Genomic DNA, 57,146 nt, shown 5'->3' on the forward strand with positions numbered 1-57,146 from the left:
TGGCGGACTTCGCCCACCTGTGTGCGCAGCTCGACGCCACGACCGGCCTCGGGGCCCTGCGCGCGTACCGGGCCAGCCTCGACGACCTCAACGACGACGTCATCGAAGGCGATCTCCTTGCGCAGACCGTCCTTATCCACGCCGAAAACCTCACCCCCGGCACCGAACAGCGGATGACCTCCACCGAGTGGCTTGCGTGCCTCAGCCGCCTCTACGCGGGCGAGGAACTGCGCTCCCTCCCGAAGGGCTGGCCGACGACCGGCAAAGTCCTCTCCGACCGCCTCAAGCGTCTACAGCCCACCCTCGCCGCCCGCGGCGTCCTCATCGACACCGGCCGCACCTTTGAGGGCCGCTACCTCGAAATGACTCGCCCCGCCGGCCCTGCCCCACCCGAGCAACAGCAGGCGTTCTGACCAGGCGCCCGGACAAGCAAGAGGAGCACCACGGGCGCGACGGCGCGGGTGCTCCTCTTGCTGTTCGGCCCACGGGCCGCCCAAAGGTCGCGCCGCGAAGCGGCCCCTTCTTCACGCCGTAAGGACCACCCCACAGACCACAGACACACCCTCCATTCGTTTCCTAAGAGGGAAGACGCTGCGTCATGTGCGTCATGCGGGCCGAAAACCCGGCTTCCACCTGCGGCAACGACCATGACGCAGACGGCGGGCCCTGCGTCATCCTGCGTCATCTGCGTCATGGGCCACGAGCCAGCAGAATCCGTCGCCGATGTTCGGGTGGTCCGGCGTGGCCGCTCGGGCGCGGTGCGGGCGTAGGCGTAGGAGCGCCAGTGCCAGCTGACGCACACCGTCTGCACGGACATCACCCCGCCGCGCGCGACACCCGATGACGCATCCCATGACGCAGGCATGACGCAGCCTCATGCCGCTGCGTCATGCAAACCCGCAGGTCAAAAGCCCGCATGACGCACATGACGCAATGACGCAGAAATCCGAACCTCGGACAGACGCGCACCGGACCGTTTCTCCCCCACGCCCCGCCCTGCCAGACACCGCCGCCAAGGAGTGCAATGCCTCGCCCCGAGATGCTCAAGCTCCCCGAACTGCTGGCTGAACTCGGCATAAGCCGCCCCGCCTTCTACCGCATGAGGGCACGCGGCCAAGCCCCCAAGCTCCTCAAGCTCCCGAACGGACAGATCCGCATCCGCCGAACCGACCTCGACGCCTGGCTCGCCCAGTGCGAGCAGCAGCTCACCGCCTGACCCACCCCGCCACATCCGAGGGGCCCGCCGTGCCGGCGGGCCCCTTTCCCATGGGAGACACGTGCTCACCTTCGACGTACGCATCTACTCGATCGAGACGCGCCGCGACCGGCCGAAGCCCTACCGGCTGCGGTGGCTGGTCGGCACCCGCAAGCACTCCAAGAGCTACACGCTCAAGGCTCAGGCCGACGGCCGCCGGTCGGAGCTGATGACGGCGCTGCGCAACCAGGACCAGTTCGACGAAGAAACGGGCTTGCCCGCCTCGGAGTTGAGGGCACGACACAGCGCGGTGACCTGGTACGAGCACGCGCGGACCTACATCGACCGCAAGTGGGACGCCGCCCCGGCCAAGTCCCGCAAGAGCTACGCCGACGCACTGGCCACCATCACCCCCGCCCTGGTGACGACCGCTCCGGGAGCTCCCGCCCCCGAACTGCTGCGACGCGCTCTGTACGGCTGGGCGTTCAACCGCAATCGCTGGTCGGAACAGCCCCCCGCGGAACTGGCGGCCGCCCTGCGCTGGGTGGAGAAGAACTCGGTGCCGATTTCCGCGCTGGAAGACGCGGCAACGCTGCGGCTGGCCCTGGACGCCCTCAGCCGGAAGACAGACGGCAGTCCTGCCGCCGCGAGCACGGCCCGCCGGAAGAAAGCGTGCCTGAGTGACGTGCTCAACATGGCGGCCGAAGCCGAGTATTTCCGCACCCCGGTAAGCCCGCTCAGCACCGTGAAATGGCGCGCTCCGAAGTCCGCGGAAGCAGTCGACCCCGAGGCCGTTCCGCACCCCGGGCAAGTGGACCTCCTGTTGCGGGCGGTAAGTCAGCAGGGTCCCCGCGGGGAGAAGTTGGAAGCGTTCTTCGGGTGCTTGTACTTCGCCGCCATGCGTCCCGCTGAGGCCGCCGCGCTGCGAGCCGAGCAATGCCACCTGCCGGCCAGCGGTTGGGGCTCTCTCGTGCTGCGTGGCGGCATCGTGCGGGTGGGCCGGAGTTGGACCGATGACGGCAGCGCGCACGAGCGGCGGCACCTCAAGGCGCGGGCCGTGCAGGACTCCCGCCCGGTGCCGATCCCCCCGCCGTTCGTGCGGCTGCTGCGGCACCACATCGAGTCGTACGGCACGGCGCCCGACGGCCGGCTGTTCCGCACCGAGCGGGGCGGGTTGTTGCAGGAGTCGGGCTACGGCGAGGTGTGGGCCCGGGCACGCCGCAGCGCGCTCGGAGAGGACGCGGCGGGTACCTCACGGCTGGCACGACGGCCTTACGACCTGCGGCATGCGGGCGTCTCCCTGTGGCTCAGCTCGGGAGTCGAGCCGATCGAGTGCGCACGCAGGGCAGGGCACTCCGTCGCTGTCCTCTTCCGTGTGTACGCCAAGGTGTTGGCGCAGTCGCAGGACCGGGCCAACCAGAAGATCGATGCGGCCTTGCAGGATTGGCGCGGTGGGGCGCCGTCCCCCGGGGGACGCCTGGGGGACACGCCCTGATCAGGGCGTGAGTCATCCCGAGACAGGGTGAGACAAAGCACCGAATTTCGATCACCGTTCGACCGCGCGTCCGGGGCATGAAAAAACCCTCTCCGATCCAGCATTGCTGCTGGTCAGAGAGGGTTTTCCCTGGGTGTGGCGGCACGTGGATTCGAACCACGGTAGGCTAAGCCGACGGATTTACAGTCCGCTCCCATTGGCCACTCGGGCATACCGCCATGGGACGCGCCGCGGACCGGCCTGGGGCCGGAGGTCGTGGCGACGGGGTAAACGATACCTGATGCAGAGGGGTGGTTCGCCACCGGATTGATCAGGGCATCGGGGGCGCGGGTGGCTAGGCTGGGCCGGTGGCGGTGCCGGGTCGGGCCGTCGCGGATGTGATCCAACCGGCGTACCGATGAACACAGTCAAGGAGCCCACTGAAGATGGCCGACTCCAGTTTCGACATCGTCTCGAAGGTCGAGCGGCAGGAGGTCGACAACGCCCTCAACCAGGCCGCCAAGGAGATCTCGCAGCGCTACGACTTCAAGAACGTCGGGGCGTCGATCTCGTGGTCGGGCGAGAAGATCCTCATGGAGGCGAACTCCGAGGAGCGCGTGAAGGCGATCATGGACGTCTTCGAGAGCAAGCTGGTCAAGCGCGGGATCTCGCTGAAGGCGCTGGACGCGGGCGAGCCGCAGCTGTCCGGCAAGGAGTACAAGATCTTCTCGACGATCGAGGAGGGCATCTCCCAGGAGAACGCCAAGAAGGTCGCGAAGATCATCCGGGACGAGGGTCCCAAGGGCGTCAAGGCGCAGGTGCAGGGCGACGAGCTGCGGGTCAGCTCCAAGAGCCGTGACGACCTGCAGGCGGTGCAGGCCCTGCTCAAGGGCAAGGACCTGGACTTCGCGCTCCAGTTCGTGAACTACCGCTGACCGCCGCCGGGGAAGCTCCCGGGGGGAAGAGGCCGGCTGGGCGCCCCCGCGCCCGGGCCGGCCTTCGGCCTGTCCGGGCGCAGCCGCCCCGCCGCTGGGCCCCCGGGGATCGCTACTCGCTCTCGTCCCGCAGCCGCTTCACGACTGCCAGCGCGTCGTCCACATGGCCGCCGATGTTGGTCATCGACGAGAAGGCGTGCCGGACGGTGCCGGTGCGGTCGATCACGAAGGTGATCCGGCCGGGGACCACGCCCAGCGTGGTGGCGCCGTACTGCTTGCGCACGGCGCGGTCGCGGTCGGACAGCAGGGTGAAGGGCAGTTCGTGGCGCCCGGCGAACTTCTCGTGCGAGTCGACCGTGTCGGAGCTGATGCCGATCACCTCGGCGCCGGCGTCGGTGAAGCTCTCGTAGCCGTCCCGGAAGCTGCACGCCTCGGCAGTGCAGCCGCGGGTGTTGTCCTTGGGGTAGAAGTACAGGACGACGACCTTCTCGCCCCACCGCTCGCTGAGCTTCACCGGCGCGCCCGACTGGTCGGGGAGGGTGAAGTCCGGTGCCTTGTCGCCGACTTGCAGGCTCATCGCGATCTCCTCGCTAGGGGCTGGACTTGGAGAGTACGGGCCGGAGGGCCCCTCTGTTCAGCACACGGAGCACGCGGAACACCCAGAACACCCAGAACGCCCTGCACACCCGCACGACTTGGAGCACACGGGGAGCCAGCACCCGGCATGGCATGGCACCGGGCGCGGCCCGAACGCGATGCGGTCAGCGCGTGGCGAAGGGCTGATCGGTCGGCACGATCTCCTTGCCCAGCGGCATCAGCGACAGCGGGATCAGCTTGAAGTTCGCGAAGCCGAACGGGATGCCGATGATGGTGATGCACAGGGCGATGCCGGTGACGATGTGGCCGAGCGCCAGCCACCAGCCGGCGAGGATCAGCCACAGCACGTTCCCGACGAAGGAGCCCGCTCCGGCGTCGCGCCGATCGACCGCGGTGTAACCGAAGGGCCACAGCGCGTAGATGCCGATGCGGAAAGCGGCGATACCGAACGGGATGCCGATGATGGTGATGCACAGGAGCGCCCCGGCCAGGAAGTAGCCCAGGCACATCCACAGCCCGCACAGCACGAGCCAGATCACGTTGAGGATCGTCTTCATCGATTGCGACCTGCCATCTCTTCCAGGCGCGTGATGCGCTCGGCCATCGGTGGGTGGGTCGAAAAGAGCTTGGAGGCGTCACCCGGACGGAACGGGTTGGCGATCATCAGGTGGCTGGTGGTCTCCAGCCGGGGCTCGGCTGCCAGGGGGCGCTGCTTGGTGCCCTCGTCGAGCTTGCGCAGGGCGGAGGCGAGGGCGAGCGGGTCGCCCGTGAGCCGGGCGCCGGAGGCGTCCGCCTCGTACTCCCGGGAGCGGGAGACGGCGAGCTGGATCAGGGCGGCGGCCAGCGGGCCGAGAATCATCAGCATGAGCACGCCGAGGATGCCGGGGCCCTCGTCGTCGTCGGAGCGGCCGATCGGGATCAGCCAGGCGAAGTTCGCCAGGAAGACGATGACGGAGGCGAGCGCGCCGGCCACCGAGGAGATGAGGATGTCCCGGTTGTACACGTGGCTCAGCTCGTGCCCGAGTACTCCGCGCAGCTCCCGCTCGTCGAGGATGCGCAGGATGCCTTCGGTGCAGCAGACCGCGGCGTTGCGCGGGTTGCGGCCGGTGGCGAACGCGTTCGGCGCGTCGGTGGGCGATATGTACAGCCGCGGCATCGGCTGCCGGGCGGTCGTCGAGAGCTCGCGGACGATCCGGTAGAGCCCCGGTGCCTCGAACTCGCTGACCTGGCGGGCGCGCATGGCCCGCAGGGCCAGCTTGTCGCTGTTCCAGTAGGCGTACGCGTTCGTGCCCAGGGCGATGACGAGCGCCACGATGAGCCCGGTCCGGCCGAAGAAGCTGCCGATGACCAGGATGAGTGCCGACAGGCCGCCGAGGAGTACGGCGGTCTTCAACCCGTTGTGCCGGCGGTGCACGTGCGCCCTCCAAAGTGTGGGACGGGGGACCTCCCCCTTCAGGAAAACCTCCCGTACGGGTCAACGCGACTCGGGCGCCGTTAGTTCCCTTGTGCGCACGTAGCGCTACCACCCTCAACGGCGCCGGAAGCCCGTCTCACCTGCGCCTCAGTCCGGCGCGCCGCCTCCCGTGGCGGCTCCACGCTCCCTCCGGACGGTCACAACAGCACCCCTTCGGCGTACCGCAGGACGATCTGCGGTGCCCCGGACAGCACCACCCCGGCGACCGCGGCGAGGGCGATGGCGGCGGCGAGCGCGAACGGGGTGCGGGCGGCCAGTGCGCCGCTCGCCCCGTCTGCCGTCCCCACCGTTCCCGCCATGCCCTGCTCCTGCCCGTTCTCCGTGCGTCCGAACAGCAAAGCCGTCCACCGCAGGTAGTACACGAGGGCGATCGCCACGTTGACGGCCATGATCACCGCGAGCCAGCCGTGCTGGGCGTCGACCGCCGTGGAGAACACGGCCACCTTCGCGAACAGGCCGATCACCCCGGGCGGCAGTCCGGCCAGGCACAGCAGGAAGAACGCGAGCGCGAGCGCGGCGGCGGGGCGGCGGCCGTACAGCCCTCGGTAGTCGGTCAGGCGCCCGGCGGGCGCGCTGCGGGTGACCAGGGCGGCGACCGCGAAGGCCCCGAGGTTCACCACCGCGTACATCAGGGCGTAGGCGACGGTGGTGCCGACGTGGTAGCCCGCCGGACGGCCGGCGGCCTCAGCGGCGAGCGGCACCAGCAGGTAGCCGGCCTGCCCGATCGAGGACCAGGCCAGCAGCCGTACGGCGCTGCGCTCGCTGTCGGGCCGCTGCCGGAGCGCGCCGACGTTGCCGACGGTCATGGTCAGCGCGGCGAGGACGCCCATCGCCGGGCCCCAGGTGTCGGCGTACGGGTGGAAGGCCAGCGTGGTGAGCAGGATGAGGCCGGAGAAGCCGGCCGCCTTGCCGACCACCGAGAGGTAGGCGGCCACCGGCAACGGGGCGCCGGCGTAGGTGTCGGGCACCCAGAAGTGGAAGGGCGCCACGGCCAGCTTGAAGGCGAAGCCGAGCAGGGTCAGGGCGGCGCCGGCCTTGCCGAGGGTGTGCAGCTGGCCGGGTTCGTGGCCGAGCGTGCGCCCGATCTGATCCAGGTACAGGGTGCCGGTGGTGGCGTACAGGAAGCTCACGCCGAGCAGGGACACGGCGGTGGCCGTCACCGAGGTCAGGAAGAACTTCAGCGCCGCCTCGCCGCCCAGCCGGTCGCCGCGGCGCAGCCCGACCAGGGCGAACGACGGCAGCGTGGTGACCTCCAGCGCGACGATCAGCGTGGCCAGGTCGCGCGAGGCGGGCAGCAGGGTGGCGCCGGCCGCCGAGGCCAGCAGCAGGAACCAGAACTCGCCGGCCGGCAGCTCCTCCTCGACCTCGGGTGCGGACAGCAGCGCGGTCAGCAGGGCGCCGCCGAGGACGAGCACCTGCACGACGAGCGTGAAGCGGTCGGCGGTGTAGGAGCAGCCGCCGCCGGTGAGGTCCGTGCGGCAGAAGGTGGCGTGGTGGCCGGCCCGCAGCGGGATCAGGGACACCAGCGCGAGGGCCAGCCCGGCGACGGTGAACCAGGCCAGCAGCTGCTTGCGGCGCGGCGGCAGGAAGAGGTCGGCGACCAGGAGCACCAGGGCCAGCGCGGCCGGGATCGCGGCGGGGGCGATCGCGGCCCAGTCGACGGACTCGGTCAGCGGTGCGGCCAGGGCCGGCACGGCGGCGTGCGCGGTGTGGGAGGCGGGGGCCGGGCCGTGCGCGGGGCTCAGGACGGCGATCGCGCCGAGGGAGGTCATCAGTTTCCTCCCAGCAGGGAGCGTACGGCCGGATCGGTGAGGCCGAGCAGGAGCGCGGGCCACAGCCCGGCGAGGACGGTCAGGGCGGCCAGCGGGGTCCACGCGGCGAACTCGTAGCCGTGCACGTCGGCCAGCACCGGCTTGGCCCGGGCGGTGTCGCGGTCGCCCATGCAGATCCGGCGGATGACGGTGAGCAGGTAGCCGGCCGTCAGGAGGGTCCCGAAGGCGGCGATCGCGGTGAAGGTGACGTACGTCGGGCGGCTGAGCCCGGCGCCGGGCCGGAAGGCGCCGAACATCGCCAGCATCTCGCCCCAGAAGCCGGCCAGGCCGGGCAGCCCGAGCGAGGCGACCGCGCCGAACGCCAGCAGCCCGCCCAGGCGCGGCGCGCGGCCGTAGAGGGCGGCGCCGGTGCGGCCGGCGAGCTGGTCGAGGTCGCTGGTGCCGTAGCGGTCCTTCAGGGCGCCGACGAGGAAGAAGAGCAGGCCGGTGATCAGGCCGTGGGCGACGTTCGCGAACAGGGCGCCGTTGACGCCGGTGCGGGTCATGGAGGCGATGCCGAGCAGCACGAATCCCATGTGGCCGACCGAGGAGTAGGCGATGAGCCGTTTGAGGTCGCCGCCGTTGCCCTGGCGGACCAGCGCGAGGCAGGCGAGCGAGCCGTAGATGATGCCGACGACCGCGAAGGCCGCCAGGTACGGCGCGAAGGTGCGCATCCCGCCGGGCGCGATCGGCAGCACCACCCGGACCAGTCCGTAGGTGCCCATCTTCAGCAGCACCCCGGCGAGCAGCACCGACCCCGCGGTGGGGGCGGCGGTGTGGGCGTCGGGCAGCCAGCTGTGCAGCGGCCACATCGGGGCCTTCACGGCCAGCCCGATGCCTATCGCGAGGACGGCCACCAGTTGCGTGGTGTGACTGAGGTGTGACCCGTTGTCAGAGGCGAGTGCCACCATGTCGAACGTGCCCGCCTTCACGCCCACGAGGAGCAGGCCGAGCAGCATGATCACGGAGCCGAGGAGGGTGTAGACGATGAAGCGCAGTGCGGAGCGTTCCCGGTCCGCGCCGCCCCAGCGGGCGATGAGGAAGTACATCGGGACCAGCACGGCCTCGAAGGCGAGGAAGAACAGGATCAGGTCGAGCACCGCGAAGCTGGCCAGCGTGCCGCCCTCGAGCAGCAGGAGCAGGGCCACGAAGGCCTTGGGGCTGGGGCCGTCCGGCATCTTGAAGTACGAGTACAGCGCGCACAGGAAGGTCAGCAGCGCGGTCAGCACGAGCAGGGGGAGCGAGATGCCGTCGACGCCGAGGTGGAGGTGGATCCTCAGCGCGGGGATCCAGTCCAGGTCGGTGGTGGCCTGCATCCTCGCCGGGTGGTCGTGGTCGAAGCCGGCGGCGAGCACGATCGCGAGCACCAGGACCGCGCCGGTGACGGTCACGCCGTGCCGCAGCACCGCCTGGTCCGGGCCGCGGCCGCGCAGGCCGGGCGGGGCCGGCAGCAGGGCGCCGGCCGAGCCGAGCAGCGGCAGGACGAGGATCGCCGCGAGGATGTACTGAAGGGCGGTGTCGTTCACTTCGGGCTCAGCCTCCGACGGCGACGAGGACGGCGAGGACGACCGCACCGGCCAGCAGCGCGCTGAGGTAGGTCTGGACGTTTCCGGTCTGGGCCTTGCGGACGGCCGCGCCGAGCAGGTTCGGGGCGCCCGCGGCGCCGCGTACCCAGGTCTCCACCACGTCCCGGTCCAGGAAGCGGACCAGCGAGGCGGCGGCCAGCACCGGCCGGACGAACAGCGCCGTGTAGGCCGCGTCGAGGCGGAAGCCGTGGGCAGCGGCGGAGTGCAGCGGGCCGAGCAGCAGCCGGCCCGGGTCGCCGGGGTCGTGGGCGGTGGCCACGTCCCCGTAGACCTCCTTGTGGCGGTCCTCGGCCTCGGCCTCGATCAGCGCCGGCTCGGAGTCGGCGTCGAGGTGGTCGGCCAGGGCGCTGCCCTCGGTGGGCGGCTCGGCGACGACCGCGCCGATCGGCACCGCCCGGCGGGTGGCGGCGACCGCCTTCCAGGCCCCGTAGGTGACCAGCACGCCCACCAGGGCGAGTCCGGTGCCGAGGACGGAGGTGACCAGGGTCGGGCCGAGCGGTCCGCCGCCGCCGAACCAGTCGGGCAGCTTGCGGTAGGTCAGCCCGCCGAAGGCGAGGGTGGGGATCGCGAGCACCCACAGCACGGCGGTCATCGTCACGGGCTGCCTGCCGTGGTCGGGCGCGTCCGGGCCGTTGCCGAGGAAGGCGAGCAGGAAGAGCCGGGTGGCGTAGGCACCGGTGAGGACGGCGGTGACCAGTCCGGCCACCAGTACGGTCCAGCCGACGGCCGACGGCACGTGCGCGGTGTCCCCGGCGGAGGCGTGCTCGGCGGCGCGCAGCACCGACTCCTTGGAGAAGAAGCCGGACAGCGGCGGCAGGGCGGCCAGCGCGGCCAGCGCGAGGCCCATGGTCCACATCGCGTCCGGCACCCGCTTGCGCAGCGCGCCGGTGCGGGACATCGCGGTCAGCGAGTTGGTGCCGGCCGCGTGGATGACCACGCCCGCGCCCAGGAAGAGCAGCCCCTTGAAGGCGCCGTGCGAGAGGAGGTGGAAGACGGCCGCGTCGCGGTTGCCGACGGCGAGCGCGCCGGCCATGTAGCCGAGCTGGCCGATCGTGGAGTAGGCGAGCACGCGTTTGATGTCGTCCTGGGCGAGCGCGGCCAGGCCGGAGCCGACCATCGTGACCGCGGACATCGCGGCCAGCACGGCGAGGGCGGCGGCCGAGGCGGTGAACACCGGCAGCAGCCTGGCCACCAGGTAGATGCCGGCGGCCACCATGGTGGCGGCGTGGATCAGCGCGGACACCGGGGTCGGACCGGCCATCGCGTCGGGCAGCCAGGTGTGCAGCGGGAACTGCGCGGACTTGCCGGCCACCCCGGCGAGCAGCAGCAGCGCGATCACCGTCGGGTGGTGCAGCCGCCCCTCCGCGGTGGCCTTCAGGATGCCGCTGATCCGGAAGGTGCCCGCGTCCGCGCCGAGCGCGAACACGCCGATCAGGAACGGGACGTCGCCGAGCTTCGTGACCAGGAACGCCTTGATCGACGCCGAGCGGGCGGCCTCGGTCTCCCAGTAGTGCCCGACCAGGAAGTACGAGCAGATGCCCATGACCTCCCAGCCGACCAGCAGCACCATGAGGTCGCCGGAGTAGACGACCAGGAACATGGCGGCGGTGAACAGCGAGACCACGGCCGCGTACGACGGGTAGCGCGGGTCGTCGCGCAGGTAGGAGACGGAGTAGATCTGCACGCAGGTGGCGACCAGGCCGACGAGCACCGCGATCAGGACGGAGAAGCCGTCCAGGTGCAGCGAGAGGTCGATCGGCACCGAGCCGGTGACGGTCAGCCGGTGGACGGCGTCGGTGGGCCGGCCGGTGCCCTGCCGGGCGGCGACGATCGCGGCGAGCACGAAGGAGGTCGCGGTGGGCAGCACGGCCAGCGGGCGGACGAAGCCGGGTGCGCGCCGGCCGAGCAGGAGTCCGGCGGCCGCGCCCAGGAAGGGCAGTGCGGGGACGAGCGCGGCAAGGGCGGTCAGGGTCACGCGGTGGCCTCTGCCTTCTCGTCGTGGCCGGAGGCGGCACCCGGTTCCGGTGGTCCGGGCAGCGCGAGGGGCTGCCCGGGGTCGGCCAGGCCGGTGAGCCGGTCGATGTCGGCGGTGCCGCGGTTGCGGTGGACCAGCAGCACGATCGCCAGGCCGATCCCGATCTCCGCGGCGGCGATGGTGATGGTGAAGAGGGTGAGTGCCTGCCCGGAGTGCAGGCGGTCGTGCAGCCAGGTGTCGAACGCCACGAGGTTGAGGTTGACGGCGTTGAGCATCAGCTCGACCGACATCAGGACGAGGATCGCGTTGCGCCGGGCCAGTACCCCGTACAGGCCGACGCAGAACAGCAGGGAGGCGAGGACGGCGGGGTAGACGAGATGCATCAGCGGTCCTTGCCGTGGGGGGCGGTGGAGCCGTCGGGGGCCGGGGGAAGGACGTCGGCCCTCCGTCGGGACAGCACGATCGCCCCGACCAGGGCGGCGAGCAGCAGCACCGACAGCGCCTCGAACGGCAGCACCCAGAAGCGGAAGAGGCTGCTGCCGGTGACCTTGGTGGCGCTCTGGCCGGTGCCGTGGTGGACGTCGATCCAGGTGCTGCGGAAGGCGTCGGCGACCACCCACACCAGGGTGCCCGCGGCGGCGAGGGCCACCGCGAGGGCGACCCAGCGGTTCTCGGAGTCGGCGTCCGGCGAGTGGCCGATCGGCGCCTTGGTGAGCATCAGGCCGAACAGCAGCAGGACGACGACCGAGCCGACGTAGATCAGTACCTGCACCCAGGCGATGAACTCGGCGGTCAGCAGCAGGTACTCGACGGCGATGCCGCCGAGGGCGACCACCAGCCACAGCGCGGCGTGCACGAGTTGCCGGGTGGTGACGGTGACGACGGCCGCGCCCAGGGTGGCGAGGCCGACCAGCAGGAAGGTGATCTCGACGCCGGTGGGCGACAGGAATCCCGGGTGGTGGGTGGCGGAGTGGATCACGCCTCGCCCTCCCCGGTCCCGCCCTCGGCATCGCCGGGGCGGGCCTGCTTCTCGGCCTCGGCCTGGGCCTGGGCCTGGGCGGCCTGCTTCTCCGCCGCCTTGCGGGCCGCAGCGATCTCCTTCGGCTCCTCCGCCGCCGGGTCGAGCGGGGGCGGCGCCGGCACCGTCCACATCCAGTCGCGCAGCTTGTCGCGCTCGTGGGTCAGGTCGAGGATGTCGGTCTCCGCGTACTCGAACTCCGGTGACCAGAACAGCGCGTCGAACGGGCACACCTCGATGCAGATGCCGCAGTACATGCACAGCGCGAAGTCGATGGCGAAGCGGTCCAGCACGTTGCGGCTGCGCTCGCGCCCGCCGGGCGCGGCCGGCGGCGACGTCTCCTTGTGCGAGTCGATGTAGATGCACCAGTCGGGGCACTCACGGGCGCACAGCATGCACACCGTGCAGTTCTCCTCGAACAGCGCGATCACCCCGCGGCTGCGGGGCGGCAGTTCGGGTTGCGTGTCGGGATAGCGGGCGGTGACGGACTTCCTGGTCATCGTCCGCAGCGTGACGGCCAGGCCCTTGGCCAGACCGGAGCCGGGAAGAGGCATGGCTTACGAGGTCACCACCTTGACGACGCCGGTCAGGGCGATCTGGACGAGGGAGATCGGGATCAGCACGGTCCAGGCGAACTTCATCAACTGGTCCTCGCGCAGCCGCGGGTAGCTCACCCGCAGCCAGATCACGATGAAGGCGAGCACCGCGGTCTTCAGCAGCGTCCACAGCCAGCCGACGCTGCCCGCCCACGGCCCGTGCCAGCCGCCGAGGAAGAGCACCGTGGTCAGCCCGCACAGCACGACGATCCCGGCGTACTCGGCGAGCAGGAACAGCGCGAAGCGCAGCCCGGTGTACTCGGTGTACGCGCCGAAGATGATCTCCGAGTCGGCCACCGGCATGTCGAACGGCGGCCGCTGCAACTCGGCCAGCCCCGCGGTGAAGAACACCAGGCCGCCCATGAGCTGCCACAGCGTCCACCACCAGTGGTACGACTCGACGATGCCCGGCAGCGACAGGGTGCCCGCGGCCATCGCCACCGACGCCGCGGCGAGCAGCATCGGCAGTTCGTACGCCATCAGCTGGGCCGCCGTGCGCAGGCCGCCGAGCAGCGAGAACTTGTTCGCCGACGCCCACCCGGCCATCAGCGAGCCGAGCACGCCGACACCCATCACGGCCAGCACGAAGAACAGCCCGGCGTCGACCGCCTCCCCGACGAAGCCGTGCGGCCCGACCGGGATGACGATCAGCACCAGCAGGTAGGGCAGCAGGGCGACGGCGGGCGCGAGCTGGAAGATGCGGCGGTCCGCGTCGGCCGGGACCACGTCCTCCTTCTGCGCGAACTTCACTCCGTCGGCAACGAGTTGGGCCCAGCCGTGGAAGCCGCCGGCGTACATCGGACCGAGCCGGCCCTGCATGTGCGCCATCACCTTGTGCTCGGTCTGCCCGACCAGCAGCGGGAGGACCAGGAACGCGACGAGGACGGCGACCAGCCGCAGGACGACGTGGAGCGTGTCGTTCACGGGGTACGGCCTCCTTCGTCGTCGGTGGGCGGTTCGTCAGGGGCGGGCGGCTGCTCCGCGGGCGGCTGCTCCTCCGGTGCCGGAGCGGCCGGCGGCCGGGCCGGTTTCTGCCAGGGCGCGTCCGGCGCGGCGGCCCGGCGCGGCGGGGTCTGGCTCGCCGAGCCCTCGCTCGCGCCGCGGGTCCGGCGGGCCGGCCGCTCCCCCGCACCGGCCGCACCGGCGCCCCCACCCGCGCCCGCGCGGCGCGCCGGGCGGGCCGGGGCCGGCGGGAGCTGGCCCTTCATCGGGCCCCAGTCGTTCGGGTCCGGCACCCCGGGCGGCTGCATCTGGCGCCGCTTCGGGCCGCCGTCGTGCGACTCGCCCGGCTCTTTCGCGCCCGGCCACGCCTTGACCACCCGCGCGGCCAGCACGAAGTCCTTGCGCAGCGGGTGGCCCTCGAACTCGTCGGGCAGCAGCAGCGGGGCCATCCCCGGGTGCCCGGTGAAGGCGATGCCGAACATCTCGTGCGTCTCGCGCTCGTGCCAGTCGGCGCCGCCGTACACGCCGGTGGCGGTGGCGAGTTCGGCGGCCTCGTGCGGCACGGTGGTCCGCACCAGCAGCCGCCCGACGCCGCCGTCGAGCCGTACGACGTGGGCGCACACCTGGAAGCCGGTGCCGGGTTCGTCCACGGCGCTGAGCCAGTCGAAGAAGGTGCAGCCGAGCACGTCGCGGGCCGTGGTCAGGGCCGCCACCCACCCGTCGGGCGGTACGTCGACGGTCAGCAGGCCGTACGCCTCCTCGGCGGTGGCGCCCTCGCCGAAGACCTCGGCCGCCCCCTCGGGCAGCCGCTCGAACCCGCTCACCGCTCCCCCGCCTCCGGTCCGCCCGCGGGCGGCTCGCCCCCGGGCGGGGGCGGCGGGGTGACGAGGCCGCTGGTCAGCGCGGCGGCCGACGGCCGTGCGGAACCGTACCGCTCGCTGAGCGTCTCCCGGGCGATCTTCTCCTGGAGCTTGAGGATGCCCTGGAGCAGCGCCTCGGGGCGGGGCGGGCAGCCGGGCACGTAGACGTCGACCGGGATGACCTGGTCCACGCCCTTCGTCACGGAGTAGGAGTCCCAGTACGGGCCGCCGCAGTTGGAGCAGGCGCCGAAGGAGATGACGTACTTCGGCTCGGGCATCTGCTCGTAGAGCCGCTTCACCGCCGGCGCCATCTTGTCGGTGACGGTGCCGGACACCACCATCAGGTCGGCCTGGCGTGGGCCGGGCGCGAACGGGATCACGCCGAGCCGGATGAAGTCGTGCCGGGCCATGGACGCGGCGATGAACTCGATCGCGCAGCAGGCCAGCCCGAAGTTGAACACCCACAGGCTGTAGCGGCGGCCCCAGTTGAGCACGACCTTCATCGGCTCGGGGGCGAGCCGGGCCAGCGGGCCGAGCCGGCGGGGCTCGGGCAGGGTCACGTCCATTCGAGTACGCCCTTCTTCCACGCGTAGAGCAGTCCGATCGCGAGGAAGCCGAGGAACACGAACATCTCGACCAGCGTGGTGCCGCCGAAGCCGTGCGCGGCGAAGACCGTCGCCCAGGGGAAGAGGAAGATCGCGTCCACCGCGAAGATCACGTAGAGGAACGCGTACACGTAGTAGCGGATCTGGGTGTGCGCCCAGTCCTCGCCGACCGGGTCGACGCCGCACTCGTAGGTGAGCAGCTTCTCCTGCGTCGGCACGTCCGGCCGCAGCAGCCGCCCGGCCGTGAACGAGACCGTCACGAAGAGCACGCCGACGACAGCGACCAGCCCGACGACCGAGTAGCCGTGGAAGTAGTCCACGTCCGTCCGCCCCTCGTTCACTCGTTGACCAGCGGTGTCCAGCGATCCGAAGGATCTTTAGACGATTTATACGGAGGGAGTCTAGGCCCTGGCTTCACGACGGGACGCAGCCGTCCATGGATGGGCCGCACGGGACCCGGACGAGCCCGGGGGCCGACCCGGGGCGGACCCGGACGAGCCACGGCGAAAGCCCCGGCGGACACCGGACGACCTCTTTCGGGGGACAGCGGGCGCCGGCGGGGACAGGGGGGATAACCCCACCACGCGCCGGAGCGTGCACCCCATGGCGCGAGCCCCCGCCGGGACGGCAGGCTTGGCCCATGGACACCTCGCCCACCCCGCACGGTCCCGCCACGTCCTCGTCCGAGCCGCTGCCCCGTCCCCGGTTCGCCTTCGACGCCGTGACGTGGAAGGAGATCGCGAACCTCCTGCTGAACTTCCCCATGGCCCTGGTCGGCTTCATCTACGTGGTGACCACCCTCACGCTGGGCGCCGGCCTGTCGGTGACGGTGATCGGGTTGCCGCTGCTGGCGTTCGGCCTGGTGGGATGCCGTCTGCTGGGCAAGGTGGAGCGGAGGCGGGCCCGCGCGCTGCTCGGGCTGCACGTGGACGAGCCGCGGCCGTTGCGGCGCGAGACGCTGGGCGGGTTCCTGCCCTGGCTGTGGGCGACCCTGAAGGACCCGGTCGCCTGGCGGCACGCGCTCTACCTCGCGATCCGGCTGCCGTGGGGCATCGTCACCTTCACGGTGACGCTGACCTCGCTGTTCGTGCTGTGGCCGGTGCTGCCGTTCCTGGCCCGGGGGATGTCGGCGGTGGACCGGGCGCTGGTGCGCGGGCTGCTGCAGCCGTCCGACGAGCTGGAGCGGCGGATCGCGGAGCTGGAGTCCGACCGCGGGGTGGTCTTCGACACCGCGGCGGCCGACCTCCGGCGGATCGAGCGCGACCTGCACGACGGCGCGCAGGCCCGGCTGGTCGCCCTGGCGATGGGCCTGGGCCTGGCCAAGGAGAAGCTGCTGGAGGACCCCGAGGCCGCGGCGAAGATGGTCGGCGAGGCGCACGGCGAGGTGAAGGTCGCCCTCCAGGAGCTGCGCGACCTCGCCCGCGGCATCCACCCGGCGATCCTCACCGACCGCGGCCTGGACGCCGCGCTGTCCTCGGTCGCGACCCGCTGCACCGTCCCGGTCGCGGTCACGGTGGATCTGGTGGCGCGGCCCGCCGAGGCGATCGAGGGCATCGCCTACTTCACCGTCTCCGAGCTCCTCCAGAACGTCAGCAAGCACAGCCGGGCCCGTACGGCCTCGGTGGACGTGTGGCGCTCGGAGGACCGGCTGATGATCCAGGTGCGCGACGACGGGCAGGGCGGCGCGGACGTCTCCGGCGGGTCCGGGCTGGCCGGGCTCGCGGAGCGGCTGGACTCCGTCGACGGGCTGTTCGTGGTGGCCTCGCCGGTGGGCGGGCCGACCGTGGTGACGGCCGAACTGCCTTGGCGGGACCGGGAGTTCCGCCGGCAGGGCGCGACCCGCTGAGCCGGGTCGCCGGGCGGGACCCGGGATAGTGCCGCCGGCGGGGGTAGGGAAATCCCCACCCCCAAGACGCCGATCCGCACCATGGGCCCCCGCCCCCCGTTCGTCCAGTCTGTTGGTACGACCAGCAGTACCGAAAGGACGGTCCCGACCATGGCGTACGGCATCCAGGCAGCCCGGCGCGAGCACCGGCTGCCCACCGCGCTGCGCGCGCCCCTCGAGGCGCGCACCTGGCGGGAGCTGGCCTACCTCCTGCTGAACCTCCCGATGGGCATCGTCGGGTTCGTGTGGACGGTGACGATGCTGTCGCTGGGCGCCGGGCTGCTGATCACCTTCATCGGGCTGCCGGTCCTGGTGCTGGCCCTCGGCGGCTGCCGGGCGATCGGCTACGCCGAGCGCGCCCGGGCCCGCTCCCTGCTGTGGCTGGACGTCGAGGAGCCCGGCCCGGTGCGCACCAAGTCGCGCGGGTTCTTCCCGTGGCTGGGCGGCCAGCTCGGCAGCGGGGTCAACTGGCGGCACGCGATCTACTGCCTGCTGCACCTGCCCTGGGGCGTCTTCACCTTCTGCGTGTCCCTCACCTTCTTCAGCTACGGCTGGGGGCTGCTGACCTACCCGCTGTGGCGGTGGATCTTCCCGGTCTACTTCAACCAGCAGGGCATCCAGATCTACGGGAACGGCAACGGCCTCAACGGCCAGCACGGCTGGTGGCTGCACACGCCCCTGGACATGCTGCTGTGCGTGACGGTCGGGGTGACGATGGTCCTGCTGCTGCCGTGGGTGGTGCGGGGCATGGCGCACATCGACCGGATGCTCGTCAGCGGGCTGCTGGGCCCGTCCACGCTGGCCGACCGCGTCACCGAGCTGGAGTCGGACCGCGGCGCGGTGGTGGACACCGCGGCGGCGGACCTGCGCCGGATCGAGCGGGACCTGCACGACGGCGCGCAGGCGCGGCTGGTGGCGCTCGCCATGGACCTGGGGATGGCCAAGGAGAAGCTGCTGGAGGACCCGGCGGTGGGTGCCGCGATGGTGGAGGAGGCGCACGGCGAGGTGAAGGTCGCCCTCCAGGAGCTGCGCGACCTCGCCCGCGGCATCCACCCGGCGATCCTCACCGACCGCGGCCTGGGCCCGTCGCTCTCGGCGGTCGCGGCGCGCTGCACCGTCCCGGTCTCCGTCACCGTGGACCTGCCGGCCCGCCCGGTGCCGGCGATCGAGGGCATCGCCTACTTCACCGTCTCCGAACTCCTGCAGAACGTCAGCAAGCACAGCGGCGCCTCGCGTGCTGCCGTCGACGTCTGGCAGACCGGGGACCGTCTCATGCTGCACGTCTACGACAACGGGCGCGGGGGCGCGGCGGTCGACGCGGGCTCGGGCCTGGCCGGGCTGTCCGAGCGCCTCGACTCCGTGGACGGGGTCCTGGTGGTGGACTCGCCGATGGGCGGCCCGACCCGGATCGCCGCCGAGCTGCCGTGGCGGGTGTGAGCGGCGCTGCCGTGCCGGGTGCGGGCGGCGCTGCGGAGTTGCGTGGGGGCGGCGCTGCGGAGGCGCGCGTGGGCGGCCTGAGCGCCGTCGCCCCCGGAATCACACCGATCCCACGCGTCCCTCCATGTCGCCGCGCGGGACTTGCTGGGAAGCTGGACGGATGACCAACGACTTCCCCGCCGGGCTGGCCCTGCGTTCCCCGCGTGTCGACGACCACGCACGGGTGCTCGCCGTACTCGACCAGTGGTGGGGAGGGCTGGGCGGGGAGACCGGGTCCCGGGAACGGGCGCTGCTGCTGCCGCGGTTGTACTTCCAGCACTTCACCGGCACCAGCCGGCTCGCGGAGCGCCCCAGCGGTGACCTCGCGGCGTTCCTGATCGGATTCTTCTCCCAGGACCAGCCCGAGGTCGCCTACATCCACTTCGCCGGCGTCGACCCCGCCCTGCACGGCCGCGGTATCGCCACCGCCCTCTACCGGCGCTTCTTCGCCCTCGCCCGGGGCGAGGGACGGCACCGCGTGCTCGCCATCACCAGCCCGAGCAACTCCGCGTCCCGCGCGTTCCACACCCGGATCGGCTTCACCGAACTCCCCGGCGCCCCCGAGGCCCCGCCCTCGGTCCAGCCCGACTACGACGGCCCCGGCCTCGACCGCGTCGTCTTCAGCATCGATCTGCCGGCGGACGGGTAGCGGCTGCGGGCCGCCGCGAGGTGCCGCCGCCCCGCGTCGAGGCCGTCCGCCGCTGACCCGCGTCGCCGCGGGCCGCCGCGTACTCCTGCCGCGTGATCGCCGTGACGTCGACCGCCCCGCCGTGCGCGGGCACGGTGGTGCGGCGGTCGAAGGCCATGCCCAGCTTGGTCATCACGTGCCGGGACGCGTGGTTGTCCGGGTGGCAGATGCTCACGATCCGGTCCAGCCGTACCTCGTCGAAGCCGAAAGCCATCACCGCGCGCGCCGCCTCGGTGGCGTAGCCGTGTCCCCAGTGCGCGCGGCCCAGCCGCCAGCCGATCTCCACCGCGGGCAGGATCTCCGGCAGGAAGTTCGGCACCGTGATGCCGACCCAGCCGACCAGTTCGCCACTGCCGACGAGCTCGGTGGCGAACAGGCCGTAGCCGCGGTCGGCCCAGTTCTGCCGCAGCAGCGCGAAGCTCGCGGTCACCTGCGCCCGGTCGCGGGTCGACCCGTCGCGGATGAACCGCATCACCTCCGGGTCGGAATCGAGGGCGACCAGCGCCTCCAGGTCCTCGTCCCGCCACATCCTCAAGCGCAGCCGCTCCGTGACCAGTTCCATCGCGCCGACCCCCGGTTCGCTCGTCGTCCGGTGCGCCCGCCCCGCCACGACGCGGGGCCGCACGACCGCCGAGGCTACGCCACGGGGGCCGCACGACGCCGAGGCTACGCCACCCGCAGCAGGACCTTGCCGGTGCTGCGCCCCGCCGCCAAGGCGTCATGGGCCTGGGCGGCGTCGGCGAGCGGGAGGACCGCGGAGACGTCCTGGCGGATCGCGCCGGAGGCGAGCAGCGAGAGGGCGGACAGGGCGTGCGCGCGGACCGTGGCGGGGGCCCGGCGGGCGAGGTCACCGATGTTGTAGCCGGTCAGCGAGCGGTTGTTCTTCCACAGCGGCAGGAGCGGGAGGGTGAGGTCGGGGTGGCGGGCGGCCTCGCCGTAGAGGGCGAGGCGGCCGAAGGGGGCGAGCAGCGGGAGGGAGGCCAGTCGGGTCGGGCCGCCGATCGGGTCGAGCACGACGTCGACCTCCGGGACCGCATCGGCGAATTCGTCGCGCTGGTGGAGGGCGTCGTAGCCGAAGCGCTTGGCGTACTCGGCCTTGGCGGGCGAGCCGACCGTGCCGTAGACGGCGGCGGCGCCCAGCGCGCGGGCGATCTGGGCGGCGGCCGAGCCGACCCCGCCGGCGGCGGCGTGGATCAGCACGGTGTCGCCCGCGGTGAGCCGGGCCGCGCCGGCCAGCACCCCGTAGGCGGTGGTGAGGGTGAGGCCGGCGCCGCCGCCGTCGCGCAGCGATAGCCCGTCGAGCGGGAAGGCGAAGTCGGCCGGGGCCAGGGCGTACTCGGCGTAGCCGCCGCCGTCGGGGAGGTAGGCGGCGACCGGGTCGCCGGCCGCGAGGCCGGTGACGCCCGGTCCGACGCCGGCCACCTCGCCGGACACCTCGAGCCCGGGCACGGCGGTGCCGTCCGGCGCCCCGAAGTCGCCGAGCCGGTGCTGCACCTCGCCGTAGTTCACTCCCGCGTACGCGACCCGGATCAGTACGTGGCCGGGGCCTGGCACGGGAGCCGGCAGCTCCACTGGTTTCAGCACCTCAGGACCGCCGATGACGTCGAAGCCGACCGCGCGCACACGTTCTCCTCTCCTGGGGTCCGCCCGCAGGGCGGCCGCCACTGATCGCCGGGCGCAACCTTGCCCACCCCGCACCGTATTCCTCATCGGGGCACTGATGCTGGGATGCTGGGGGAGTCGGTTCGGACGGGGGAAGCTGGAGACCGTGGAGGACAGGGTGCGGGTCGTCATCGCCGAGGATTCGGTACTGCTCAGGGAGGGACTCACCCGGCTGCTCACCGACCGGGGCCACGACGTGGTCGCGGGGGTCGGCGACGCCGAGGAACTGATCAAGGCGGTACGTGCACTGGCCGACCAGGGGGCGCCCCCCGACGTGGTCGTGGCGGACGTGCGGATGCCCCCGACGCACACCGACGAGGGAGTGCGCGCGGCCGTGCAATTGCGCAGGGACCACCCCGGCGTCGGGGTGCTGGTGCTGTCGCAGTACGTCGAGGAGCAGTACGCGACGGAGCTGCTGGCCGGCAGCAGCCGCGGGGTGGGCTACCTGCTCAAGGACCGGGTCGCCGAGGTCCGCGAGTTCGTGGACGCCGTGGTCCGGGTCGCCGAGGGCGGTACCGCGCTGGACCCGGAGGTGGTGGCGCAGCTGCTGGGCCGCAGCCGGAAGCAGGACGTCCTGGCCGGGCTGACCCCGCGCGAGCGCGAGGTGCTGGGCCTGATGGCCGAGGGCCGGACGAACTCGGCGGTGGCCAAGCAGCTCGTGGTGAGCGACGGCGCCGTGGAGAAGCACGTGAGCAACATCTTCCTGAAGCTCGGCCTCGCGCCGAGCCAGGGCGATCACCGCAGGGTGCTGGCGGTGCTGACCTACCTGAACTCGTGAATTGCTGACACGCTGTCTCACAAGAGAGCCGGACGGGTGGTGGCCCGCGCGACCCCCCGCCCGGCTCCGAGATGCCGGGACGTACCGGGAAGGCGACCCTTACCGACGTACCATGACCGGTGAGCCGTGCCGCCTCGAAGGAGGTCCGTTCAGTGACCAGCCAGGTCAGCAGCCCCATCAACGAGGAACACGAGGGCCCCGCGCCCTCTCTCGGCGCCCCGGTCGGGGCGCTCGGGGAGCAACGCACCAGCGGTAAGCAGACGCGTCGACTCGATCGGGTCATCATCCGGTTCGCCGGTGACTCGGGCGACGGGATGCAGCTCACCGGCGATCGCTTCACCTCCGAGACCGCGTCATTCGGGAACGACCTGTCCACGCTGCCGAACTTCCCGGCCGAGATCCGGGCGCCCGCAGGGACCCTGCCGGGGGTCTCCTCTTTCCAGCTGCACTTCGCCGACCACGACATCCTCACCCCCGGTGACGCGCCCGACGTGCTGGTGGCCATGAACCCGGCCGCCCTGAAGGCCAACCTGGCCGACGTGCCGCGCGGCGGGGAGATCATCGTCAACACCGACGAGTTCACCAAGCGCGCGATGGCCAAGGTCGGCTACGGCGCCAACCCGCTGGAGGACGGCTCCCTGGAGGCGTACGCGGTGCACCCGGTGCCGCTGACCACGCTGACCCTGGAAGCGCTCAAGGACAGCGGTCTGGCCCGCAAGGACGCCGAGCGGGCGAAGAACATGTTCGCGCTCGGCCTGCTGTCCTGGATGTACCACCGCCCGACCGAGGGCACCGAGTCCTTCCTGCGGAAGAAGTTCGCGAAGAAGCCGGACATCGCCGAGGCCAACGTCGCGGCCTTCCGCGCGGGCTGGAACTTCGGCGAGACCACCGAGGACTTCGCGGTCTCCTACGAGGTCGCGCCCGCCACCAGCGCCTTCCCGGCCGGCACCTACCGCAACATCTCCGGGAACCTCGCGCTCGCCTACGGCCTGATCGCGTCCTCCAGCCGCAGCGGGCTGCCGCTGTTCCTCGGCTCCTACCCGATCACCCCGGCCTCGGACATCCTGCACGAGCTGAGCCGGCACAAGAACTTCGGCGTGCGGACCTTCCAGGCCGAGGACGAGATCGCCGCGATCGGGGCGGCGCTGGGCGCCGCGTTCGGCGGCTCGCTGGCGGTCACCACCACCTCCGGGCCGGGCGTGGCGCTGAAGTCCGAGACCATCGGGCTGGCGGTGTCGCTTGAGCTGCCCCTGCTGGTCGTCGACATCCAGCGCGGCGGCCCGTCGACCGGCATGCCGACCAAGACCGAGCAGGCCGACCTGCTCCAGGCGATGTACGGGCGCAACGGCGAGGCACCGGTGCCGATCGTGGCCCCGGCCACCCCGGCGGAGTGCTTCACCGCGGCACTGGAGGCGGCCAGGATCGCGGTCGCCTACCGCACCCCGGTGATGCTGCTGTCCGACGGCTACCTCGCCAACGGCTCCGAACCGTGGCGCGTCCCGGACGTCGACGAACTCCCGGACCTGCACGTCGAGTTCGCCTCCGGCCCGAACCACACCGCGGCCGACGGCACCGAGACGTTCTGGCCCTACCTGCGCGACCCCGAGACGCTGGCCCGCCCCTGGGCCGTCCCCGGCACGCCGGGCCTGGAGCACCGCATCGGCGGCATCGAGAAGCAGGACGGCACCGGGAACATCTCCTACGACCCGGCCAACCACGACTTCATGGTCCGCACCCGCCAGGCGAAGATCGACGGCATCACGGTGCCCGACATCGAGGTCGACGACCCCAGCGGCGCCGCCCGCACCCTGGTGCTCGGCTGGGGCTCGACGTACGGGCCGATCACGGCCGCGGTGCGCCGGATCCGCCGTGAAGGCGGCCTGGTGGCGCAGGCCCACCTGCGCCACCTCAACCCCTTCCCCGCCAACCTCGGCTCCGTCCTCGCCGGATACGACAAGGTGCTGGTGCCGGAGATGAACCTCGGCCAGCTCGCCCACCTGATCCGGGCGAAGTACCTCGTCGACGCCCGGTCGTACACCCAGGTGACCGGGCTGCCGTTCAAGGCCGAGCAGTTGGCGCAGGCGATCGCTAAGGAGAACGCGGATGTCTGAGGCGGTTGCCTCCCCCCTTGCCTCCTCGACGGCACTGTCCCTGGTGCCCAAGGCCGTCGGCGTGCAGAGCATGAAGGACTTCAAGTCGGATCAGGAGGTGCGCTGGTGCCCCGGCTGCGGTGACTACGCGATCCTCGCCGCCGTCCAGTCCTTCATGCCGGAGCTCGGCCTGGCCCGGGAGAACGTCGTCTTCGTCTCCGGGATCGGCTGCTCCTCCCGCTTCCCGTACTACATGAACACCTACGGGATGCACTCCATCCACGGCCGCGCCCCGGCCATCGCCACCGGCCTGGCCGCCTCCCGCCGGGACCTGAGCGTGTGGGTGGTCACCGGCGACGGCGACGCGCTGTCCATCGGCGGCAACCACCTCATCCACGCGCTGCGGCGCAACGTGAACCTCAAGATCCTGCTCTTCAACAACCGGATCTACGGCCTCACCAAGGGCCAGTACTCCCCGACCTCCGAGGTCGGGAAGATCACCAAGTCCACGCCGATGGGCTCCCTGGACGCGCCCTTCAACCCGCTGTCGCTGGCGATCGGCGCGGAGGCCTCCTTCGTCGCCCGCACCATCGACTCCGACCGCAAGCACCTCCAGTCGGTGCTGCGCGCCGCGGCGGCCCACGAGGGCACCGCGCTCGTCGAGATCTACCAGAACTGCAACATCTTCAACGACGGGGCGTTCGACGTCCTCAAGGACAAGAGCACCGCCGAGAGCGCCCTGATCCGGCTGGAGCACGGCGCGCCGATCCGCTTCGGCCCGGAGGGAGCCGCCCGCGGCGTCGTCCGCGACCCCCGCACCGGCGACCTCGCGGTCGTGGACGTCACCCCGGAGAACGAGGCGGACCTCCTCGTCCACGACGCGCACTCCCCCTCCCCCACCCACGCCTTCGCCCTCTCCCGCCTCACCGACGGGACCGCTTTCGGCGCGGGCGCGGCCACCCCGATGGGCGTCTTCCGCGACGTCGCCCGTCCTGTCTACGAGACAGACATGGCCGAGCAGCTGGAGAGCGCGGTCACCCGCCAGGGCCAGGGCGACCTCGCGAAGCTCCTCGCCGGCAACGACACGTGGACGGTCGTCGGCTGACCCACCCGGCTGCCCCGTCCTGTCCGGTCGAGGGACCACCTGCCGGTGGTGGGTTGCTCGCGCAGTTCCTCGCCCCTTGGTGGTTGCCCTCCTTTCACGGAGGGAGGCGCACACACCAGGGGCGCGGGGAACTGCGCGAGCAACCACCGCCGGACCGCAAGGTCCCGTAGCAACAGGACGGGGCACCCCGGCGGGTCCGGGGCAGCCCGGCGGGTCAGGGCGCCGTGTCGTACGCGACCTGCGCGGCCAGCACGGCCCCCACGTTCCGCTCCGTCCACTCGGCGAGAGCGCACACCTTCTCCGCCGCCTGCACCCCCAAGGGCGTGAGGTCGTAGTCGACGTGCGGCGGAATCACCGGGCGGGCCCGGCGCCGTATGAACCCGTCCCGCTCCAGCACCCGCAACGTCTGCGCGAGCATCTTCTCGCTGACCCCGCCCACCCTGCGGCGCAACTCGCTGAAGCGCAGCGTCCCCGCCGCGGACAGTTCGGTGAGGACGAGGACACCCCAGGTGCTGGTGACGTGTTCGAGGATGGTCCGCTCCGGGCAGCCCCTCCTGCGCTCTTCACTTACCTTCATGGATGTACCGTACTTCAAGGTGGGTACTTTCCCAGGGTTAGTGTTCGCGTTACGGTGACGAGGAAGCCGAACCGGCGGGCAGAACACCGCAGAACGGGAGCAATACCATGAGTATCGTCGTCACCGGAGCCACCGGGCACCTGGGCCGGCTCGTCATCGCGGATCTGCTGGAGCGCGGGGTGGGGGCGGGGGAGATCGCCGCGGTCGTACGCGACGAGGGCAAGGCCGCCGACCTGGCCGCCAAGGGCGTGGAGCTGCGGATCGCGGACTACGACCGGCCGGAGAGCCTGAAGGGGGCGTTCCGGGCCGGCGAGCGCGTGCTGTTCGTGTCGGGCAACGAGCCCGGCAAGCGGCTGCCGCAGCACGCCGCCGTGATCGACGCCGCACGCGAGGCGCGGGTCGGCCTGCTCGCCTACACCAGCATTCTGGGCGGCCAGGGGGCCGACATGGCACTGGCCGAGGAGCACAAGGTCACGGAGCGGCAGATCTTCGCCGCGGACCTGCCGTACACCCTGCTGCGCAACGGCTGGTACACCGAGGTGTACACCGGCAATCTCGCCCCGGTGCTGGAGCACGGCGCCGTGGTGGCCAGCGCGGGCGACGGCCGGGTGGCCTCGGCGGCGCGGGCGGACTACGCCGCCGCGGCGGCGGTGGTGCTCACCGGCGAGGGCCACGAGAACAAGGCGTACGAGCTGAGCGGCGACACCGCGTGGAGCTTCGCGGAGTACGCGGCGGCGGTCTCGGAGGCGACCGGCCGGGAGATCGCGTACCAGAACGTCCCGTCCGAGCGGCACCTGGAGATCCTGGTCGGCGCGGGCATCCCGGCGGCGTTCGCCGAGATCCTGGTCGACGTCGACCGCGGGATCGGGCGCGGCCTGCTCGCCGGCACCAGCGGGGAGCTGTCCCGGCTGATCGGCCGTCCGACGACCCCGATGCCGGACTCGGTGGCCGCCGCGCTCAAGGGCTGACCCCTCCCCCGACCCTGTCCCGCTCGCTCCCGGCCGGGCCTGTCATGACCACAGTGCGATATGGCCATGACAGGCCGAACCGCCGCCCGCTACCTTCTCACTGCGGTGGACAGCAGGAGGGGCGATCATGGGCGAGCAGCGGGCAGGGCTGGGCTACGGGTTCGCGGCCTACGGACTGTGGGGCCTGTTCCCGCTGTTCTGGCCGCTGCTGGAGCCGGCCGGGGCACTGGAGATCCTGGCCCACCGCATGGTGTGGTCGCTGGTGGTGGCCGCGCTGATCCTGCTGGTGCTGCGCCGCTGGGCATGGGTCACCGTGCTGGTCCGGCAGCCGAAGCGGCTGGCCCTGGTGGCGGCCGCCGCGACCGCGGTGACGATCAACTGGGGCGTCTACATCTGGGCGGTCAACTCCGATCACGTGGTGGAGGGTTCGCTCGGCTACTTCATCAACCCGCTGGTCACCATCGCGCTGGGCGTGCTGGTGCTGCACGAACGCCTGCGGCCGGTGCAGTGGGCGGCGGTCGGCATCGGCTGCGTCGCGGTGGTCGTCCTGACCGTCGGGTACGGGCGGCTGCCGTGGATCGCGCTGACCCTCGCGTTCTCCTTCGGCGGCTACGGGCTGATCAAGAAGAAGCTCGCGATGAACGGGCTCGAGTCGCTCGCCGCCGAGGCCGGCGTGCAGTTCGTGCCCGCGCTGGTCTTCCTGCTGGTGCTGGGCGCCCGGGGCCGGTCGACCTTCACCGGGCACGGCGCCGGGCACGCCGGCCTGCTCGCCACCTGCGGCCTGGTCACCGCGATACCGCTGATCCTCTTCGGGATGGCCGCCACCCGGCTGCCGCTGTCGACGATCGGCCTGATGCAGTACCTCACCCCCGTCTTCCAGTTCCTGATCGGGGTGCTGCACTTCCACGAGACGATGCCGGCGGACCGCTGGGCCGGGTTCTTCCTGGTCTGGGCCGCGCTCGGCGTCCTTACCGGGGACGCTCTGCGCACCGCGCGCCGCGGCCGGCTCGACCTGGCCGCGGCGCGGCGGGCGGCGGCGTCGGCGCCTCCACTGCCCCCCGCCGGCCAGTCCCCCGACCACGAGCCGGTCGAGGGCTGAGGGCAGGCGCTCGTCACGCCGTGACGTCGCGCGAGGTGAACCGGGCCCAGGCGGCCGAGCCGAAGACCGCCGCGTAGAGCGCCTGGAGACCCAGGTTCTTCCCGATGGCGTCCCAGGGGACGGGGTCGCGCAGGACGTCGGCGAAGCTCAGCCAGTAGTGCGGGAAGAGGTAGGGCTGCACCGCGTGGAGCTGGGGGATGCTGTCGACGATCTGCACGGTGATGAGCAGCCCGACGGTGGCCGCCATCGCACCGACCCCGCTGTCGGTCAGGGTGGACACGAACAGCCCGAGGGCCGCGATGCCCACCAGCGACCCGGCCACCAGGACGGCGATCAGCAGGGCCCGGAGCATGCCCGTGGAGAGCGGCAGGGTGGTGCCGGACAGCGTCGTGACGCTGCCGACGGGAAAGAGCGCGAAGCCGACGATCAGGCCGGACACGGCGACGACGAGGGTCGCCGCGAGGCAGAAGGCCAGCACCGAGGCGTACTTCGCCAGCAGCAGGCGGGACCGCCCGGCCGGGGCGACCAGGAGGTAGCGCAGGGTGCCGGCGCTCGCCTCGCCCGCGATCGCGTCGCCCGCGACGACGCCGATCGCCATCGGCAGGAAGAACGGCAGGGTGGCGGCCAGCGCGGTGAACACCAGGAACAGGCCGTTGTTGCTGACCTGCTGGATGAACGCCGGCCCGCCGTCGCCGTTCTGGCCGCCGCCGATCGAGCTGCCGTCGCGGGTCTCGATCCGGACCGCGATGCCGACCAGCACGGGGACGCCCGCCAGCACCGCGAACAGCGCCAGGGTGCGCCACCGCCGGAAGACGGTGACCAGTTCGGAGCGGAAGAGCCCGAGGGACCACAGCAGCCGCGGTGCGCGCGGTACGGCGGTGGCGCTCCGCTCCCGGTCCCCGCCGCTCGCCCTGCCCTGTTCCGGTACCTCCGCGTGTTCCTGTGCCTCCACCGGTTCCCGCGCCGGTGCCGCTCCCTGGTCGGCGCCTTCCCGCCGGGCGCCCGCACCGCCGGGTGCCGTCTCAGCCCGCGACATCGAAACCCTCCCCCGTCAGTGCCACGAACGCGTCCTCGAGCGTGCCGCGTTCGAGGCCGAACCCGCGCACCCGGACACCGGCGGCCACCAGAGCCGCGTTGAGCTCCGCGAGGTCGGGCGGATCGGCGGGCAACTCTCCGGTGACGCGCTGCCCGGACTCCGCCAGTGCGGTCACGCCGTGATCGGCCAGCACCCGGACCGCGTCGGCCGGATCGGGTGTGGTGACGGCGAGCCGGCTGCGGGTCCCCGCCGACAGTTCGGCGACCGGACCCTGCGTGATCAGCCGGCCGCGGGCCATCACCGCGGCATGCGTGCAGACCTGCTCGATCTCGTCCAGCAGGTGCGACGACAGGAAGACCGTGGTGCCGTCCGCGGCCAACTCCCGGACCAGCCCGCGGATCTCCCGCATGCCCTGCGGGTCGAGGCCGTTCGTCGGCTCGTCCAGCACCAGCAGGTCGCGCGGCTGGAGCAGCGCCGCGGCCAGGCCGAGGCGCTGCTTCATGCCGAGCGAGTACTGCTTGGCCTTCTTGCCGGCCGCGGCCCCGAGGCCCACCCGGTCCAGGGCTGCGCCGACCCGGGCCCGCCGAGTCCGCGGGTCGGCGGTGGGGTCGGCCGCGTCGTAGCGCACCAGGTTGTCGCGGCCGGACAGGAAACCGTACAGCGCCGGGCCCTCGATGAGCGCGCCGACCCGGGGCAGCACCGAGCGGGCCGAGCGCGGCATCGGCTGGTCCAGCACCCGGGCGGTGCCCGCGGTCGGCTCGATCAGCCCCATCAGCATCCGGATGGTGGTGGTCTTGCCGGAGCCGTTGGGCCCGAGGAAGCCGAAGACGCTGCCGCGCGGTACCCGCAGGTCCAGACCGTCGACCGCGAGGGTGCCGCGGTATCTCTTGGCGAGGCCGCGGGTCTCGATCACGACCTCGCCGCGCGCTTCCGCCCCGGCCGGCTGTGCCCGCACGCTACTTCGCGCCCCCGGCAGCCGCGGTCAGCGCGGACTGGGTGACCGCGCCGACGTAGAGCTTGCCGTCGTCGGTGAGCAGCGCGTTCACCAGGCGGGTGTGGAAGACGGTGCCGGTGCCGAAGGAGCCGCTGACCTTGGTGCCGAAGCTGTCGAGCAGCGACTGCGGGTCACCGCCGCCGTGACGGGAACCGGCCTTGCCGTCCAGGCCGAGGTCGGTGCCGCCGTCCTGCTTCGCCTTGCCCGCCGCGGAGGTCAGGGCGCCGGTGTCGATCACCGCGATGGAGTTCCAGCCGGTGCCGAGCACGGTCGGCTGGCCGGCGGTGTCGCCCGTGGAGCCCTTGGTGGCCCCGGAGCCCGCCTCGGGGGTCCTGCCCTCGGTGACCTTCACCCCCTTGGGCGGCGTGAACGCGAAGGTGCTCGCGGCCGGCCTGTCGAAACTCACCCGGGTGAAGCCGAGGTCGAAGACCGCCTTGCCACCGCCCTTCGGGACGACCGTGAACCTCAGCGGCACGCCGGTCGAGGAGTCGACCGCGATCCGGATCCGACCGACCGTGGTGCTGTCCGCGTGCTCGGGGGTGACCACGAGTTCGTACGCGCTGCGGCCGGCCACCCGGGCGGTGCCGTCGACCGTGATCGAGGAGGTGCCGTGCGCCGCGTCGAGCACCCGCTCGGCGGCTTCCTGCGGAGTGGTCGGCACGCCCTCGGGCAGTTGCTGCTCGGAGCGGGCGGCGGTGGGCGCGGGCAGCGTCGAGTGGTAGACCTGGTTCGACCCGCTGTCGTACGCCCACAGCTGGCTGCCGTTGTGGATGACGCTGTACTCGGCGGCCTTCTCGATGATCGAGACCTTCTGCCGGTCCTGCCCGTCCGTGGACACGTGCAACTGGTGGGTGCCGGCCAGCAGTTGGGTGAGCTGGCGCTGCGGCGCCGCGGGTGAGGACGCGTCGCCGCCGCCCGCCTGGCCGCCCGTACCCGACAGCAGGCCGCCCGCCGCGCCCCCCGAGAGCGCGTCGGGCAGGCCCAGGTCGGTGCTCACCTTCACGGTGCCGTCGACGGTCCGCGTGTCCGAGGCGGCGATCTTCGTCAGCAGCTGCTGCGCGGTGATCTTCGGGAGCGAGGGGTCGCCCGCGTCGGCGAGCGCCGGGACGAGCGTGATCGTTGCCGCCGCGATGCCCGCGACGGCGACCGGCACGGTGTAGCGCGCGAACTTCCGGCCACGGCTGCCGCGCGGCTCGTCCGGCTGCTCCGGCTCGGGTCGCCCGAGCGGTTGGATCTGTGCCATTGCGTCCTACCTCCGTCGTGAGCGGCGGCCTGCTCGCACTCGTCCCACTACCCGGGCCATTGTCGCCCAGTCCGCCGTGCAGCGGGGCACCCCCATCCGACCAAATCCCCCGCGGTCGCACATCCCCCCGCGGTCGCGCCCTCACGTACACCCCCGGTATGACGTCCCTGGGGTGCCCTGACCCTCCAGGCTGCCCCTGTACGCCCGTTGAGGGACCACCCAGCGGTGGGTGGGTTCCCCGCGCCCGTGGCTTGTGACGCTCTTTACGCGAAAGGAGCCGCGCACACCGGGGGCGCGGGGAACTGCGCGAGCACCCCACCACCGGCAGGTGGTCCCCCAACCAGCAGGACGGGGCACCCCGGAGGGACCGTCACCCCGCCCGGTGCACCACCGCGTCGCACAACGCCGCCAGCGAAGCCTTCGCGGGAAGATCCGGCAGCGGCGCCAGCGCGGCCCGCGCCTCATCCGCGTAGCGGACCGTGTCGCGCCGCGCCTGCTCCAGCGCGGGGTGGGCCCGCAGCAACTCCAGCGCCTCCGCGTGGAGCAGATCGTCGGTGAGGTCGCCGTCGAGGAGTTCGTTCAGCCGGCGGTCCTCCGGGGTCGCCGACCCGCGCCCCTGGGCGTGCCAGCGGCGGACGTGCAGGACCGGCAGCGTGGGGATGCCCTCGCGCAGGTCCGTGCCCGGCGTCTTGCCGGACTCGTGGCTGTCGCTCGCGATGTCCAGGACGTCGTCGGCGAGTTGGAAGGCCGCGCCGATCCGCTCGCCGTACTGCGTGAGGATGTGCACCACCGACTCGTCGGCGCCGGACATCATCGCCCCGAACCGCCCGGAGACCGCCATCAGCGAGCTGGTCTTGCCCGCGATGACCTCCAGGTAGTGGTCGAGCGGGTCGCGGCCGTCGCGCGGGCCGACGGTCTCCATGATCTGGCCGGTGACCAGTCGCTCGAACGCCTCGGCCTGCACCCGCACGGCCTCGGGGCCGAGGTCGGCGAGGATGTGCGAGGCGCGCGAGAAGAGGAAGTCGCCGGTGAGGACGGCGACCGAGTTGCCCCAGCGGGAGTTGGCGCTGGGCACCCCCCGGCGCACGTCGGCCTCGTCCATGACGTCGTCGTGGTAGAGGGTGGCGAGGTGGGTGAGCTCCACGACGACGGCGGCCGGCACCACACCGGGCGCGTGCGGGTCGCCGAACTGCGCCCCCAGCATCACCAGGAGTGGCCGGAAGCGCTTGCCGCCGGCCTGGAGCAGGTGTCGGGCCGTGTCCGTGATGAAGGGGACGTCGCTCTTGGTCGCCTCCAGCAGCCCTTCCTCCACGGCTGCGAGACCGGCCTGGACGTCGGCATCGAGGTTCTCGTCCCACACGCTCAGCCCGAAGGGCCCGACGACGGTCACGAGGGGTACTCCTGTCGCTGGTCTGGCATCTGGCGGGGTCTGAGCTTGGGCGGCTACGGCGGCTACAGCTGCTGGGGCGGTTGCCGCAAGGCCCGTCCGGGGACGGGGACCTGCGATTGCCCCTACCGGCAGGGTAGCCGGTCAGGTGTTGATCACCGCCGGGGCATCGCCCTGCGACGAGCTACGAGCGATCACCGCCCGTATAATCCTGATCACCTGGTTTATTCATATATGACTCACTCGTAAGAGTGAAGGGCGCGATCGAGGGAATGCTGGGCCAATATCGAATGCTTGACCGTATAGCTGTTCATCGTTCCGTAAGACCATCGCGCACCATGGCGAACTACACTCTCGACAGCAACATGTGACATGTCCTCGCTTCGGATGAAGAACAGGCAGATGAAATGAGGAGGTGGACCGATGGCAACCGATCGCGCCGACCATGGTGAAGACCTCACCGAGGACGAGGCGGAAGCCCACATCAGGGGGGTGTGCTTCAAGACGGGACCGCCCGCGCGGACCGGCGTGGAGCTGGAGTGGCTCGTCCAGGACCGCTCCGACCCCCGCGAACTGATATCCCTCGAACGGCTGGACGCGGCACTCGCTCCGGTCGAAGCCCCAGGGGCTCTGCCCCGGGGCAGCAGGCTCACCCGGGAACCGGGTGGCCAGGTGGAGCTGAGCTCTCCACCCGCACCCACGCTCGCGGGGTGCGTGACGGCGATGGCCGAAGACCTCGCCGTCCTCAGGGAAGCCGTCGACCGAGCCGGACTGGTGCTCGTCGGACACGGCATGGATCCCCATCGCGAGCCGCCCCGGGTCGTCGACCATCCCCGCTACCTGGCGATGGAGCGCTTCTTCGACCGCGAGGGCCCCTGGGGCCGCACGATGATGCGCCGTACGGCATCCCTGCAGGTCAACCTGGACAGCGGCGACGAGAGCGCGGGGGTGACCGGCTACCGCAGGCGCTGGGCGCTGGCCCACAGGATCGGCCCGGTCATGGTCGCCGCGTTCGCGAACTCGCCGTTCCGGGACGGCCGGCCGACCGGCTGGGTGTCCACCCGGCAGGCCAACTGGGCCCTGATGGACCCGGGCCGCACCCGCCAGCCGCACCATGCCGACGAGCCACGTGACGCCTGGGCGCGGTACGCCCTGGACGCCAGGCTGCTGTGCATCCGCCCGGACGGCCGGGCGGAGGACGTCCAGAACGTCCAGAACGCAGAGCAGGAGTCCGATCGCGGCGCGGGCAACAGCTCCGCTCAGGGCTCGAACAACAGCTCTGCATCCGGCACCGGATCCGGCACCTCCTGCGACTGGACCGCGCCTGCGGGGCTCACTTTCCGCGAGTGGGTACGCGGTGCGCGCGGCGTACGGCGGCCCACCGTCGGCGACCTGGACTACCACCTCAGCACCCTCTTCCCGCCGGTCCGCCCGCGCGGCTGGCTGGAACTGCGGATGACCGACGCGCAGGACGGCGAGCAGTGGATCGTGCCGACGGTGCTCGCGGCGACCCTGTTGGACGATCCGGTCGCCGCCGAATCCGCCTACGCCGCCACCGAACCGCTGAGCGCGGACGGTGATCCTCTGCCCTCGGACGCCATCTGGCGCCGAGCCGCCCGGATCGGCCTGGCCGACCCGGAACTGGCCAAGGCGGCACGCGCGTGCTTCGCCGCCGCCGAGAGCGCCCTCGCGCGCCCCGGCGCCTCCCCTGCCCTGCGGCAGGCCGTCTCCGACTTCGCCGAGCGCTACCCAGAACGCGGCCGATGTCCGGCCCACGACCAGTTGGACGCGTTGAGCCGCGCCTGACCCACCGGAAGGCTTGTCGTGACTGACCCACGCACCTCTCGCCACAACACTGCCGAAAATCAGGCCACTTCAGTCCCCTCGGCATCTTCGGCACCAGCAGCACCTCACGCACCTTCGGACCCGGCGGGCGCTCCGCACGCCCCGGCGCCGGGCAGCGCCGCCGCCGGCACGGCGACCGCCGGCTCCGACCCGGCCGCCCGCGCGCTGGCCGCGCTGCGGACCGCGCGGCACCGCACCGGCGTCCTCACCGACTCCGTCACCGACGACGACCTCGTCGCCCAGCACTCCCGGCTGATGTCCCCGCTGGTGTGGGACCTGGCGCACATCGGCAACCAGGAGGAGCTGTGGCTGGTCCGCGAGGCGGGCCGCCGCACCGGGGTGCGGCCCGACCTGGACCACCTCTACGACGCGTTCCGGCACCCGCGCGCCGACCGCCCCGCGCTGCCGCTGCTCGGCCCGGCCGAGGCGCGCGGCTACGTCGCCCAGGTACGCGACGAGACCCTCGACGTGCTGTCCGGCGTCGACATCGACCCGGACCACCCCGAGCGGCTGCTGGCCGGCGGCTTCGTCTTCGGGATGCTCGCGCAGCACGAGGCGCAGCACGGCGAGACCATGCTCGCCACCCACCAGCTGCGGTCGGGACCGGCCGTGCTGGACGCCCCCGCGCCGCCGCCGGCGCCCGCGGACGCCGCCACGCTGCCGCGCGAGGTCCTCGTCCCCGGCGGGCCGTTCACCATGGGCACCAGTACCGAGCCGTGGGCCCTGGACAACGAACTGCCCGCGCACCAGGTGGGGGTGGCGCCCTTCTGGCTGGACACCGTGCCGGTCACCAACGGGCGCTACGCCGACTTCATCGCGGCCGGCGGCTACCGCGACCCGGCGTGGTGGACGCCCGAGGGCTGGCGGCACGTCCAGGAGGCCGGGCTGGAGGCCCCGCTGTTCTGGTCCCGGGACGGCGACCGCTGGATACGCCGCCGGTTCGGCCACCTGGAGCCGGTGCCCGCCGACGAGCCGGTGCTGCACGTGTGCTGGTACGAGGCCGACGCCTTCGCCCGCTGGGCCGGGCGGCGGCTGCCGACCGAGGCCGAGTGGGAGAAGGCGGCGCGGCACGACCCGGAAACCGGCCGCTCGCGCCGCTACCCCTGGGGTGACGCCGACCCCGGCCCGCAGCACGCCAACCTCGGCCAGCGCCACCTGCAGCCCGCCCCGGCGGGCAGCTACCCCGAGGGCGCGGCGCCCAGCGGCGCCCGGCAGCTGGTCGGGGACGTGTGGGAGTGGACGTCCTCGGACTTCTCCCCCTACCCGGGCTTCGCCGCCTTCCCCTACCGGGAGTACTCGGAGGTGTTCTTCGGCCCCGACTACAAGGTGCTGCGCGGGGGCGCCTTCGGGGTGGACCCGGCGGCCTGCCGCGGCACCTTCCGGAACTGGGACTACCCGATCCGGCGGCAGATCTTCTCCGGTTTCCGCACCGCGAGGGACGCCGACCCGGACCGCGACGGCACGAGCGGCACTCCGGCGGGCGGTGGGGCTGCCTGATGTGCCGCCACCTCGCGTACCTGGGTCCTCCGGTGCCGCTGGCCCGGCTGCTCGTCGAGCCCCCGCGCGGGCTGTACGAGCAGTCCTGGCAGCCGCGCAGGCAGCGGCACGGCACGGTCAACGTCGACGGCTTCGGGGTCGGCTGGTACCCGCCGGAGCCGACCATCGCGCTGCCGTCGCCGGGCGCACCCGGTGGCACGCCGGCCGGCCCGCACGGCGCCCCGGCGGCGCGGGCCGGTCGGCCCGGGGACGGGGCGGGCGACCCCGGCTTCCCGCTGCCGGCCCGCTACCGCCGGGCGCTGCCGGTGTGGGCCGACCCGAACCTCGCCGACCTGGCCCGGACCATCGCCAGCGGTGCGGTCCTGGCCGCGGTGCGCTCGGCCACCGAGGGCACCACGCCCGACGAGTCGGCGGCGGCCCCCTTCCGGGACGGCCGCTGGCTGTTCAGCCACAACGGGGCCGTGCCGGACTGGACCCGGCTGCCGACCGGCCTCGGCCCGGCCGAACTGCTCGCCCTGGAGGCGCACTCGGACTCCGCGCTGCTGTGGGCGATGGTCGCGGGCCGGCTGCGCCGCGGCGAGCCGCCCGGCGGCGCGCTGGCCGCGGTGATCCGCGAGGTCGCCGCGGCCCGCCCCAGCGCGCGGCTCAACTTCCTGCTCACCGACGGCCGCACCATCGCCGCCAGCGCGTGGGGCGACACGCTCTGGTACCGGCTCCGCCCGGGCGCGGTGGTCGTCGCGTCCGAGCCGGACGACGCGGTCGGGGAGTCACTCGGCGAGTGGCGCGAGGTCCCCGACCGTTCCCTGCTCCTGGCCACCACGGACGGCGTCCGCGTCATCGCGCTGCGCCCCGAACGCAAGGACACCCCCCTCATGAACGCCGAGAATCCGAGCCGCTTCACCCTCGACGACCGGCTGCCCGCCGACTACTTCACCACCACGCTGCACGCCGACGTGACCGGCGGCCTCACGGCCGTCCCGCGCACCCTGCCGCCGAAGTGGTTCTACGACAAGCGCGGCAGCGACCTGTTCGAGCAGATCACCAAGCTGCCCGAGTACTACCCGACCCGCGCCGAGCAGGAGATCCTGGTCCGCCGGGCGCCGGAGATCGCCGAGGCCACCGGCGCGGCCACCCTGATCGAGCTGGGGTCCGGCTCCTCCCGCAAGACCCGCCTGCTGCTCGACGCGCTCACCGCGGGCGGCACCCTGCGCCGCTACGCGCCCCTGGACGTCAGCGCCTCCGCCCTCGAGGAGGCCGGGCGCGCGATCTGCGCCGACTACCCGGGGCTGACCGTCTCCGCGACGGTCGCCGACTTCGAGTCCGGCATCCCGCTCTCCGACGAGCCGGGCCCCCGCCTGCTGGCCTTCCTCGGCAGCACCATCGGCAACTTCGACCGGCCGCAGCGCGCCGCCTTCTACCGCACCCTGGCGCACAGTCTCAGCAGCGACGACATGCTGCTGCTCGGCGCCGACCTGGTCAAGGACCCCGCGGTCCTGGTCCGGGCGTACGACGACGCGGCCGGGGTCACCGCCGAGTTCGACAAGAACGTGCTGCACGTCCTCAACCGCGAACTGGGCGCGAACTTCGTACCCGATGCCTTCGAGCACGTGGCGGTGTGGAACACCGAGCAGGAGCGGATCGAGATGCACCTGCGCTCCCGCACCGCCCAGACCGTCAAGATCCCCGACCTGGACCTCTCCCTCGACCTGGCCGCGGGCGAGGACATCCGCACCGAGCTGTCCTGCAAGTTCCGCCGCGACTCCCTCACCGCAGAGCTCCACGACGGCGGCTTCACGGTCCGCCACTGGTGGACCGATCCGGCCGACCGCTTCGCCCTCCTGCTGGCGGTCCCGAACTAGGGCCGCCGGCTCGGCCGAGGACCGGAGAACGGTCCTCGAAGGCCCCTCCCGACCGCTCCCGACCCCGCCCCGGCGGTTCCCCTGGCGAAGGGCGAACGCCGGGGCGGAGTCGGTGAGTTGGCCCGCCGGATCCGGGTGGACGGAGGTGTCCCCGCGCTGCCCTAGAGTGATCGCCTGCAAGTTCCGAGGGATGGCCGGTACGGCACGGAGGTGTGCGGTGGGGGACTTCGACGCGTTCGAACGCGAGGCGTGGTCCGGGCGCGCGGCGGCGTACGCGCGGAGCTTCGGGATGCTGTGCGCGCACACCGTGCCCGAACTGCTCGACGCGGCCGGCGTGGGCGCCGGGGTGCGGGTGCTGGACGTCGGCACCGGACCCGGCGCCGCCGCCGCCGAGGCGGTGCGGCGGGGCGCGGAGGTGGCCGCGGTGGACGCCGAGCCGAGCATGGTCGAGCGGGCGGCCCGGGCGGTGCCCGCCGCGGAGGTACGGCTCGGGGTGCTGCCCGGACTGCCGTACGAGGACGGCGAGTTCGACGCGGTGGTGGCGAACTTCGTGGTCAACCACGTGGGACGGCCCGCCGCGGCGCTGGCCGACCTGCGCCGGCTGGCCGGGCCCGGCGGCCGCGTCGCGGTGACGATCTGGCCCGCGCCGCGCTCCCCCGGGCAGGCGCTGCTGGGCCGGGCGCTGGAAGCGGCCGGCGTCTCCCGCCCGCCCTCCATACCGGCCCTCGCCGCCGAGGACGACTTCGCCCGCACCGAGGAGGGCCTGGCCGGGCTGCTGACGGCCGCCGGGCTGGCCGGTGCCCGCTGCGCGACCCTGCGCTGGAACCACGTGGTCGACCCGGAGGTCTGGTGGTCCGGCCCGGCCGCCGGGGTGGCCTCGATCGGCCAGATCCTGCAGAGCCTGCCGCCGCACGACGTCGAGGAGGTGCGGCGGCACTACGACCTCCTGTCCGCGGAGTTCCGCACCCCGGACGGATCACTGTCCCTCCCCCACACCGCCCTGCTCGGCTGGGCGCTGGCCGGCTGAGCACCCGCCGGCAACCCGGTCACGCGAGGCGCCGGTTGCCGCGGCCCCGGACGGGATCGGGGGCCGCGGCGAGGATCCGGGTCAGTGCACCTCGGCGTTCTGCGCGGTCATCGCGCCGTCGTAGACGTTCAGCCCGAGCAGGCCGCTGCCGTAGGTGGTGTCGGTGACGTCGATGACCGGGGCCGTGCCGTCGCCCAGGAAGACCTGGATGCGCGGTCCGCTGGTGACGACCTTCAGGTGGTAGGACTTCTGCGGGTCCACGGGGGTGGCGTAGGTCGCGATGTCCTGGCCGGGCCGCCACAGCTTGATCTGGCCGCCGCCGCTGGTGTTGATGTTCGCCGTGTAGTGCGCGCTCGCCGTGGCGTCCGCCCGGAAGGTCAGGCCCGCGGCGGCCGCACTGCCCAGCGACAGGTCCGCCTCGTAGCGGAAGTCCGTGCCGCTGCTGCTCGACAGCGAGAACCCGTCGCCGGGGGCCGCGCCCTGCTGCCCGTCCGCCGTGGCGGCCCACGCACCGCTGACGGTGTGCCACGGACCGGCCAGGTTGGTGGTGAAGGCCGGCGGCCGGCCCTGGGTCAGCTCCGCCTGCTGGAAGGTGGCGGCGCCGCTGAAGACGTTGATGCCGAACCGGCCGCTGCCGTAGGTGGAGTCGAGCGCGTCGATGACGGGATTCGGGTCGTCGCCGAGGAAGACCCGCAGCCGCGCCCCCTCGGCGACGACCTTCAGGTGGTAGGTCTGGCCGGGCGTGATGGGCGTGCTGTGGGTGGCGATGTCCAGGCCCGGCCGCCACAGCTTGATCTGGCCGCCGCCGCTGGTGTTGATGTTCGCCGTGTAGTGTCCGCTCGCCGTGGCGTCGGCCCGGAAGGTCAGGCCGATCGCCACGGCACTGCCCAGCGACAGGTCCGCCTCGTAGCTGAAGTCCGAACCGGTGGCGCTGTTGAGCAGGAAGCCGTCGGCGGTGGCCCAGCCCCGCCGGCCCGCCGGAGTGTCGGTCCAGATCGAGCCGTCGAGCAGCTGCCAGTCGCCGGTGAGGTCGCTGAGCAGCCCGGCGTTGGCGTTGCGCAGCGTGGCGGCGCCGTCCTGCACGTTGAGGCCGAACAGGCCGCTGCCGTAGGTGGTGTCGGTGACGTCGATGACCGGGGCCGGGGCGCCGTCGAGGAACACCTGGAGGTGCGGCCCGACGGCGGTCACGGCCAGATGGTGGGACTTCTTCGGGTCGATCCGGGCGGTGTGCGTGGCCAGGACGGCGCCCGGGCGCCACAGCGTGACCTGGCCGCCCTGCGCGGCGTCGAGGGTGGCGGTGTAGTGGTGCCGCGCCGTGGCGTCGGCGCGGAAGGTGAGGCCGGCCGCGGCCGCCCCGTCCAGGCTGACGTCCGCCTCGTAGCGGAAGTCGGTGCCGCTCTGGGCACCGAGGTAGAAGCCCTGGCCGTGGGCGGTGGCCTTGTTCCCGTCGGCGAGGTCCTTCCACGTCCCACCGTGCGCCTGCCAGGGGCCGGCGATGTTGCTGCCCGGGTTGGTGGTCGGGATGAAGTCGGGCCAGGCGCGGCGCAGTTCGTGGAACTGGAGCGAGACCAGCCGCACCCGGCCGCCTTCGGCGTGGACGGCTATGCCCCGGGCGGCGAGGGCCGGGTCGAAGTCGAGGTTGTTGCTGGAGGAGAAGAGGCCGTCGTTGCCGAACACCTCCAGCTGGCCGCGGTCGACGAGCACCCGGATCTTCACCCGGCCGTTCACCGGGGGCATGGCGGTACCCATCAGGGTCTGCCGGGTCAGGTCGTAGACGACGTCGGCGTTGCCGGTGCCGTCGGCGTAGGTGTGCACCCTCACGCCGAAGGAGGTGGCGGAGGCGCTGGTGGTGTCGAACTCGGCGATGACCTCGTAGCCGTCGGCCGAGATCCCGGCCAGCGGGTTGCCGGCCGGGTCGGCGCTGATCATCCGGTCGGACCAGGTCCGGCCGCCGGTGCGCAGCGACGCGATCTCGGCGATCGGCTGCCGGGTGACGCGCAGCCCCGCGGGGGTGGTGACCAGGCGCAACTCGGCCGGGAAGGTGGCGTTGCCGGTCCAGACGGTGCCGAAGTTGCCCTGCTGCCAGGCCATCTGCACGATCCGGCCGTCGGGCATGTCGTTGAAGACCTGACCGGCGTAGGCGTTGCGTCCCACGTCCATCTGCTGGGGGGCGGTCCAGTCGGTGGTGAAATGCGTCCCGTCGAAGTCGCCGACGACGTACTTCGTACTGGCCGCGTTGATCACCCACTTGACGGTGGAGCCACCGTCGACCCGCATCGGGTACATGTCCGGGCACTCGAAGAGCCAGTCGGCGGTGAGCCTGCTGGCGTACGTCCAGTCCAGCAGGTTGGTGGAGGTGTAGATGTCGTAGCCGTTGCCGCCTTCGTTCGACCAGAACACCATCACCCACTTCTGGTGGGCCTCGTCCCACAGCACCTTGGGGTCGCGGCTGTCGGTGCTGGCGGCGGGCGGCGCCGCGACGACGCGTCCGTTGCCGTAGGACGTGAAGGTCCGCGCGCCGTCGGTGCTGTAGTCCATCAGCACCCCGCCGGTGCCGGTGAACACCACGATCGGGTCGTCGGGGCCCTTCTTGAGGCCGGTGACGTTGTGCTTGTCGACGACGCCCGCGCCCGACCACAGGTTGCCGGGCTGCACGCCCGGTTCGAGCGCGACGGCCTGCTGCGTCCAGTGCACCAGGTCGGGACTGGTCGCGTGCCCCCAGTGCATGGTGTCCCAGACCAGCCCGTGCGGGTTGTGCTGGTAGAACATGTGGTAAGTGCCCCGGTAGTACAGCGGGCCGTTGATGTCGTTCATCCAGCCGATGCGCGAGCTGAAGTGGAACTGGCCGCGGTAGTACTCGTCGTAGGCGCCGATCTTCGTGGTCGGGTACGGGTACTCGGGATAGTCGGCGGGGCTGTCGGCGTACGCCTGCGAGCCGCGCAGGGCGGCGGGCAGGAAGGTCAGGGCGGTCACCGCGGCGGCGCCGGTCAGGAAGGTGCGCCGGTTCGCGAGAGGTGACGTCAGCGAACCTTCCTGGGGGCGCGGAGCGGGATCGGAGGGTGTGGCCGCGGACGACGCGGGCGCAGGAGGGAACGTACTGTCGACCATGGAAGTGCTCCCAAGGGGCGGTCGGTAAGGGTGTGGTGCCGGCGGGGCCGCGGCAGACGGCTGCCGGGCCCGGTCGCTCACGATCCGGAGGCGCTCGTGAGGGTCTTGGCGCCGGTCATGACGGCCACCGCGTCTTCCATCGAGTGCGACGCGGGGGTGATGACGCCCGCGCAGCCGCCCAGCCGCTGGATGTGGATGCGGTCGGCGACCTCGAAGACATGGGGCATGTTGTGGCTGATGAGGATGACGGCCAGGCCCTGGTCGCGCAGGTCCCTGACGAGCTTGAGCACCTGGGCGCTCTCGCGCACGCCCAGGGCCGCGGTCGGCTCGTCGAGGATGACCACCTTGCCGCCGAACGCGCCGGCCCGCGCCACCGCCACGGCCTGGCGCTGCCCGCCGGACAGCGTCTCCACCGCCTGCCCGATGTTCTGCAGCGTGGTGATGCCGAGCCGCTGGATGTGCTCGGCGGCCTGCCGCTTCATCTCGCGGGTGTCGAGCATCCGCAGTACCGAGCCGAGCGGGCCCTTGCGGCGGATCTCCCGGGCGAGGAAGAGGTTGCTGGCGATGTCGAGCGCGGGGGCGACCGCGAGGGTCTGGTAGACGGTCTCGATCCCGGCCTCGCGGGCGTCCTGCGGACGCTTGAAGTGGACCGGGACGCCGTCGACGAGGATCTCGCCCCGGTCCGGCACCAGCGCGCCCGACAGGCACTTGATCAGCGTGGACTTGCCGGCGCCGTTGTCGCCGATGACGGCCAGCACCTCGCCGCCGGCGACGCTCAGGCCGACGTCGTTCAGCCCGACGACCCGGCCGAAGAGTTTGACCAGGCCCCTGGCCTCCAGCACGGGCGCCGTCATGCCTTCACGCTCCTGATCCACTGGTCGACGGACACGGCAGCGATCACCAGCACGCCCACCGACAGGACTTGGTAGTTCGGGTCGAACCCGGCCAGCGCCAGGCCGTTGTCGAAGACCTGGACGATGACCGCGCCGATCAGCGAGCCGACGACGGCTCCGCGCCCGCCGAACAGGCTGGTACCGCCGATGACCACCGCCGTGATGGACTCCAGGTTGGCGTTCAGACCGCTGTTGGGGTCACCGCCGCCCACCCGGCCGACGAGGATCCAGGCCGCCACCGCGATGGCCAGGCCGGCCACCATGTAGGCGCTCAGCAGCACCCGGTTGACGGAGATACCGGCCAGGCGGGCGGCTTCGGCGTCGTCGCCCACTGCATAGAGGTGACGGCCCCAGGCGGTGTAGCGCAGCGCGAAGCCCATGACCACGTACAGGGCGATCATCAGCAGCACGCCGTTGGTGAGGTGGAGCGAGCCGATGGAGACGGTGTCCGCGCTCCACAGCAGGAAGCCGCCGGGTTGCAGGGACACCGTCTGGCCCTTGGCGTAGATGAGCGTCACCGCGGTGAAGATGCTGAGCGTGCCCAGGGTGACGATGAACGGCGGCAGTTTGATCCGCGTCACCAGCAGCCCGTTGAGCGTCTGCGCGGCGACCGCGAGCACCGCACCGGCCAGCAGCGCCAGCACACCGGGGACGCCGTGGTCGAAGACCAGCTTCGACATCACCAGCGACGAGAGCACCATGACCGCGCCGACCGACAGGTCGATGCCCGCGGTGAGGATCACGAGGGTCTGGCCGACGGCGAGCGACCCCACGACGGCCACCTGCTGGGCGATCAGCGAGAGGTTCTGGAGGTGGTAGAAGCGACTGTTCAGGAGGGTGAAGGCCACCCCCGCGAGGATCAGGACGATCGCCGGGCTCAGCGCCGGCTGGCGGTGCAGGACGGCGTGCACGCGCTGGCCCGGGCCGGCCGGCCGTTTGAGGAGGTCCTCCGCCAACTGCGGGGTGGATTCACTGCCCACGTCGGTGGTCATCTGCGGTCCCTTCGCCGCCCGCCGCAGGACGGCGGCAGGCGGTGGCATGGTGGTGGAGGCGCCGGCGGGGGTCGGGTCGAGTGGCGCCCGCCGGCGCCTCCGGTCTTGGAGGGCAGGTCAGGACGCGGGGCCGGGCCCGCCGGGCCCGGTCGCGCGCTCCGTGTGGTGGTCTAGCTGCCCCAGCAGGCGGAAGCGGCCTGCGTCGGGGACTGGACGGTCACCCCGTTGAGCGGCTTCGCGGCGACCAGCGCGGTGCCGGTGTCGTAGAAGGTCTTGCCCTGGGTGACGCTCGGCTTGGAGCCGCCGCGGGCCAGCTTCGCGATGGAGTCGACGCCCAGCGAGGCCATCTTGCCCGGGTACTGGACGGCGTCCGTGGCGAACTCCCCACTGCTCACGAGCTTGAGGCCGCTGCAGCTGCCGTCGATCGCGTAGACCGCGACCTTGCCGGCCTTGCCCGCGGCCTTGAGCGCGTTGTAAGCGCCCTGCGCGGCGGGCTCGTTGATCGCGTACACGACGTTGATGTCCGGATGGGCCGACAGGCAGTTCTCCATCGCGGTGCGCCCACCGTTGATCGCGCCCTGGGTCGGCTGGTGGCAGGCGATGCTGTAGGAGCCGCCGGGACCACCGGCAACCCCCTTGTACTGGCCGGACTTGGCTTCCTTGGCGTTCTGGGTGGTGCTGCCCGGGTCGATGCCCATTCCTTCGAGGAAGCCGTGGTCGCGGTCGATGTCGACCGACACGACCTGGTTGTTGAACAGGTCGAGCATCGCGACGACCGCGGGCTTGCCGGCCAGCGCCGCCGCGGCGTACTGCCCGTCGAGCTTGCCGGCGGCGGTGTTGTCGGTGGCGTAGGTGATGTCGGCGACGCTGGTGGGGTTGGTCGCCGTGTCCAGCGCGATCACGAACAGCCCGGCCTGCTTGGCCTGCCGCAGCGCCGTGTTGACGGCGTCCCCGTTGGTCGTGATGAGGATGCCCTTGTCGCCGCGGGCGATCGCGTTGTCGATGGCGCTGATCTGGCTCTGGGTGTCGCCGTCGCTGCTGCCGGCCGCGACCGTCAGCTTCACGTTGTCCTTGGCGGCGGCGGCCTTGGCGTCCTTCTCCATCGACACGAAGTACGGGTTGGTGAGCGTCTTGACGATCAGGGACACTCCGACCTTCGCGCCGGAGTTGCTGCCGGCGGAGGACCCCGACGATCCCGAGGACCCGGAGGACGAGCCGCCGTTGGACCCGCAGGCCGCGAGCGCCGCCGCCAGACAGACCGTCAGACCGGCCGCCGCGAGACGGGAACCGCGCGCGCGGCGAGAGGCCGCGGTCACGCCGGATGGGGAGACGTTCATCTCGATAACCCTTCTGTAACCAATCGCGACCCGACTCTGAGACAACGTGGTCTCGACGTCAGACTGGCGGTTGTGCGAAAGTGCGTCAAGATGCTGTTCGAAGTGCGAAAGCAACGAGTCTGTAACGCAGCCCCCGTGGGAGACAACGATGCCTCAGGACAACTCTGAGCCGCCGAAAAGGCCGGGCCGCCCCACCATGCGCGAAGTCGCGCTGCTGGCCGGGGTGGCCCCCAAGACCGTGTCGCGCGTGGTCAACGGGGTGAGCACGGTCGATCCGGCGCTGGCCGCACGCGTGCGGGCGGCGGCCGAGAGGCTCGGCTACCGGCCCAACCTCACTGCCAGCAGCCTGCGTCGGGGCGACGGCCGCACCGCCAGCGTCGGCATGCTCGTGGAGGACGCGGCCAACCCGTACTCCTCGGCGCTGATCCGTACCGTCGAGAACGTCGCGCGGCAGAGGGGCGTGCTGCTGCTGATCGGCAGCCTGGACGAGGACCCGGCCCGCGAACGGGCGCTGGCCCACACGCTGATCGACCGGCGCGTCGACGGGCTGGTGATCGTGCCCTCGGGCCGCGACCAGAGCTACCTGATCAGCGAGCAGAACGCGGGGACGGCACTGGTCTTCGTCGACCGCGAGCCGAAACTGCTGGACGCGGACGCGGTGGTCTCGGACAACCGCGCCAGCGCGATCACCGCGGTCGACCACCTGCTGGCCGGCGGCCACCGGCGGATCGCCTACCTCGGGGACCTCGCGTCGATCTCCACCGCCGCCCAGCGGTACGACGGGTACACCCACGCCCTGGAACTGGCCCAACTCCCCGTCGACGAGGCCCTCGTACGCCAGGGCCTGGTCACCGAGCAGGCGGCCATCGACGCCACCCGCGAGGTGCTCGCGCTGCCGGACCCGCCCACCGCGCTGTTCACCAGCCAGAACGTCGTCACCATCGGATGCAGCCGCGCGCTGCGGGAGTTGGGCCTCCAGGACCGGGTGGCGATGGTGGGGTTCGACGACTTCCCGCTGGCGGACATGCTCCGGCCGGGGATCTCGGTCATCGCCCAGGACGTGGAGGGCATCGGCCGGATCGCCGCGGAGACGTTGTTCCGGCGGCTGGACGGCGACCAGTCGCCGCCGGCCACCACCGTGCTGCCCACCCGCCTGATCACCCGCGGCTCGGGCGAGATCCGGCGCGGGGAGCCGTCCGGTGACTGACGGCGCGCCCGGGGAGGACGAACCGCTGGTCACGGTGATCGGCGAGGCCCTGATCGATCTGGTGGCCAACGGCGGGCCGTGCGACTTCCAGGCCAGGCCCGGTGGCAGCCCGTTCAACGTCGCGGTCGGGCTGGCGCGGCTGGGCCGGCACACCGCGCTGATGGCACGACTGGCTGACAACGCCTTCGGCCGGCTGCTGCGGGAGCACGCCGAGGCCGAGGGGATCGACCTGTCCCGCGCGGCCCACGCCCACGAGGCGACCACGCTGGCCGCGGTCTCCCTGGACACCGAGGCGCGGGCCAGCTACGACTTCTACGGCCAGGGGACCGCCGACTGGCAGTGGACCGCCGCCGAGGCCGCCCGGGTCCCGGACCGCACGTCCGTGCTCCACTTCGGCTCCCTCGCCTCCTGGATCCCGCCCGGCGACGGGTACATCCACGCCGCGGTGACCTCCGTACGCGACCGCGGCGAGGCGCTCGTCAGCTACGACCCGAACGTCCGGCCCAGCCTCATGCCCGACCGCGCCCGGGCACGGTCCATGGTCGAGCGCTCGGTGGCCACCGCGCATCTGGTGAAGGCAAGCCGCGAGGACGTGGAGTGGCTCTACCCCGGCGGCGTCCGCCAGGCGGGTCTGCGCTGGACCGAGTTGGGCGCGCGACTGGTCGTCGTCACCGACGGCCCCGACGGCGCGCACGCCTTCCGCGCGGACGGCAGCGCGCTCGACCGCCCCGGCCGCAAGGCCGCCGTGGCCGACACGGTGGGCGCGGGCGACGCCTTCACCGCGGGGCTGCTCAGCGCGCTGGTCCGCCGCGGGCTGCACGCCCCCGAACCGCTGGCGGGCGCCTCGACGGGGGACCTGGCCGCAGCCCTCGACGAGGCCGTGCTGGTCTCCGCGCTGACTTGCGAGCGGATCGGGGCGGACCCGCCGGTGGCCCGCCCGCGCCCCGGTGTGCCGGCCGGCACACCGCTGACGGCGGCGGATCTGGGGACCAAGGAAACACCGGCGGGGTAGCGCCGGGGGCCGGGGTGGCGCGAGGACCGGCCGGCGGGGCGATCGGGCGGCGCGAGCGGCACCGCGGCCGGTGCCCCGCCCCGCACGCACGGGAAGGGGCCCGGGGTACGCACCCCGGGCCCCTCCGTTTCCGTCCCTGCTAGCGGACGAACACGCCCGCCTTGTCGGCCAGGTCGAGGAAGTACTGGGGGGCCAGGCCCAGCACGAGGGTGACCGCGACGCCCACGGCGATGGCGGTCGAGGTGAGCGGGGAGGGCACGGCGACCGAGGGGCCGTCGGCCTTGGGCTCGCTGAAGAACATCAGCACGATGACGCGGATGTAGAAGAAGGCCGCGATCGCCGAGGAGATCACACCGACGATCACCAGGGGCATCGCACCGCCCTGCGCCGCGGCCTTGAAGACCGCGAACTTCCCGGCGAAGCCGGAGGTCAGCGGGATACCGGCGAAGGCCAGCAGGAAGACCGCGAAGACCGCCGCGACCAGCGGCGAGCGGCGGCCGAGGCCGGCCCAGCGGGAGAGGTGGGTGGCCTCCCCGCCGGCGTCACGGACCAGCGTGACGACCGCGAAGGCGCCGAGGGTCACGAACGAGTAGGCGGCGAGGTAGAAGAGCACCGAGGACACGCCGTCCTTGTCGGTGGCGATCACACCGGCCAGGATGAAGCCCGCGTGCGCGACCGAGGAGTAGGCCAGCAGCCGCTTCACGTCGGTCTGGGTCACCGCGATCACCGCACCGGCGATCATGGTGGCGATGGCCACGCCCCACATCACCGGCCGCCAGTCCCAGCGCATCCCGGGCAGCACCACGTACAGCAGCCGCAGCAGGGCGCCGAACGCGGCGACCTTCGTGGCGGCGGCCATGAACCCGGTGACCGGGGTGGGCGCGCCCTGGTAGACGTCCGGCGTCCACATGTGGAAGGGCACCGCGCCGACCTTGAACAGCAGGCCGACCGTGACCATCGCGATGCCGATCAGCAGCAGCGCGTCGTTGCCGGTGGTGTCGGCGAGCGCCGGGGTGATCTTGGCGGTGCCGTCGATCACCGAGGAGATCCCGGAGTACGACACGGAGCCCGCGTAGCCGTACAGCAGCGCGATGCCGAAGAGCAGGAACGCCGACGAGAAGGCGCCGAGCAGGAAGTACTTCACGGCGGCTTCCTGCGACATCAGCCGGTTGCGGCGGGCCAGCGCGCACAGGATGTACAGCGGCAGCGAGAAGACCTCCAGCGCGACGAAGAGCGTCAGCAGGTCGTTCGCGGCCGGGAAGATGAGCATGCCGCCGACCGCGAAGAGCAGCAGCGGGAAGACCTCGGTGGTGGTGAACCCGGCCCGGACCGCGGCCTTCTCCTGGTCGCCGCCGGGCACCGCGGAGCCCTGGGCGGCGAAGGAGTCGACGTGCTGCCCGTGCGCCATCGGGTCCAACCTGCGCTCGGCGAAGGTGAACACCGCCACCAGGGCGACCAGCAGGATCGTGCCCTGGAGGAAGAGCGCCGGGCCGTCCACGGCGACCGCGCCCATGGCCGCGATGTGCGCCTTGGTGGTGCCGTAGCCCTTCTCGGCGAGCGCCACCACGGCGGCGAACGCGGCGGCCAGGCCGACGATGGCCAGCACCACCTGCGCGGTGTAGCGGGACCGGCGGGGCACGAACGCCTCGGCGAGCACGCCCACCATCGCCACACCGAAGACGATCAGCACCGGTGAGAGCTGCGCGTACTCGATGTGCGGGGTGGGGAAGCGGTCCGTGGTGGACGCGGCGCTCGTCCACATGCTGTGGACAGCGGGTCCCGTATGCAGTGCGGCGCTCACTTCTTCGCCTCCAGCGCGGGCTTGGGGTCGGTCTTGTGCACGTCGGAGAGCGTGTGCTTGACCGACGGGTTGACGATGTCCGCCACCGGCTTCGGGTACACGCCGAGGAAGAGCAGCAGCGCGATCAGCGGTGCCACGACGACCACTTCACGCACCTTGAGGTCGGCCATGCCCTCGATGCCCGCCTTGACCGGACCGGTCATGGTCCGCTGGTAGAGCACCAGGACGTACAGCGCCGCGAGCACGATGCCGAGGGTGGCGATGATGCCGAGCACCGGGTAGCGGCTGAACGTGCCCACCAGCACCAGGAACTCGCTGACGAACGGTGCGAGCCCGGGGAGCGACAGCGTGGCCAGACCGCCGATCATGAAGGTGCCGGCCAGCACCGGCGCGACCTTCTGCACCCCGCCGAAGTCGGCGATGATCCGCGAGCCGCGCCGGGTGATCAGGAATCCGGCGACCAGCATGAGGGCGGCCGTGGAGATGCCGTGGTTGACCATGTACAACGTCGCGCCGGACTCGCCCTGGCTGGTCATCGCGAAGATGCCCAGGATGATGAAGCCGAAGTGCGACACGGACGCGTAGGCGATCAGCCGCTTGATGTCGCGCTGGCCGACCGCGAGCAGGGCGCCGTAGATGATGCTGATCAGCGCGAGCACCAGGATCACCGGCGTGGCCCACTTCGACGCCTCCGGGAAGAGCTGGAGGCAGAAGCGCAGCATCGCGAAGGTGCCGACCTTGTCGACCACCGCGGTGATCAGGACCGCCACCGGCGAGGTGGCCTCCCCCATCGCGTTCGGCAGCCAGGTGTGCAGCGGCCACAACGGCGCCTTCACCGCGAAGGCGAAGAAGAAGCCGAGGAACAGCCACCGTTCGGTGTCGGTGCCCAGCTTGAACTGCCCGGAGGCGCGGGCGTCCAGGATCTGCTGCAACGAGAAGGTCCCGGTGCCCAGTTGCCTGGCCGTCGCGGCGTACAGGCCGATGATCGCGGCCAGCATGATGAGCCCGCCGACCAGGTTGTACAGCAGGAACTTCACCGCCGCGTATGACCGCTGGCGGGCCGCCTCCTCCTCGCCGCCCGGGTGCGCGCGGTCGCCGAAGCCGCCGATGAGGAAGTACATCGGGATCAGCATGGCTTCGAAGAAGATGTAGAAGAGGAAGACGTCGGTGGCCTCGAAGGACAGCACCACCATCGCCTCGACCAGCAGGATCAGCGCGAAGAAGCCCTGGGTGGGCCGCCAGCGCCGGTTCGGGTCGGGCCCCTCGAGGGGGTCGGCGTCATGCCATCCGGCCAGCATCACGAAGGGGATCAGCAGTGCGGTCAGCGCCACCATGACGACGGCGATGCCGTCGACGCCCAGGTCGTAGTGGAGCCCGAAGTTCTTCACCCAGGTGTGCGACTCGGTGAGCTGGTAGCGGGCACCGCCGGGATCGAAGCGCACCATCGCGATGATCGCGAGCACCAGCGTGCCGAGCGAGAAGGCCAGCGCCGTGTACTTGGCGGCGACCCTTCGCGCGGCGGGCACGGCCGCGGTGGCGATGGCGCCGACCGCGGGCAGTGCCGCAGTGGCGGTCAGCAGAGGAAACGACATGAGCTATCAGACCGCCCTCATGAGAAGGGTCGCGGCGACCACCACCGCGGTACCGCCGAGCATGGAGACGGCGTACGACCTGACGTAGCCGTTCTGGAGCCGGCGGAGCCGCCCGGACAGGCCGCCGACGGAGGCGGCCGAGCCGTTGACGACACCGTCGACCAGGGAGTGGTCGAGGTAGACCAGCGAGCGGGTCAGGTGCTCGCCGCCCCGGACCAGCACCACGTGGTTGAAGTCGTCCTGGAGCAGGTCGCGGCGGGCCGCCCGGGTGACCAGGCTGCCGCGCGGCGCGACGGCCGGCACGGACCTGCGCCCGTACATCAGCCAGGCGATGCCGACGCCGATCACCAGGCAGACCATGGTGGCGGCGGTGACGGTGCCGGTACTGACCGGCGAGTTGCCCTCGCTGTGCCCGGTGACGGGCTCCAGCCACTTCACGAACGAGGAGTTGATGCTGAACAGCCCGCCGGCGAAGACCGATCCGAACGCCAGGATGATCATCGGGACGGTCATCGACTTCGGGGACTCGTGCGGGTGCGGCTCGTGGCCCTCGGCGTCGGGGACCCAGCGCTTCTCGCCGAAGAACGTCATCAGCATCACCCGCGTCATGTAGAACGCGGTGATCGCGGCGCCCAGCAGGGCCGCGCTGCCGAGGATCCAGCCCTCGGTGCCGCCCTTGGCGTACGCCGCCTCGATGATCTTGTCCTTGGAGAAGAAGCCGGACAGCCCCGGGAAGCCGATGATGGCCAGGTAGCCCAGGCCGAACGTGACGAAGGTGATCGGCATGAACTTCCGCAGGCCGCCGTAGCGGCGCATGTCCACCTCGTCGTTCATGCCGTGCATCACCGAGCCGGCGCCGAGGAACAGCCCCGCCTTGAAGAAGCCGTGCGTGACCAGGTGCATGATCGCGAACACGTAGCCGATCGGGCCGAGCCCGGCCGCCATGATCATGTAGCCGATCTGCGACATCGTGGAGCCGGCCAGCGCCTTCTTGATGTCGTCCTTGGCGCAACCGACGATCGCACCGAACAGCAGCGTGACCGCGCCGACGGTGACCACCGCGGTCTGCGCGTCGGGCGCCGCGTTGAAGATCGCCCCGGAACGGACGATCAGGTAGACGCCGGCGGTCACCATCGTCGCGGCGTGGATCAGGGCCGAGACCGGGGTCGGGCCCTCCATCGCGTCGCCGAGCCAGGACTGGAGCGGCACCTGCGCGGACTTGCCGCAGGCGGCCAGCAGCAGCATGAAACCGATGCCGGTGATCGTCGCGTGCTGGGTGCCGGCCGCCTGCGCGGCCCTCGGCAGCACGTTGGAGAAGGCGAACGACCCGAAGGTGGTGAACATCAGCATGATGCCGATGGACAGCCCCATGTCGCCGACCCGGTTGACCAGGAACGCCTTCTTCGCCGCGGTCGCCGCGCTCGGCTTGTGCTGCCAGAAGCCGATCAGCAGGTAGGACGCCAGGCCGACGCCCTCCCAGCCCGCGTACAGCAGCAGGTAGTTGTCGGCGAGCACCAGCAGCAGCATCGCCGCCAGGAACAGGTTGAGGTAGCCGAAGAAGCGGCGGCGGCGCTCGTCGTGCTCCATGTAGCCGATCGAGTAGATGTGGATCAGCGTGCCCACACCGGTGATCAGCAGCACGAACGTCATCGACAGCTGGTCGAGCTGGAAGCCGACCTGCGCCTGGAAGCCCTCCACCGGCACCCAGGTGAACAGGTGCGAGTGCAGGGCCCGGTCGTCGGCGTTCTTGCCGAGCATGTTGACGAAGAGCACCATGCCGAACACGAAGGACAGCAGCGCGAACAGCGTGCCCAGCAGATGGCCGGTGCGGTCGAACCGGCGGCCGCCGGTGAGCAGGACGCCCGCACCGAGCAGTGGTGCCGCGACGAGCAGTCCGATCAGGGTTTCCACGTCTCGCAGCCCCTTACAGCTTCATCAGGTTCGCGTCGTCGACCGAGGCCGAGTGGCGGGTTCGGTAGATCGACACGATGATCGCCAGGCCCACCACGACTTCGGCGGCGGCCACGACCATCGTGAAGAACGCGATGACCTGACCGTCGAGGTTGCCGTGCAACCGGGAGAAGGTGACGAACGCCAGGTTGCAGGCGTTCAGCATCAGCTCCACGCACATGAACACGACGATCGCGTTGCGCCGGATGAGCACTCCGGCCGCGCCGATGGTGAACAGCAGTGCCGCCAGGTACAGGTAGTTGGCCGGGTTCACTTGGCACCCTCCTCGGCGGAGGCCGGTGCCCGCTCGCCGTCGTGCTCCAACTCGGGCTGTTCCGGAGCGCGTTCCAGCCACTCGTCGGAACGCTGGTCCAGTTCGGCCAGCCGCCGCATCGCGTCCCGCGACACGTCGCGGATCTGGCCGCGCTCGCGGAGCGTGGAACTGACCGACAGCTCCGAGATCGAACCGTCGGGCAGCAGTGCCGGTACGTCCACCGCGTTGTGCCGGGCGTAGGTGCCCGGCGCCGGCAGCGGGGTGACCTGCTTGCCCTCGCGCACCCGGGCCTCGGCCTGCTCGCGCTGGGTGAGCCGCTCCTCGGTCCGCTCGCGGTGGGTGAGCACCATCGCGCCGATCGCGGCGGTGATCAGCAGGGCGCCGGTGATCTCGAACGCCCACACGTACTTGGTGAACACCAGGTGGGCCAGGCCCTGGACGTTGCCGCCGTCGGCCGCGTTGGCCTGGCCGGTGCCGGCGAAGCTGTGCAGCGAGGCGTTGGCGATCCCGGCGATCAGCAGGATGCCGAAGCCGAGGCCGCACAGCGCGGCCATCCAGCGCTGCCCCTTGAGTGTCTCCTTCAGCGAGTCGGCGGCGGTGATGCCGACCAGCATGACGACGAAGAGGAAGAGCATCATGATCGCGCCGGTGTAGACGACGATCTGCACCACGCCGAGGAAGTACGCGCCCTGCGCGAGGTAGAACACCGCGAGGACGATCATCGTGCCGGCCAGCGACAGCGCGCTGTGCACCGACTTCTTCATCAGGACGGTGCCGAGCGCGCCGATCACGGCGACGGTGCCCAGCACCCAGAACTGCACGGCCTCGCCGGTGGAGGTCTGGTACGCCGCGGCGGCGAGCGACATCGAGCCGGTCATGCCTCGTCCCCCGTCCCGGCCGGGGCGCTGCCGCCGGGGGCGACGGTCTCCGCCGCCTCGGGCTCGCCGGTGAACGGGTTCTCGACCGGCACCGACTCGTCGGGCTTCTCGCCCTTGGAGACGGCCACCTGCCGTACGGTGCCGGGCGCGGCCTCGGTGACCGCGCCGCGGTAGTAGTCGCCCTCGTCCATGCCCGGGAAGATCGAGTGCGGCGACTCGACCATGCCCTCCTCCAGGCCGGCGAGCAGCTGCTCCTTGGTGAAGATCAGCGACTCGCGGGTGCGGTCGGCGAGTTCGTACTCGTTGGTCATGGTCAGCGCGCGAGTCGGGCACGCCTCGATACACAGGCCGCACAGGATGCAGCGGGCGTAGTTGATCTGGTAGACGCGGCCGTAGCGCTCGCCCGGGGAGTAGCGCTCCTCCTCGGTGTTGTCCGCGCCCTCCACGTAGATCGCGTCGGCCGGGCAGGCCCAGGCGCACAGCTCGCAGCCGACGCACTTCTCCAGCCCGTCCGGGTGCCGGTTGAGCTGGTGGCGGCCGTGGAACCGCGGTGCGGTGGGCTTCTTGTACTCGGGATACTGCTCGGTCAGCCGCTTCTTGAACATGGCCTTGAAGGTCACGCCGAAGCCCGCGACCGGATCCAGGAACTCAGGCATCGCCGTCCTCCGTGTTCTCCGTCTGCGCGGCGTCCTGTCCGGACGAGCCGGACACGCCGGACGCACTTGGTGCGCCTACGAGTTGGGCCTGCGCGCGGCTGGGCCGCCGTGGCACCCGCTCGGCCGTCTGCCCCGGCAGCGGCGGCACGGGATAGCCGCCCGCCATCGGGTCGAACCTGTCCGGCGGGGCCAGCGCGCCACCGGCGCCGGCCTCCTTCCGCTTCTCCTCGCGGTCCCGGAAGACGTCGACGACGAGCGAGATCAGCAGCAGTGCCACCACCGCGCCGCCGATGTACAGCACGATCTTCGTGAAGTCGTAGTTCTCGTTGCGCATCGCCTTCACGGCGGCGACCAGCATGAGCCAGACCATCGAGACCGGGATGAGCACCTTCCAGCCGAGCTTCATCAGCTGGTCGTAGCGGACCCGGGGCAGGGTGCCGCGCAGCCAGATGAAGAAGAAGAGCAGCAGCTGCACCTTGATCACGAACCAGAGCAGCGGCCACCAGCCGTGGTTGGAGCCCTCCCAGAAGGTGCTGATCGGCCAGGGCGCCCGCCAGCCGCCGAGGAAGAGGGTGGTGGCGACCGCGGAGACCGTCACCATGTTGACGTACTCGGCGAGCATGAACAGCGCGAACTTGATCGAGCTGTACTCGGTGTTGAAGCCGCCGACCAGGTCGCCCTCGGACTCCGGCATGTCGAACGGCGCCCGGTTGGTCTCGCCGATCATCGTGCAGATGTACACCAGGAAGGAGACCGGCAGCAGGATGATGTACCAGCGGCCGTGCTGGGCCTCGACGATGGTCGAGGTGGACATCGAGCCGGAGTAGAGGAAGACCGCCGCGAAGGACAGGCCCATCGCGATCTCGTACGAGATCATCTGCGCCGACGCGCGCAGCCCGCCGAGCAGCGGGTAGGTCGAGCCGGACGACCAGCCGGCGAGCACGATGCCGTAGATGCCGACCGACGCGGTGGCGAGGATGTAGAGGATGCCGATCGGCAGGTCGGTGAGCTGCATCGCGGTGCGGTGGCCGAAGATGGACACCTCGTTGTCGGCCGGGCCGAAGGGGATCACCGCGAAGGACATGAACGCGGGGATCGCGGCCACGATCGGCGCGAGGACGAAGACCACCTTGTCCGCGCGCTTGACGGTGAGGTCCTCCTTCAGCATCAGCTTGATGCCGTCCGCGAGCGACTGGAGCATCCCCCACGGACCGTGCCGGTTCGGCCCGATCCGCAGCTGCATCCAGGCGACGACCTTGCGCTCCCACACGATGGAGAACAGCACGGTCAGCATCGCGAACGCGAAGCAGAACACCGCCTTGATGACGATCAGCCACCACGGGTCGGTGCCGAAGAACGACAGGTTCTCCGTGGTGGTGGCGGCGAGCTGGCTGCCACCGGCGAACAGGGCGGTCATGACTGGACCTCCGCACTGAGCTGGACGACCTGCCCGGGACGGGCACCCGTGTCCGAAGTGACGCCGCCGCCCACGGAGTTGAGCGGCACCCAGACCACCCGGTCCGGCATCGGGGTGACGGCCAGCGGCAGCGTCACCACACCGGCCGGCCCGGAGACGGTGAGGGGTTCGCCGTCGAGCACCCCGACCTCCGCGGCGGTCGCGGCCGACAGCCGCGCCACGGCGGCGTGCCGGGTGGCGGCCAGCGCGTCGTCGCCGTCCTGGAGCCGGCCCTGGTCGAGCAGCAGCCGGTGTCCGGCGAGCACCGCCTGGCCGGCGTCGGGCCGCGGCAGCGGCACCGACACCTCGGCGGGCGCGCTCGCGGCGTGCGCCGACGACCCGGCGAGCCGGTCGAGTTCACGGCGGGCGGACCGGACGTCGGACAGGCCGAGCGTGACGTCCATCGCGTCGGCGAGCATGGTCAGCACCCGGGCGTCCGGGAGCTGGTGGCGGGTCGTGGCCTGGTCGGGCTTGATCGCCGCCTCGAACATCCGGGCCCGGCCCTCCCAGTTGAGGAAGGTGCCGGACTTCTCGGCGACGGCGGCGACCGGCAGGACCACGTCGGCGCGCTCGGTGACCTCGCTCGGTCGCTGCTCCAGGCTGACCAGGAACCCGACGTTGCCGAGCGCGGCCCGGGCCCGGGCCGGGTCCGGCAGGTCCGCGATCTCGACCCCGCCGACCACGAGTGCGGCCAGCTCGCCGGCCGCGGCGGCCTCCAGGATCTGCCCGGTGTCGCGTCCGAACCGGCTCGGCAGCGCGGGCAGCCCCCAGACGCGGGCGACCTCCTCGCGACCGCGCGGGTCGGTGACCGGGCGCCCGCCGGGCAGCAGCCCGGGCAGCACCCCCGCCTCGACCGCGCCCCGCTCGCCGGCCCGGCGCGGGATCCACGCCAGCCGGGCCCCGGTCGCGGTGGCCAGCCGCAGCGCGGCGGTCAACCCGCCGGGCACCGCCGCCAGCCGCTCGCCGACCAGGATCACCGCGCCCGGCGCGCGCAGCGCCTCGGCGGCGAGCCGGCCGGCCTCGTCCAGTCCGACCCCGCCGGCCAGCGCGTCCAGCCATTCCGGTTCGGTGCCGGGAGCGGCCGGCAGCAGGATGCCGCCGGCCTTCTCCAGCCCGCGGGAGGCGTGGGTGGCCAGGGCGTAGGCCTGCTGCTTGTTCTTGCGGTGGGCCTTGCGCAGCCGCAGGAAGACCCCGGGGGCCTCCTCCTCGGCCTCGAGTCCGGCCAGCAGGACGGCCGGTGCCTGCTCCAGCGCCCGGTTGGTCGGCGCGCCGCCCCGTCCGCCGGCGTCCGCACCGTCGAGGTCGACGCCGTGGCCGGCCACGTGGGCGGCGAGGAAGTCGGCCTCCTCGGCGGAGTGCGGGCGGGCCCGGAAGTCCACGTCGTTGGTGCCGAGCACGACCCGGGCGAACTTGCCGTACGCGTAGGAGTCCTCGACGGTGAGCCGGCCGCCGGCCAGCACCGCAGCCCGGCCGTGTGCCGCGGTCAGCCCGGCGGCCGCGGCGGCCAGCGCCTCCGGCCAGCCGGCCGGGACGAGTTCACCGTCCTCGGCGCGGATCAGCGGGTGGGTGAGGCGCTCGGGCCGCTGCGCGTACCGGAAGCCGAAGCGGCCCTTGTCGCACAGCCACTCCTCGTTGACCTCCGGGTCGTTGGCCGCCATCCGCCGCATCACCTTGCCGCGGCGGTGGTCGGTGCGGGTGGCGCAGCC

The 57,146-nt window shown here is 72.0% G+C and carries 50 protein-coding genes, 1 tRNA gene and 1 pseudogene (2 of these 52 cut by a window edge); 19 read left to right on the plus strand and 33 right to left on the minus strand.

From position 1 onward, the window contains the following. The 3 genes from C4U44_RS18740 to C4U44_RS18750 all read left to right on the plus strand — a co-directional run. Window positions 1-413: the final stretch of an ATP-binding protein gene (locus C4U44_RS18740; RefSeq protein WP_103886976.1), read on the plus strand. The gene continues 1,063 nt to the left of window position 1, outside the view; only the last 413 of its 1,476 coding nucleotides appear in the window; its start codon lies beyond the left edge, outside the window; its stop codon occupies window positions 411-413. Window positions 414-1,024: 611 nt separating this feature from the next. After that, window positions 1,025-1,216, plus strand: coding sequence for a helix-turn-helix transcriptional regulator (locus C4U44_RS18745; RefSeq protein WP_103886977.1), 192 nt, complete (start codon window positions 1,025-1,027; stop codon window positions 1,214-1,216). A 61-nt stretch (window positions 1,217-1,277) separates the two neighbouring features. After that, on the plus strand, window positions 1,278-2,690 hold the full coding sequence (locus tag C4U44_RS18750; protein WP_103886978.1) for a site-specific integrase: 1,413 nt from the start codon (window positions 1,278-1,280) through the stop codon (window positions 2,688-2,690). Window positions 2,691-2,826: 136 nt separating this feature from the next. On the opposite strand, the gene C4U44_RS18755 is transcribed toward C4U44_RS18750, so the two are convergent. Then, window positions 2,827-2,908: transfer RNA gene (locus tag C4U44_RS18755), tRNA-Tyr, on the minus strand. A gap of 207 nt (window positions 2,909-3,115) precedes the next feature. On the opposite strand from C4U44_RS18755, the gene C4U44_RS18760 reads away from it, so the two are divergent. Further along, window positions 3,116-3,604, plus strand: coding sequence for a YajQ family cyclic di-GMP-binding protein (locus tag C4U44_RS18760; RefSeq protein WP_103886979.1), 489 nt, complete (start codon window positions 3,116-3,118; stop codon window positions 3,602-3,604). Between the two features lie 112 nt (window positions 3,605-3,716). Here the strand turns inward: C4U44_RS18760 and C4U44_RS18765 are convergent, their stop codons facing one another. From C4U44_RS18765 to C4U44_RS18825, 13 genes are all read right to left on the minus strand, one after another. Then, a complete protein-coding gene (locus C4U44_RS18765) occupies window positions 3,717-4,181 on the minus strand; it encodes a peroxiredoxin (RefSeq protein WP_103886980.1) in 465 nt (154 codons plus the stop codon). Window positions 4,182-4,365: 184 nt separating this feature from the next. Then, entirely contained in the window at window positions 4,366-4,758 is a 393-nt protein-coding gene (locus C4U44_RS18770; protein ID WP_103886981.1) for a YccF domain-containing protein, read from the minus strand. Continuing rightward, window positions 4,755-5,615, minus strand: a complete 861-nt coding sequence (htpX, locus tag C4U44_RS18775) for a zinc metalloprotease HtpX (RefSeq protein WP_103886982.1) — start codon at window positions 5,613-5,615, stop codon at window positions 4,755-4,757. The genes C4U44_RS18770 and htpX overlap by 4 nt, the downstream gene beginning before the upstream one ends. A gap of 197 nt (window positions 5,616-5,812) precedes the next feature. Continuing rightward, window positions 5,813-7,450, minus strand: coding sequence for an NADH-quinone oxidoreductase subunit N (locus tag C4U44_RS18780; RefSeq protein ID WP_235032194.1), 1,638 nt, complete (start codon window positions 7,448-7,450; stop codon window positions 5,813-5,815). Further along, entirely contained in the window at window positions 7,447-9,012 is a 1,566-nt protein-coding gene (locus C4U44_RS18785) for a complex I subunit 4 family protein (protein ID WP_103887110.1), read from the minus strand. Before C4U44_RS18785 ends, C4U44_RS18780 begins: the two co-directional genes overlap by 4 nt. Before the next feature lie 7 nt (window positions 9,013-9,019). Continuing rightward, window positions 9,020-11,047, minus strand: a complete 2,028-nt coding sequence (locus tag C4U44_RS18790; protein ID WP_103886984.1) for an NADH-quinone oxidoreductase subunit 5 family protein — start codon at window positions 11,045-11,047, stop codon at window positions 9,020-9,022. Then, the gene (gene nuoK / locus C4U44_RS18795) at window positions 11,044-11,430 is read right to left on the minus strand and encodes an NADH-quinone oxidoreductase subunit NuoK (RefSeq protein WP_103886985.1); all 387 of its coding nucleotides are present in this window, start codon (window positions 11,428-11,430) and stop codon (window positions 11,044-11,046) included. The genes C4U44_RS18790 and nuoK (C4U44_RS18795) overlap by 4 nt, the downstream gene beginning before the upstream one ends. Continuing rightward, window positions 11,430-12,023, minus strand: a complete 594-nt coding sequence (locus C4U44_RS18800; protein ID WP_103887111.1) for an NADH-quinone oxidoreductase subunit J family protein — start codon at window positions 12,021-12,023, stop codon at window positions 11,430-11,432. Before C4U44_RS18800 ends, nuoK (C4U44_RS18795) begins: the two co-directional genes overlap by 1 nt. Continuing rightward, complete coding sequence (locus tag C4U44_RS18805; RefSeq protein WP_103886986.1) at window positions 12,023-12,619, minus strand: NuoI/complex I 23 kDa subunit family protein; 597 nt, start codon at window positions 12,617-12,619, stop codon at window positions 12,023-12,025. Before C4U44_RS18805 ends, C4U44_RS18800 begins: the two co-directional genes overlap by 1 nt. Before the next feature lie 3 nt (window positions 12,620-12,622). Continuing rightward, the gene (gene nuoH / locus C4U44_RS18810) at window positions 12,623-13,585 is read right to left on the minus strand and encodes an NADH-quinone oxidoreductase subunit NuoH (RefSeq protein ID WP_103886987.1); all 963 of its coding nucleotides are present in this window, start codon (window positions 13,583-13,585) and stop codon (window positions 12,623-12,625) included. Continuing rightward, the gene (locus C4U44_RS18815) at window positions 13,582-14,427 is read right to left on the minus strand and encodes an NADH-quinone oxidoreductase subunit C (protein ID WP_103886988.1); all 846 of its coding nucleotides are present in this window, start codon (window positions 14,425-14,427) and stop codon (window positions 13,582-13,584) included. Before C4U44_RS18815 ends, nuoH (C4U44_RS18810) begins: the two co-directional genes overlap by 4 nt. Continuing rightward, window positions 14,424-15,029 carry an NADH-quinone oxidoreductase subunit B gene (locus C4U44_RS18820; RefSeq protein WP_103886989.1) on the minus strand — a complete coding sequence of 202 codons (606 nt, stop codon included), beginning with the start codon at window positions 15,027-15,029 and terminating at the stop codon, window positions 14,424-14,426. The genes C4U44_RS18815 and C4U44_RS18820 overlap by 4 nt, the downstream gene beginning before the upstream one ends. After that, complete coding sequence (locus tag C4U44_RS18825; protein ID WP_235032175.1) at window positions 15,020-15,409, minus strand: NADH-quinone oxidoreductase subunit A; 390 nt, start codon at window positions 15,407-15,409, stop codon at window positions 15,020-15,022. Before C4U44_RS18825 ends, C4U44_RS18820 begins: the two co-directional genes overlap by 10 nt. 299 nt (window positions 15,410-15,708) lie before the next feature. On the opposite strand from C4U44_RS18825, the gene C4U44_RS18830 reads away from it, so the two are divergent. From C4U44_RS18830 to C4U44_RS18840, 3 genes are all read left to right on the plus strand, one after another. Next, window positions 15,709-16,914: a sensor histidine kinase gene (locus C4U44_RS18830; protein WP_103886991.1), complete on the plus strand. Its 1,206-nt coding sequence runs from the start codon at window positions 15,709-15,711 to the stop codon at window positions 16,912-16,914. Between the two features lie 150 nt (window positions 16,915-17,064). Further along, on the plus strand, window positions 17,065-18,390 hold the full coding sequence (locus C4U44_RS18835) for a sensor histidine kinase (protein ID WP_103886992.1): 1,326 nt from the start codon (window positions 17,065-17,067) through the stop codon (window positions 18,388-18,390). A gap of 160 nt (window positions 18,391-18,550) precedes the next feature. Next, window positions 18,551-19,078: a GNAT family N-acetyltransferase gene (locus tag C4U44_RS18840; protein ID WP_103886993.1), complete on the plus strand. Its 528-nt coding sequence runs from the start codon at window positions 18,551-18,553 to the stop codon at window positions 19,076-19,078. Here the strand turns inward: C4U44_RS18840 and C4U44_RS18845 are convergent. Continuing rightward, window positions 19,050-19,742, minus strand: a complete 693-nt coding sequence (locus C4U44_RS18845; RefSeq protein WP_235032176.1) for a GNAT family N-acetyltransferase — start codon at window positions 19,740-19,742, stop codon at window positions 19,050-19,052. The two genes, C4U44_RS18840 and C4U44_RS18845, sit on opposite strands and share 29 nt — an antisense overlap. A 41-nt stretch (window positions 19,743-19,783) precedes the next feature. Then, a complete protein-coding gene (locus C4U44_RS18850) occupies window positions 19,784-20,740 on the minus strand; it encodes a quinone oxidoreductase family protein (protein ID WP_103886995.1) in 957 nt (318 codons plus the stop codon). Window positions 20,741-20,897: 157 nt separating this feature from the next. Here C4U44_RS18850 and C4U44_RS18855 point away from each other — a divergent pair, with 157 nt between their 5' ends. The 3 genes from C4U44_RS18855 (at window position 20,898) to C4U44_RS18865 (ending at window position 24,752) form a co-directional block, all read left to right on the plus strand. Continuing rightward, window positions 20,898-21,557: a response regulator transcription factor gene (locus C4U44_RS18855; RefSeq protein WP_103887112.1), complete on the plus strand. Its 660-nt coding sequence runs from the start codon at window positions 20,898-20,900 to the stop codon at window positions 21,555-21,557. Window positions 21,558-21,709: 152 nt separating this feature from the next. Beyond that, the gene (locus tag C4U44_RS18860; protein WP_103886996.1) at window positions 21,710-23,668 is read left to right on the plus strand and encodes a 2-oxoacid:acceptor oxidoreductase subunit alpha; all 1,959 of its coding nucleotides are present in this window, start codon (window positions 21,710-21,712) and stop codon (window positions 23,666-23,668) included. Continuing rightward, window positions 23,661-24,752, plus strand: a complete 1,092-nt coding sequence (locus C4U44_RS18865) for a 2-oxoacid:ferredoxin oxidoreductase subunit beta (protein WP_103886997.1) — start codon at window positions 23,661-23,663, stop codon at window positions 24,750-24,752. Before C4U44_RS18860 ends, C4U44_RS18865 begins: the two co-directional genes overlap by 8 nt. A gap of 214 nt (window positions 24,753-24,966) precedes the next feature. Here C4U44_RS18865 and C4U44_RS18870 read toward each other — a convergent pair whose 3' ends face one another. Then, window positions 24,967-25,329, minus strand: a complete 363-nt coding sequence (locus C4U44_RS18870) for a winged helix-turn-helix transcriptional regulator (protein WP_103886998.1) — start codon at window positions 25,327-25,329, stop codon at window positions 24,967-24,969. A 107-nt stretch (window positions 25,330-25,436) separates the two neighbouring features. Here C4U44_RS18870 and C4U44_RS18875 point away from each other — a divergent pair, with 107 nt between their 5' ends. Next, window positions 25,437-26,297 carry an SDR family oxidoreductase gene (locus tag C4U44_RS18875; RefSeq protein WP_103886999.1) on the plus strand — a complete coding sequence of 287 codons (861 nt, stop codon included), beginning with the start codon at window positions 25,437-25,439 and terminating at the stop codon, window positions 26,295-26,297. 127 nt (window positions 26,298-26,424) lie between these two features. Further along, window positions 26,425-27,396 carry an EamA family transporter RarD gene (gene rarD, locus C4U44_RS18880; protein WP_103887000.1) on the plus strand — a complete coding sequence of 324 codons (972 nt, stop codon included), beginning with the start codon at window positions 26,425-26,427 and terminating at the stop codon, window positions 27,394-27,396. Between the two features lie 13 nt (window positions 27,397-27,409). On the opposite strand, the gene C4U44_RS18885 is transcribed toward rarD, so the two are convergent. From C4U44_RS18885 to C4U44_RS18900, 4 genes are all read right to left on the minus strand, one after another. Beyond that, on the minus strand, window positions 27,410-28,432 hold the full coding sequence (locus C4U44_RS18885) for an ABC transporter permease (RefSeq protein WP_103887001.1): 1,023 nt from the start codon (window positions 28,430-28,432) through the stop codon (window positions 27,410-27,412). Continuing rightward, a complete protein-coding gene (locus C4U44_RS18890) occupies window positions 28,419-29,387 on the minus strand; it encodes an ABC transporter ATP-binding protein (RefSeq protein WP_103887002.1) in 969 nt (322 codons plus the stop codon). The genes C4U44_RS18885 and C4U44_RS18890 overlap by 14 nt, the downstream gene beginning before the upstream one ends. A gap of 1 nt (window position 29,388) precedes the next feature. Next, the gene (locus tag C4U44_RS18895) at window positions 29,389-30,669 is read right to left on the minus strand and encodes a LolA family protein (protein WP_103887003.1); all 1,281 of its coding nucleotides are present in this window, start codon (window positions 30,667-30,669) and stop codon (window positions 29,389-29,391) included. 370 nt (window positions 30,670-31,039) lie between these two features. Beyond that, window positions 31,040-32,059 carry a polyprenyl synthetase family protein gene (locus C4U44_RS18900; protein ID WP_103887004.1) on the minus strand — a complete coding sequence of 340 codons (1,020 nt, stop codon included), beginning with the start codon at window positions 32,057-32,059 and terminating at the stop codon, window positions 31,040-31,042. A 420-nt stretch (window positions 32,060-32,479) separates the two neighbouring features. Between C4U44_RS18900 and egtA the strand changes: the two genes are divergently transcribed. The 5 genes and pseudogenes from egtA to C4U44_RS18920 all read left to right on the plus strand — a co-directional run bounded on the left by egtA (window position 32,480) and on the right by C4U44_RS18920 (window position 38,284). Continuing rightward, the gene (egtA, locus tag C4U44_RS18905; RefSeq protein WP_103887005.1) at window positions 32,480-33,862 is read left to right on the plus strand and encodes an ergothioneine biosynthesis glutamate--cysteine ligase EgtA; all 1,383 of its coding nucleotides are present in this window, start codon (window positions 32,480-32,482) and stop codon (window positions 33,860-33,862) included. An 18-nt stretch (window positions 33,863-33,880) separates the two neighbouring features. Next, the gene (gene egtB / locus C4U44_RS18910; RefSeq protein WP_407642863.1) at window positions 33,881-35,398 is read left to right on the plus strand and encodes an ergothioneine biosynthesis protein EgtB; all 1,518 of its coding nucleotides are present in this window, start codon (window positions 33,881-33,883) and stop codon (window positions 35,396-35,398) included. Further along, window positions 35,398-36,156: pseudogene (locus C4U44_RS42575) on the plus strand (class II glutamine amidotransferase); the annotation flags it as partial. The gene egtB and the pseudogene C4U44_RS42575, both read left to right, overlap by 1 nt. A gap of 114 nt (window positions 36,157-36,270) precedes the next feature. Further along, a complete protein-coding gene (gene egtD, locus C4U44_RS42580) occupies window positions 36,271-37,257 on the plus strand; it encodes an L-histidine N(alpha)-methyltransferase (RefSeq protein ID WP_235032195.1) in 987 nt (328 codons plus the stop codon). 217 nt (window positions 37,258-37,474) lie between these two features. Beyond that, window positions 37,475-38,284 (plus strand): class I SAM-dependent methyltransferase, encoded by an 810-nt coding sequence (locus C4U44_RS18920; protein ID WP_103887007.1) that lies wholly within the window; start codon window positions 37,475-37,477, stop codon window positions 38,282-38,284. Window positions 38,285-38,365: 81 nt separating this feature from the next. On the opposite strand, the gene C4U44_RS18925 is transcribed toward C4U44_RS18920, so the two are convergent. The 4 genes from C4U44_RS18925 to C4U44_RS18940 form a co-directional block, all read right to left on the minus strand. After that, entirely contained in the window at window positions 38,366-41,392 is a 3,027-nt protein-coding gene (locus C4U44_RS18925; RefSeq protein ID WP_103887008.1) for a glycoside hydrolase family 32 protein, read from the minus strand. 77 nt (window positions 41,393-41,469) lie between these two features. Further along, the gene (locus C4U44_RS18930) at window positions 41,470-42,246 is read right to left on the minus strand and encodes an ATP-binding cassette domain-containing protein (protein WP_103887009.1); all 777 of its coding nucleotides are present in this window, start codon (window positions 42,244-42,246) and stop codon (window positions 41,470-41,472) included. After that, on the minus strand, window positions 42,243-43,277 hold the full coding sequence (locus C4U44_RS18935) for an ABC transporter permease (RefSeq protein WP_103887010.1): 1,035 nt from the start codon (window positions 43,275-43,277) through the stop codon (window positions 42,243-42,245). Before C4U44_RS18935 ends, C4U44_RS18930 begins: the two co-directional genes overlap by 4 nt. A gap of 170 nt (window positions 43,278-43,447) precedes the next feature. Next, on the minus strand, window positions 43,448-44,614 hold the full coding sequence (locus C4U44_RS18940; RefSeq protein WP_103887011.1) for a substrate-binding domain-containing protein: 1,167 nt from the start codon (window positions 44,612-44,614) through the stop codon (window positions 43,448-43,450). A gap of 148 nt (window positions 44,615-44,762) precedes the next feature. On the opposite strand from C4U44_RS18940, the gene C4U44_RS18945 reads away from it, so the two are divergent. Continuing rightward, window positions 44,763-45,821, plus strand: coding sequence for a LacI family DNA-binding transcriptional regulator (locus C4U44_RS18945; protein ID WP_200823309.1), 1,059 nt, complete (start codon window positions 44,763-44,765; stop codon window positions 45,819-45,821). Beyond that, entirely contained in the window at window positions 45,814-46,833 is a 1,020-nt protein-coding gene (locus C4U44_RS18950; protein WP_235032177.1) for a carbohydrate kinase family protein, read from the plus strand. Before C4U44_RS18945 ends, C4U44_RS18950 begins: the two co-directional genes overlap by 8 nt. 139 nt (window positions 46,834-46,972) lie before the next feature. Here the strand turns inward: C4U44_RS18950 and nuoN are convergent, their stop codons facing one another. The 8 genes in view from nuoN to C4U44_RS18990 are tightly spaced (at most 35 nt apart) and all read right to left on the minus strand, a layout consistent with a single transcriptional unit that may run on beyond the window. Beyond that, entirely contained in the window at window positions 46,973-48,595 is a 1,623-nt protein-coding gene (gene nuoN / locus C4U44_RS18955) for an NADH-quinone oxidoreductase subunit NuoN (protein WP_103887013.1), read from the minus strand. Window positions 48,596-48,630: 35 nt separating this feature from the next. Next, window positions 48,631-50,226, minus strand: coding sequence for an NADH-quinone oxidoreductase subunit M (locus C4U44_RS18960; protein ID WP_103887014.1), 1,596 nt, complete (start codon window positions 50,224-50,226; stop codon window positions 48,631-48,633). A gap of 6 nt (window positions 50,227-50,232) precedes the next feature. Further along, window positions 50,233-52,137, minus strand: coding sequence for an NADH-quinone oxidoreductase subunit L (nuoL, locus tag C4U44_RS18965; protein ID WP_103887015.1), 1,905 nt, complete (start codon window positions 52,135-52,137; stop codon window positions 50,233-50,235). 13 nt (window positions 52,138-52,150) lie between these two features. Next, window positions 52,151-52,450 carry an NADH-quinone oxidoreductase subunit NuoK gene (gene nuoK, locus C4U44_RS18970; RefSeq protein ID WP_103887016.1) on the minus strand — a complete coding sequence of 100 codons (300 nt, stop codon included), beginning with the start codon at window positions 52,448-52,450 and terminating at the stop codon, window positions 52,151-52,153. After that, a complete protein-coding gene (locus C4U44_RS18975; protein ID WP_200823314.1) occupies window positions 52,447-53,316 on the minus strand; it encodes an NADH-quinone oxidoreductase subunit J in 870 nt (289 codons plus the stop codon). Before C4U44_RS18975 ends, nuoK (C4U44_RS18970) begins: the two co-directional genes overlap by 4 nt. An 8-nt stretch (window positions 53,317-53,324) precedes the next feature. Next, window positions 53,325-53,984, minus strand: a complete 660-nt coding sequence (gene nuoI, locus C4U44_RS18980) for an NADH-quinone oxidoreductase subunit NuoI (RefSeq protein ID WP_103887018.1) — start codon at window positions 53,982-53,984, stop codon at window positions 53,325-53,327. Continuing rightward, the gene (gene nuoH, locus C4U44_RS18985; protein ID WP_103887019.1) at window positions 53,977-55,401 is read right to left on the minus strand and encodes an NADH-quinone oxidoreductase subunit NuoH; all 1,425 of its coding nucleotides are present in this window, start codon (window positions 55,399-55,401) and stop codon (window positions 53,977-53,979) included. Before nuoH (C4U44_RS18985) ends, nuoI begins: the two co-directional genes overlap by 8 nt. After that, window positions 55,398-57,146 carry the 3' portion of an NADH-quinone oxidoreductase subunit G gene (locus C4U44_RS18990; protein ID WP_407642867.1) on the minus strand. It continues 771 nt past the right edge of the window, so only the last 1,749 of its 2,520 coding nucleotides appear in the window; its start codon lies off the right edge, out of view; its stop codon occupies window positions 55,398-55,400. The genes nuoH (C4U44_RS18985) and C4U44_RS18990 overlap by 4 nt, the downstream gene beginning before the upstream one ends.

This window comes from Actinacidiphila yanglinensis (assembly GCF_900107965.1).
Classification (GTDB): domain Bacteria; phylum Actinomycetota; class Actinomycetes; order Streptomycetales; family Streptomycetaceae; genus Actinacidiphila; species Actinacidiphila yanglinensis.

What these genes read in the sequence shown, in the direction of transcription:
- C4U44_RS18870 (WP_103886998.1), bottom strand. Translation starts at nt 25,329, where the DNA reads ATGAAGGTAAGTGAAGAGCGCAGGAGGGGCTGCCCGGAGCGGACCATC.
- C4U44_RS18805 (WP_103886986.1), bottom strand. Translation starts at nt 12,619, where the DNA reads ATGCCTCTTCCCGGCTCCGGTCTGGCCAAGGGCCTGGCCGTCACGCTG.
- C4U44_RS18840 (WP_103886993.1), top strand. Translation starts at nt 18,551, where the DNA reads ATGACCAACGACTTCCCCGCCGGGCTGGCCCTGCGTTCCCCGCGTGTC.
- C4U44_RS18830 (WP_103886991.1), top strand. Translation starts at nt 15,709, where the DNA reads ATGGACACCTCGCCCACCCCGCACGGTCCCGCCACGTCCTCGTCCGAG.
- C4U44_RS18930 (WP_103887009.1), bottom strand. Translation starts at nt 42,246, where the DNA reads ATGACGGCGCCCGTGCTGGAGGCCAGGGGCCTGGTCAAACTCTTCGGC.
- C4U44_RS18875 (WP_103886999.1), top strand. Translation starts at nt 25,437, where the DNA reads ATGAGTATCGTCGTCACCGGAGCCACCGGGCACCTGGGCCGGCTCGTC.
- C4U44_RS18975 (WP_200823314.1), bottom strand. Translation starts at nt 53,316, where the DNA reads ATGTCGCTCGCCGCCGCGGCGTACCAGACCTCCACCGGCGAGGCCGTG.
- C4U44_RS18895 (WP_103887003.1), bottom strand. Translation starts at nt 30,669, where the DNA reads ATGGCACAGATCCAACCGCTCGGGCGACCCGAGCCGGAGCAGCCGGAC.
- egtA (WP_103887005.1), top strand. Translation starts at nt 32,480, where the DNA reads ATGGCAACCGATCGCGCCGACCATGGTGAAGACCTCACCGAGGACGAG.
- nuoI (WP_103887018.1), bottom strand. Translation starts at nt 53,984, where the DNA reads ATGCCTGAGTTCCTGGATCCGGTCGCGGGCTTCGGCGTGACCTTCAAG.
- rarD (WP_103887000.1), top strand. Translation starts at nt 26,425, where the DNA reads ATGGGCGAGCAGCGGGCAGGGCTGGGCTACGGGTTCGCGGCCTACGGA.
- C4U44_RS18940 (WP_103887011.1), bottom strand. Translation starts at nt 44,614, where the DNA reads ATGAACGTCTCCCCATCCGGCGTGACCGCGGCCTCTCGCCGCGCGCGC.
- C4U44_RS18835 (WP_103886992.1), top strand. Translation starts at nt 17,065, where the DNA reads ATGGCGTACGGCATCCAGGCAGCCCGGCGCGAGCACCGGCTGCCCACC.
- C4U44_RS18745 (WP_103886977.1), top strand. Translation starts at nt 1,025, where the DNA reads ATGCCTCGCCCCGAGATGCTCAAGCTCCCCGAACTGCTGGCTGAACTC.
- C4U44_RS18760 (WP_103886979.1), top strand. Translation starts at nt 3,116, where the DNA reads ATGGCCGACTCCAGTTTCGACATCGTCTCGAAGGTCGAGCGGCAGGAG.
- C4U44_RS18820 (WP_103886989.1), bottom strand. Translation starts at nt 15,029, where the DNA reads ATGGACGTGACCCTGCCCGAGCCCCGCCGGCTCGGCCCGCTGGCCCGG.
- nuoN (WP_103887013.1), bottom strand. Translation starts at nt 48,595, where the DNA reads ATGTGGACGAGCGCCGCGTCCACCACGGACCGCTTCCCCACCCCGCAC.
- nuoK (WP_103886985.1), bottom strand. Translation starts at nt 11,430, where the DNA reads ATGCATCTCGTCTACCCCGCCGTCCTCGCCTCCCTGCTGTTCTGCGTC.
- C4U44_RS18945 (WP_200823309.1), top strand. Translation starts at nt 44,763, where the DNA reads ATGCCTCAGGACAACTCTGAGCCGCCGAAAAGGCCGGGCCGCCCCACC.
- C4U44_RS18925 (WP_103887008.1), bottom strand. Translation starts at nt 41,392, where the DNA reads ATGGTCGACAGTACGTTCCCTCCTGCGCCCGCGTCGTCCGCGGCCACA.
- C4U44_RS18960 (WP_103887014.1), bottom strand. Translation starts at nt 50,226, where the DNA reads ATGTCGTTTCCTCTGCTGACCGCCACTGCGGCACTGCCCGCGGTCGGC.
- egtD (WP_235032195.1), top strand. Translation starts at nt 36,271, where the DNA reads ATGAACGCCGAGAATCCGAGCCGCTTCACCCTCGACGACCGGCTGCCC.
- C4U44_RS18935 (WP_103887010.1), bottom strand. Translation starts at nt 43,277, where the DNA reads ATGACCACCGACGTGGGCAGTGAATCCACCCCGCAGTTGGCGGAGGAC.
- C4U44_RS18885 (WP_103887001.1), bottom strand. Translation starts at nt 28,432, where the DNA reads ATGTCGCGGGCTGAGACGGCACCCGGCGGTGCGGGCGCCCGGCGGGAA.
- C4U44_RS18765 (WP_103886980.1), bottom strand. Translation starts at nt 4,181, where the DNA reads ATGAGCCTGCAAGTCGGCGACAAGGCACCGGACTTCACCCTCCCCGAC.
- nuoH (WP_103887019.1), bottom strand. Translation starts at nt 55,401, where the DNA reads ATGACCGCCCTGTTCGCCGGTGGCAGCCAGCTCGCCGCCACCACCACG.
- C4U44_RS18770 (WP_103886981.1), bottom strand. Translation starts at nt 4,758, where the DNA reads ATGAAGACGATCCTCAACGTGATCTGGCTCGTGCTGTGCGGGCTGTGG.
- C4U44_RS18865 (WP_103886997.1), top strand. Translation starts at nt 23,661, where the DNA reads ATGTCTGAGGCGGTTGCCTCCCCCCTTGCCTCCTCGACGGCACTGTCC.